The organism is Chryseobacterium wanjuense (assembly GCF_900111495.1).
Lineage (GTDB): Bacteria > Bacteroidota > Bacteroidia > Flavobacteriales > Weeksellaceae > Chryseobacterium > Chryseobacterium wanjuense.
The window spans coordinates 1,037,055-1,094,725 of sequence record NZ_FOIU01000001.1; the positions used below are offsets into that span (position 1 = coordinate 1,037,055).

Genomic DNA, 57,671 nt, shown 5'->3' on the forward strand with positions numbered 1-57,671 from the left:
AAAGAGGGTGGAAGTGCAGGAACTTCAATGCCTAAGCTGTCATAATAAGGTTTGAAAATTTCAACCGTTTTTTTGTATTGATTTTCCGTGTGTTCCTGATCAATAATATCGTGATCATTCACCCAAAGATTAAGATTATAGGGTTTGTCAGTCTTTAATTTTATCTGTTTATCAATTTCATAAATTTCCTCCGGAGATAAAGTATAGGCTCCGAATCCGCCCAATCCACCGAGGTTACTGACTGTAGAAGTCAGCTCAACGGTTGATAATCCGCCACCAAAAGGTCCCTGAAAAATTGGGTATTCTATACCTAGTAAATCTGTTATTCTGTTTTTATTCCACATAATTTTGATGATTTTGGTTTAAAAATTTAGATTAAAGTTCTACATCAGTTAATGTTTTATTGACGATGAGCCATTTACCATCAATTTTATGGAAAGTTATAAAATTATAGTAATTGAAATCATACATTTTTACATTTAATTTCGCTGTGGCAATCGTGTTTATCACATCAATCGAGATTATTGTTGGTTTAAAATCTTTCCCTGATTTTTCGGGGCTTACACGGCTTCCGACACCTTCAATATATTGTGCGGCAGTTTTATAGTAAGGAACTCCTTTTATATCCCCAAAAAGTAGGGCATCTTTATGAAAAACCTGTTTCAAAAGTTCGGTATTTCCTTCGTAAATGCCCTTGAAATAATACTGTTCGATGGCATTTCTTATTTCTGTTTCTTGTACTGTGTCTGTTTTCATGACTTTGATTTTTTGAGCAAAGCTGCCTACCGGAAAGATAAGCAGCGATGTCAATAATAATAGAACTTTCATTTTTACAAATTATGACCAGCGCCCATTCCTCCATCTGCATTAATGATGGCGCCTGAGATAAATGTATTTTTTGCAATAGCATGAACCATTTGAGCAATTTCCTGTGGTTCTCCGATGCGGTTGATCAAGTGAATTCCCGCATTGTTATCTATACTTTCATCGTGCATCGGCGTTCTGATGAGTCCCGGTGCTACGACGTTTACTCTGATGTTGTCTTTTCCGAATTCGGCTGCCAGTTGCAATGTCAGAGCGTGGATGGCTCCTTTGCTCGAAATCGGTGCTGTAGACGGTGATTGTGCGATCGCGTGGTAAACCAATGGTGTCCCGATATTGATGATCACTCCGTCTTTTTGCTTTTGCATTTGAGGAATTACGGATTGTGTGGTGAAGAATGTTCCTTTTAAATTGGTCGTTAAAAATTTATCTAAATATTCTTCCGTCACTTCTAAAAATGGCTTGTTCTCGTAGATTCCCGCATTGTTGACCAATACATCAATTGAACCGAATTTTTCAATCGCCGTTTTTGCTAATTTTTCTCCAACGGCTTTATCGGCAACGCTTCCCGCAACCATCGCAAGGTTTTCGCCTGCTCCCAATTCGTTGTAGACCTGTTGTAATTTTGATTCCGTTTGTGAATTAATGACCACATTATCACCTCTGTCCAGGAAATAACGGGCAATTTCCAAACCAATTCCTGATGAGGCTCCTGTAACGATTACTGTTTGTTTTTTCATATCCGGTTTACTTTTTTTCAGTTGAAAATCCTTGTTCTTTCAGTACGGAAACCTGTTCTCCGGCATATCCCCAGTTGTCGTCTTCAATTTCATTGATCACGATGTGTGTCAAATGTGGATCTTTATTCAAAACTGTTGTTACAGCTTTACTTATTTCTCGGATTAATTGTTGTTTTTTTTCGCGGTTAAGATCTTCGCGTAAAACATCTACTTTTATGAATGGCATGATGTAAAATTTTTAAGGTTATTTTTATTTAGGCTTTTATTTTTAACCGTAAAAGAGACAAAAGATATATGGTAATTAATCTCTATTTAATTATTAGAAAACAAGTTTTACAAAAGAAAAAAATTAAAGATTTTTTAAAACTTATGTGTTCTTGTCATAGTTTATTGATGAACTTAAAATAATGTAGATTTTATCTTTTGTCTCTTTTGTGGTTAAAATAAAAGTGTAAACAAATTGTTGTTAATTAATTATTGTGCTTCCGCAACAAGATGAATATTTAAGTCAAAATTATTGTAGATCAACGTATCTCCAAGATTGGTAAAGAAATTTGATGATCTGAATTTGATATTAAATTTTGTTCTGTCGATAACAATTTTAGTGTCTAAAACTGCAGCGTTGTCTGTCTTCACGATCTGTAAAGTGGTCGTAATGGAATGTGTAATTCCTTTAATGGTAAGATCTCCGGTTACGTAGTATGAGTTGTTGTCACCCGGTTCTGCGTGTGTGATTTCAAAAATTGCATCAGGAAACTGATCAGAATTGAAAAAATCATCCGAAGCTAAATGTCCCGCAAACTGAGCATTGGTCTCAGCATCATCAATATCAAGAATTTTGATTGATCTTGTGTCTATTACAAATTTTCCTGATGAAAGGGTGTTGTCTTCAAAAGCAAAAGTTCCTTCTTTTACTTCGATAGTTCCGTTGTGGGCTCCGGTTACTTTTCTTCCGATCCATTCAACTAAACTTTTTTCACTGTTTACTTTAAAATTTTTTGTATCCATTTTTGATTTGTTTTAAATGATGATACAAAGTTGGGTCGATTATAGGAAAAAGTTACGTGATGTACGTCACGAAATATGGGGAAGTTGAGAGGGAAGAGTTGAAGGTTGTGTGATGGAGGTTAGAAGTTGGAAGTCAAAAATTACCACTCCAATAGTAATTTCCATCATCCAGCCTCCATCTTCTCGCCATTTCTTACTGATGCAGCCTGCTCAAAGTCTCTCTTGTGACTCCCAAATACGCGGCAATCAGATGTTTGGGAACTAAATTGTACAGCTGAGGATACAATGATAAAAGCTCTTCATACCTGAACTTCGCATCATTATTCATAAAGGAAAGAAGTCGTTTTTGGGTGGCAACATACCCTTTATTCGTTCGCCACCTGAAAAAATGCTCGACTTCATGAATTTCTCTGCAGATTTTCTCCCTGTCTTCGTTGGAAATAGATAGAATAGTTGCGTTGGTGATACAGTCAACATTGATGGTCGCTCTGTTTTTACTGTAAAGTGCGTCAAAATCTGTTACCCACCAGTTCGGCATCGCAAACTGAAGGATAAACATTTTCATACTGTCATTAAGGTAAAATGCTTTCAGGCAACCGTCGGTAACGAAATACTCATGATCTACGAAATCTCCTTCTGTGATCAGGCTTTGCCCTTTTTTTAAATTGATCAGATTAAAGTGCCCGAAAACGTAATCAAACTGCTCTTCCGGAAGAGAAACGAATTTTGAGATATGCTCTTTTAATATGTTTTTAGCATCAACCATAATGAGGAATTAATATTCAAAATTAAGTCTTTTAATTAGAATAATTTTCACAAGTGTTTTCTTTTTTTAGTATGAATATGTAGTGTTTTTAGTACGGTCATGTAGTATTCTTATTACAGAACTGATTCGTGGATTACCATGTAAATCCAATATTTTTGAAGTCTAAAAACATACGATGAAAAAATATTATACCTTAACCCTGAAGTTATAGATACTTATACGCCCTGAATCAGGATATCAGAAATTTTAATACTATTTTATACTGTTACTTTTCTCCTTTTACGATTGTTCCCCCGATTTATTCTTTGCAAAAGTATGATAAATAGGGAGAAAAGATTTTTTATCATTTGTATTTTTGCGGCCTCCCATTTGGGAGGTTTTTTGTTTACAATTAATTCCTCTTTCCTATATTTTGTAGTCATTTTACTACACGCGTGTACTATTTTTAGTACAAATTTCATTGTTGATGCGCCGGCTAAAATCTGTAGTTTTGAGAACATAATAATAACCATGTTAAATACCGTTCAGTTTACTTTCTAAGTAATCCCTGGTTCTATACCAAATTTATTTTGGCTAAAAACGAAAATTCCTACCCATATATTTATCATACTTTCCTCCTGTTATCATTGTTCCCAAACAAGCATTATTTACAAAAGTGATGAGAAAAAACCAGGAGGAAAGATTTTTTTAATTTAAAATAATTCATTTTGTAGTGATTTTAGTACGGCGTGTAGTATTATTAGTACAAGATTGATAAATACTACAAATTTCAAATCCGGTAATTTTGGCCATTAAAGGCTATACTTGAATAAACACTTTCATAAACCATCCATGATGAAAATAAACGCTCAAGTTGGTATATGAATATTGAATATGAAAAGTATCCTAATAACTGAGATTAATACTAGAATTATTTAACATGAAAAAAACAACGACAATTTTACTTATTGCAGGAATTGGAATGACAAAAATTTCTGCTCAGATCGGTGTTAATACATCCAACCCGCAAACAGCATTTCATGTAGATGGAGCGAAGGATAATCCCGCAACAGGAGCACCTACCGCAGCCCAGCAAACGAATGATGTGGCTGTAACGCAACAAGGAAGACTGGGAGTAGGAACAATAGCTCCAACCAACAGTCTTGAAGTTGACAGCCGGGTAGCTAGTACTTCCGGAGTGAAAATGACACGGCTTCCTAATGCTTCTGTTTTAGCTACTGACGCAAACGGAAACGTAATCTCAGGGGTTACTGAAGACGCGGGGGTTTCTGTAACGAAATTACGTTTAGCTGTAGCGACACCTTCTTTGGTATTAAATAGTGCTTCAAATAACTATTCTTTCAGATACAATTCTACGAGTACAGGAGGAACATGGCAGATAAGAATAAATAATGGTGCAACAAGACAGTTCAATATTTGGGATACGGAATATAACGGGCAAGCCGGAACCGGTGTTTCAGATACCGTATGGCAGTTAAGAACTGTAAAAAACCTTACTCCGGGTACTTGGACGGCATTAGATGATAATATTGCCGGAGGAGCTAATGAATATAATGTCTATCATGTATACGATCTAAGTGTAGGTACAATTTTGAGACTGACAGTCACTCTTTCCAGCGTTTCAGGAATCAGAGAATCAATGATCCTGGAAGAGTTTTAAGATTATTTACTAGATACTTTAAATAATTATTGAAATGAAAAAAAAAATAATCATTTTACTTATTACCTCATTAGGAGCTATAAAAACAACAGCCCAAGTCGGTGTCAATACAGAAAATCCGCAAGCCTCATTCCATATTGATGGAGCAAAAGACAATGTCACTACAGGTGTTCCCACTGCAGCACAACAGGCGAATGACGTCGCAGTGACTTCGGCCGGAAATGTAGGTATCGGAACTAGCGCACCCGATGCATCAGCAGCATTAGAAATAAGATCTGCTAACCAAGGGCTTCTTCCTCCAAGAGTGACCTTAATTTCTGAAACAGATAACCTTACCATTACTAATCCCGCAACAGGTCTGTCGGTATATAGTTTTCAAAATGGAACGCTGGAAGCCGGTCTTTATACCAATATTGGCACGCCTGCTGCACCACAATGGAAAAGAGCCGGAGAAACTGTTAATAATAATATAGGAAGTAAAATTTACAAAACCGTATATAGAGGAAGAAACGTAAGCCCTTACACAAAACCGAACCTTCAGGTACCAGAAATGAATCTGATGTTTCGTTTTGCAGTTGTGGCCGGCGACATGAGACTTCAAGTTCGTATGATTAATCCTCCTACTCAAGCTGGAGTTTGGGTAAGATTATTAGGACACTGGCAAGGAGAGGATCTTAACTTTCACGGAAGTTATGCTAATCAGATTCAGTTTACAGCTGCTAATTATTCTACATGGACGCCATTTGGTGGGATCTGGAATGGTGAATGGGGATATTATTATTTAATATATACAGACGAACAGAGATCGGGAACTGATAATCCTTACGACCGCGCCATGAATCTTTACGGAATAGATAGCTTCGGTTATTATAATGCACAGACTCAAAAAGAGATCTACTCCCTAGCTGCAGAAGTATTTTAACAACGATTCTGAAAACACATATATGAAAAGACCTCTCAATTTGGAGAGGTCTTCACTATTTTTATCTGAAGATGCTTACAACAAGACAAACTAAGGTTTACTTCTTATGAAGCATGGCCTTAAGGCTTTCAATTTCTGCTTCCAGCTTTTCTATATATTTTTTCTGAGATTCCCACATTGAAACTGGGATATTATAATTGTTACTAACAATATTTCCATTCCCTGTGGCATTGTCGTTAAAAATAAAAATTAAACTTTCTTCGTTTTCATATATTTCGTCTAAAGGAACTTGCAACGTATCAGCAATTTTCTGCCATTCCTGTAAAGAAATTTTTGCGGTTCCTTTTTCTCTCCTGTTATAGTTAGAAACATCCATACAAAGAATATCTGCCATTTTTTCCTGGCTTATATTTTTTCTTTTACGAGTTTCAATAAGTTTTGTTTTCTGCATTTCACAAAGTTTAATGTAAAGATAATTTTTTTGCGAAAAATCGCAATGAAATCGCAAAAGAAAATTATTTTGAGTTTAAAATTATTTTTTAGTTTTGAACCGTTAATCATTAAAAAAACAACTTATGAAAAAAACATTATTACTAGGCGCTTTGTTTATTGCAGGTGTAGTAAGCGCGTTTCCCTTTAGGACATCTTGTGGAACTATTGTAATGGTAAATGGAGCAAGTGGTTCTTTGTCGCATATTGAAAATATTTGTGAATCAATTAACCTTGCAGTTTGTGGGACATATGCTGATGTAGTTTTATATACCCATTAATTAGTTTAACATAAATCCATAATTAATTTTATGGATTTTTTTTCTTAATTCTATGAAAAAAAATTTAATATTTTTTATTCTATTATCCTTGAAGCTAATTTCACAAACTAGCTTTAATGTCATTTATGAAGCTGATTATAAATTACAGTATAAAATGTTGAATATTAATAATGCAAAACTTGAAGAAGCTGCTTTTGCATTATTAATAAATGAAAAAGAATCTTACTTCAAGAATATGAATAAATATGTCGGAGATTCTTTGCGATACGAAAAGAAGTTGGATGATAATAGTAGTAATGGCAAATACTTTACTCCTTTTCGTGAAAATATTGGCACGACAGATGGAAAAATCTATGTTACTGTTCCTATTTCGTATAAAAATTTTAAATATGAAGAAACCAATGATATCACTTGGAATTTAATAAATGAATATAAAACAATCGGAAAGTACAAAACTCAAAAAGCAACAACAAAAAAATACGGTAGAACTTGGATAGCTTGGTTTGCTAAAGATATTCCTTTTCCTTTTGGGCCTTATAAATTCAATAAACTACCAGGTCTTATTCTTGAAGTATATGATGAAAAGAATGATTATCATTATACATTATATAAGTTTGGAAAGAGAAAATATTTATGCAAGTCTGCAAATATGAATACGGGTGCTACACTTGTTGAGAAATCTAGAATATTTGATTATCAGCGTAAAGAAATTGGTGACCAAAACCAATTCAATGACGTTATCGAAGACAAAGAAACATTGAATATGTTGAGAAAAAAATCTGCTGAAAGGGCAAAACAATTTAATCCTATTGAGTTAAGTATATATTAATTCATTTTATGATTATTTAAAAAAGCACCTGCAAAAGTGCTTTTTGCACTTTAAAAGCAGTGTTCCCTTTTCCATACCGTCAGCAACAACTTGTACAAGTATCGGCACACCATTATACAAGTGCTAGCAGGTATTAAATAAGGGCAAAGAGAGAGCCCTATAAGTATCAATACCCCCTTATCCAAGGGGGTATTGATACTTATTAAACTGCCATTGGGTCTTATAGGAAAGCCTATTGACGGATGACAGAGCCGTCAGTGGGTGGTGTTGTAGTATCCGTAGAGGGAGACGAAGTGGTGGGAGGTACAAAAAACTGTTTCATATCCTCATAGATAACATTGGTTCCCGGTACATTTTCCCCTGCAAGAAATTTCATATTTCTGTAAAATGTTATTGAATTATGATAATTGTCATGATCTAATAAGACTTTTGTATCTGATAATTGTTCGGTGATGGAGCTTAACCTTTGTAGGCGGCTTTCGATCTGCTGTCTTGCAGAATAATCTCTGTCAAATTCTGCTTTGTCTAAAAATACCGGAACAAATTGAGGATATTGCTCCATATAATTTTTAGACATATTTACGAAGAGCTTGTTCTGCTCTGCGATTCTTCCGTACTGTTGTCGTTGTTCCGGTGTAAGGTTGATGGTTTTTCCCAGAAGTATATTTTCTATACTGCTTAAGGCCTGGTCTATTGTAGTAAGATCACTTTCAGAAAATGTTAAACTGATTAAATTGTCTAATGCCATTTCGTAATTTTAATTGGTTTAGTATTTTCAAATTTAATTATTACACCAATTCAAAATATCTGCGGTAAATGATTTTTTAATGAGCGTTAATCACTTTGATCGATTTATTTAAATTTATTTTTATAGTAATTTGTTTGTGATAATTATTTTCTTATTTCTTATTGATTTAAAAAAAATATTTCTAAAATAATTCACAAAATAAAATACATCCCAAAAGGTAGATAAATATCGAATCCCATATCGATAAATATCGACACTACAAATAGTAGTGTTTATACATATGATTTACTATTTTTGTAAATATATTAACTGTTTTGCTTTTTTAAGGGAAGTTTATTTTGTTTATGATAAATTAATGTGAATTTTTTTCTTTTATACTTTAATTTTTATCGATTTAATACATTTGGGCTTCCTGAAATTATTTAATATTAAGTTTTAATAAAAAAATTGTAATAAAAATTTGACATATTGTAGAATTTTTTCTACAAAAATGTAATTTTTCTACATTATATTTGCAGGCAACCAAAAACTAAAACCGTAGTATTGATGAAGTTTTATTACTTTATTTTGATATTTTCCTCATTGATTGTTCATGGTCAGCGGTACGCTTCTCAGTGGTATGGTATGGATCAGGGTCTGCCTCAAAACAGCATTAAAGATATTGCAAAAGATAAGGATGGTTTTATCTGGTTATCAACAGACGGAGGTATTCTGAGATATGACGGAACCAGTTTTCTGCTTCATAATGACTTTAAGATCAGTAGTTTAAGTTTTAAGGATTTTCTGCGATACGGTAATGATGGGTTTATTTGCTTTAATAATGGTGAAAAAGAAGGTGTACTCATTTCAGGCAGAACGGTAAAAGTACTACCGGAAGACAAGCTTGTACGTACTTATGCATTAAAAGGAGCATATCAATCTAAAAGATTTTGTAAAAACAGCCTTATAGAGTATTTTTTTCCGGATGTAGATTGTTATTATATTAAAACAGATTCCGGAACATATTTTTTTGATAATAAAAATATTGAATATCAGGCACGAAACGGAAAGAAAAAGCTGATACAGCAAAACTTTCATCATCCTTACTTAAAACAGTCTTTCGAACAAAATGGTGTAATCTATATCGCTGATCCTCAAAATAGGAGAACAATGATTCTGCGAAACGGGACCGTGTCGTATGATAATCAACCTTCTCTTTACAACGATCCCAAAACAAAAATATACTGGCATCAGGACAATAAACAGGTTTTTGTGATCAATAATGATAATATTTATGTAAGCAAAATCGTCAATGGTAAGCCTACTCTTAGTTTTTTGATGCAGTATAAAGATGTGGAAAAGCTATTTTTATATTGTATGTTCTACGACGAAGAGGCGAATAAAATGTACTTCGGAAATGTCGTAAACGGGCTCAATATCGTGAATCTTTCCAATTTCTATGTTTCACAGAAAAATATTCCTTACACCGGGGAGGTTTGCTACGAAGCGTTGCCTTTTACCAAAAATTCGGTTATTACAAAGGATGGAATAGAATATTATAAAGATAAAGTCAATAAGTGGTATTCCGCCAGAGTGAAGTATGACAAGCGATTTCTTATTTATGATGATTCTCAAAATCTCCTTTATTTAGAATTCAATAAGCTACATAGAAGATACAGGTCAACGCAGTATCAGAAGAGGGATTCTATCAGTTTTCCCGGAAAATCTGTTGAAGGACTTTATAAAATAGGAAAAAAATATGTGATTAGTATTCCGGACTACAATTGGAACTATCACCTGACTATATTTACCGATGACACCTTTAAAAATCCTAAAAATGTTTTCAAGTTTAAATCGAACATCAATTTTGTTACGGAGTATAATAGTGACATGATGTACGTAGGAACCAGCAACGGAATTTACCTTTTATCACTTTCAAAAAATAAAGTTGTAAAATATTTGGCCAAAGATCTTCCTATTAAAGAAATTCAGCGGACAAAAGACGGAAATTTCTGGTTTACCACGTATAATAAAGGACTTTATCTTCTTAAAGACGATGAGGTGATCAGGATGCCGGAAGATAAAAACGGATATATAGCCAGCGCACATCATATTCTGGAAGACAACCACGGGATGTTTTGGATCTCTTCAAATAACGGATTATTTAAAGTTTCTAAAAAATCGCTGTTGGATTATGCCCAAGACAAAAATTCTAAAGTTACTTACTACCGCTACACCAAAGAAAATGGTTTCCTGAATAATGAATTCAACGGAAGCTCCAATCCCAGTGGAAATATTTTAGAAAACGGAGAATTCGTATTTCCTTCGATGGAAGGTTTTGTTTTCTTTAAACCGGGTGAGATTAAAAGCCACTATCCTAAAAGTGATCAGCTGTACATTGAAAGGGCTAAAATAGGGAAAGATATTGTCGGTTTTAAAGATACCCTTCGCTTAAAAAGTGATTATAAAAATGTGGATATTTTTCTTGATATTCCTTACTATTACGATATTGAAAATATTTACCTTGAAGCTAAATTAGAAAATAGCGGAAATAATAAATGGGAAGAGGTACGAAAGGATAAAAAATACACATTGGGTAGTGTTGATCCGGGAAATTATACACTTTTGATCAGGTTTTTGGTTGCAGATGGCAAGTTTGTATACAAAAAAATTTTTTTAGAGATAAAGCCATTCTTCTATCAGACCATGTTGTTTAAAATCTTAGTGATGCTGCTGATTGTAACCGCAATTGTGCTCATCATCCAGATGCGGACGAATTTCCTCAGAATTAAAAATAAAAAGCTGCAAAGCAATCTGCACAACAGGAATCTGGAACTGAAGGAAACCAGCGATACCCTGGAAATGACCAAGAATAAACTGAAAAACGAAGCCGAATATCAGCAAAAAATAATGGAAAGCATCAGTCATGATATCACGACTCCCGTGAGGTTCATTGCATTGCTTTCACAAAAGCTCAGCGAGGCGGAAGACGCTAAAATCCAGAAAAAATACTTTGACGGTATTTACAAAACTTCGGAGCAGTTATTTAAATTTACCTTAGGATTAAAAGAATACACCGAATTATATAAAGAAGAGAACGTTTTTGATGATGAAGCGCATTCTCTGTATGAACTTGCAGAAGACAAAAAACTTCTTTTTGAGGAAGTGGCATCGGATAACAATACCACGATTACGAACCTTTGTGATCCGGAACTGAAGATCAGAACCAATCACAATATTCTTTCGGCAATCCTGCACAATTTGATAGATAATGCTGTAAAAAATACCACAGACGGGAAAATAGAAATTACCTCCGATGTGAAAGGTAACGAGTTGGAAATCAATATTTCAGATACAGGAAAAGGAATGTCCCAAAGCCAGATAGAATACTATTCTCATGTCTTTGAAAGTATGGAAACGGAAAATTTTGTGTTTAAAAATTACGGATTAGGCCTGCATATGGTGATCCAGTTGAGTAAAAAAATTAACGCAAAAATAAGTTTTCATGAAAATAGCCCTAAAGGAACCATTGTGAAAATATTTCTTAAATTACACTAATATGAATAAAAAAATACTAATAGCCGACGACCATTATGTAGTAAGATTAGGAACCGCACTGATTTTGGAAAGTCAGTTTGCTAAGATTTCAATCGATTACGCAGAAAGTTATGATGAGGTGAAAAACAAGCTCAACGCCGAGAGATTCGATCTTATCATCCTGGATATTGAGATGCCGGGAAGCACTTTTAAAAAGATGATCAAAGAACTGAAAATGATTCAGGAAGACCTGATGATCATGATTTTTTCGTCATATAAAGAGAGTGTTGCCATAGAATATATTCAGGAAGGTGCAGAAGGGTATTTGAATAAACTGAGCAGCGAAAAGACTTTAATAAAAGCTGTGCAGTCCATTTTTGAAGACGGATATTATTACCCTTTCAAGCTGGTAAAGCAGCTTTCCGCGCGCCCGCAGAAAGAGGAAGTGGAAAGTATTTTATCAGAAAGAGAATTTCAGGTTTTCAAGCTTCTGGTTGAAGGCAACGGAAATTTGGAAATCGCCAATATTCTGCAGATTCAGATGACCACTGCAAGTACTTATAAAAGAAGGATTTATGCTAAATTAGGCGTGAATAATCTTATTGATCTCCTGAAAATCTACAACAGTCAAAATCAGGAAAAATAAAAAAATGATCTGCCGGAAGCTACCCGACAGATCAGAATGAAAAAAAAGCAACAATTACTATCAATAATTGTTCACTGTCCCTTATTAAAACTTTTTGATCATTTATAAAGCTTTACGGAGAAAAGCACTGTGTAATGAAGCTTTCGCTGAAGCCGTAAAATTTAATTTTGAAGATTTATATTCAAAAATAGTAGTGCAAAAATACGATCGAAGTCCAATATTTTTGTCATAAAACCTGTACGAAGAACACTACTCTGTGTACTAAAAATACTACAAGAAAGTAAGCCGCTGAAAGATTCTGTGTTATATTTTGTTATCTGGATTTAAATAATTATTTTAAACGAAGAAATGAATATCAAGTAATTCATCTTTTTTTTAACAAAACATAGAACCTTAGAACTCAATAACAAAACATATTATGGCTTATTTAGGAATCATTATTTTCATCGGATTGGTGACGCTGTTTGCATCCTTTTTTACGGTAAAGCAGGAAACGGCGGCCATTGTGGAGCGTTTAGGAAAGTTTCACTCCGTCCGTCATGCCGGGTTACAGTTGAAAATCCCTTATTTAGATAGAATTTCAAAAAGAATGAATCTTAGAATTCAGCAGTTGGATGTGATGATTGACACCAAAACGCTGGATAATGTTTTCGTGAAAATGAAAATTTCCGTTCAGTTTCAGGTGATCAGGACACAGGTGGGAGATGCTTATTACCGACTGGAAAGTCCGCATGATCAGATCACCTCTTACGTTTTTGATGTCGTAAGAGCGGAAGTTCCGAAATTGAAGCTGGATGATGTTTTCCTTAAAAAAGATGACATTGCAATTGCCGTGAAAGCCGAGCTTCAGGAAGCTATGCAAAGTTACGGCTATGATATCATTAAAGCTCTGGTAACGGATATCGATCCGGATGAGCAGGTGAAACATGCCATGAACAGGATCAACGCGGCAGAAAGAGAAAAAACTGCCGCAGAATATGAATCTGAAGCACAGAGAATCAGGATTGTAGCCGTTGCAAAAGCAGAAGCGGAATCTAAAAAACTGCAGGGACAGGGGATTGCAGACCAAAGAAGGGAAATTGCCAAAGGTCTTGAAGAATCTGTAAGAATGCTGAATAATGTAGACATCAATTCCCACGAAGCCTCTGCTTTGATCGTGGTGACGCAACATTATGACACACTGCATTCGGTGGGAGCTAATAACAGAAGCAACTTGGTTTTATTACCCAACTCACCGACGGCCGCCAGCGGAATGCTGAACGATCTCGTAGCTGCGATGACTACAGCCAATACAGTGGGAGAAATGACCAAAGGAAAATATCCTCCGCCACCGAAAGAACATGAACATTAATCGATAAAAAACTCCCGGAATTTTCGGGAGTTTTTGTTTTATTTCTTAGTTTTTGAAACTTGTTTTACTAAGGTGTATTTGATTGAAGATCCATCTGCAGGCGGATTTTCAATTTTTTCGGTTTTCACTTGCAAGACATATTCATAGCCCGGTTCGTAGGTGAAACCTTCGATGTTGCTGTAGAAATTTGTCCAGTTTTCTGTAGGTTTTTCCTTTACCTGAAGACATTTCATAGGAGCTACTCCGGTGCAGTCTGCGGTTTGGGGACCAACAATTAAAGTTTTTTCGTTTCCGTTGGATGCATTTGCAGGAGCTTTACATTGAGTCAATGCAAATACTGCCAATACCGGAAATGCCGATTTCACAGCAGTTATAATAGTTTTCATAATCTTGATTTTTAGCTTAACGACCAATTATTGTGCCGAACCCGGTTGTTGATAGTCGTAGTTTTACTCTTGTTTTTTAGTTTATAATTAATTAATTTGACCTCCCAATTTTTCACCAAATAAAACATTAATAATAAAAATAATATGGATAATCAAGTAGAGACGGAAAATTATAAAGTTGAAAAGTTTTCGCCATGGGCAGGATATATTGAGGATCATGAACTTATAGAAAGGATAAAAGATTCCGATTTTGCAAAAAGACAGATCGATGAAGGCCGTGATTATTGCTACTTTTTAGACAAAAAATATTATACAAGCAATACGGAAAACAACGAGTATGTCTGCATGGCTTACACGCTCAATGAACCTTCAAACCTTGAAAGAGCTTCTGTGATGGATATTGTGGTGGAAGAAAATGAAGTGTACAATATTCATAGAATCAGTGTTTTAAGAGATGGAGTTTTAATTGATAAAATTCCGGATATGAAGGTAAAGGTGTTAGACAGCGAAAACCAAAGCAGTGGTGGAATTCTGAGCAGCAATAAAAAAATTAATATTACCATTAAAGATTTAAGACTGTATGATATTTTGATTTTGGAAGATTCCAGAGTAAAAGCTTTTACAGATCGTGATTTTCTTAGGAAAGAATTTTCAAAGTATGTTTGGGTAAGTCCGGACAATTATTGGGCTTACGGAAGTTTTAGATTTACTTTTATAAATGATCGTGAGCAAACGATTGCCTACAAAAAAACATTCTTCCGGGATGAAAACGGAAATGTACTGGAACCTGAGATTAATTACCTGCAGAAAGGCGAAAAATTTGTTTTTGAAGAAAAGAATTATATTAACCCTGTAGACGCCAATCGTGAAATTTTTCCTTATATAGATTTTGCGACAGATACCAACTGGAAAGACCTCTCAAATTATATTGCACCTATCTACGAAGAGATTTTCAATAAGGCTTTCTTGCCAGAATATGCACCGAATTTGGTTGAAAAATTAGAGGCGATTTCAGATTTAGACGAAAAAATTCAATTTGCGATTGAATATGTTCAGAATAATATTTATTACATCTTCAATGCAGATGAAATGAACGGTCACAAACCGCAGGAGCCGGCAATTACTTACGAAAACAAACAGGGAGATTGTAAAGCGAAATCTGTTCTATTAAAGGTTATTCTGGATTATATCGGGGTAGATTCTTCAATTGTTTTGGTGAATTTTCATACAGATTTTTATATTAAATATTACCTGCCTTCGCTGCTTACTTTTAATCATGTAATTGTTAAAATTAATCATAAAGGAGAAGAATATTTTATAGATGCTACGATTCGTGATGAATTCGGATTGCTTGAAAACCGCGGATTTATCTACTTTATGCATTATCTTGAAGTAAAACCGAACCAGGAATTGAAGGAAAGAAAATCATATAAGTTTCCTTATTACTGCATCGATGAAAAAGTCGATTTTAATGTTCAGGATACTACCGGAAAATTGGTTTTGACAACAGTTTATAAAGGAAACAGAGCCAATGCCATGCGACGATATTTTAAAAATACGAACAAAAGGGAAGTGGTCGACAGCTGGAATAATTTCCTTTTTTATAGCCTGAATTATTCCGGGGACAGAAACGGAACCGATATCAGAAATATCTTTAAAGATGCTTCCATAGACATTGTTAGTGATGATAAGCAGCTGAATGAGTTTAAGATACAGTACAAATCAACCATCGAAAATCCGTATTATACAGATCCTAAAAACAACCGTTTTCTGATGTATTTTGACAGAAATGTGGTAAAAGCGAGTGCAAGAGATTATATGCATAAAGATCTTCCTTTCTGGCATAATTTCGACAGGGAGAAGTATGAAATTAACCTTTACACAGATCAGAAAATCGATACGGAAGAAAAATATACGGCGCAGGAAAGTACGATCAAAAACCCGTACTTTGATTTCACAAGCCGAAAGAAAATTACGAAAAACGGAGCTTCTGTTTTTATTGAATATAATCCTCTGACGAATCTTGAAATTCCGCAAAGTGAGTTTGAAAATTTCAGGACCAATCATCATACCGTGGCCGACAGCAATTTCGGACTCGGAATTGATATTATTGAACCGGGATTGATGAACCGACTTAAATTTAGCTTTAAGAAAAAGTTTAAATAATTAGAAGTTAGTATTAGCTATGTGAAAATTCCCCTTCTCTGAAAGGGTGGTTTTTGTGAAAGCAAAAAGATGGGGTAGTTAAAATAATCTATTAGAAAACTATATTATTGAAAGTTTCGGCGGGTTTGCAAAGCAAACCCGCCGAAACTGTTTTATTTTAAGCATGATTGAGATCCTTTAGGATGACAAACGCTGTGGAAATTCAGTAACAAACACACAAAGTTTGTCATCCTAAAGGATCTCAACAGTATATTTAACCATTATTTTAATCTAATTTTTAACCTCATTTTAAACACAGGAAAAAAATTATTCCACCGGCTTCTTCACCGAAATTCCCCTGAACTTCTGTTTCCCGATCAACAGTTCAAAAAACAGTCTAAAATCCGAGATCAATGACCAGATCGGATATTTGAAGGTAGCGGGTTTGTTCTTTTCAATCAGCGCATGACTGAACCACGCAAAGCCATAACCGAAAATCGGGATATACCATAGAAATCTTTCTTTTCCTGAACTGATAACATAACCTATCACAACAAAGACAAGCAAAGTTCCTGTAAAATGGAAAATACGGGTACCCATTTTACTGTGCTCCGTAAGGTAAAACTGATAAAATTCTTTGAACGTTTTTATTCTTTCAGACATGGTGCTTTAGTTTAAGTTTAAAAAATCTAAAGCAATAAGTTCGCCAATTTTTATTAAAAAACAAAAGGCAAAATTGCGATGTTACAATTTTGCCTTTTCAGTTATATTTTACTTATTAAAGTTGATCGAAATTTAACCAAATTTAAGCTCTTCTGAGTTTACTGTTTCTATAGCCGTAGCAGAAATAGATCACAAGACCAATGGCAAACCAAAGTCCGAACCAGAACCAGTTTTCGTGGCTCATTCCTGTTAAAAGATATAAGCATGAACTTAACCCGATTAAAGGAATTAATGAAAAGTTTTTAATAAAAGTGAACACACAAAGAACTAAATTAATCAGGATAAAAAAGAATATAGAAGCTCTGAATTCGCCTTCTTTTGGATCTTTCCAGTCCATTAGGTCTTGGAAAAACTGCGGTTCGAAAATATAGAAAACGATTAATGTCCCAATGAAAATAACAGGGAAAATAATCTTCCCATTTATATAAGGAAGGTGGAATCTGCCTTTGATTTTTTCTTTCGCAGGAAGCATTAAAACTCCTGCACAAACCAATACAAACGCGAAGATCGTCCCGATACTTGTAAAGTCTAAGATGAATGTTTTATCAGTAAATAAAATCGGAATTCCCACGACAATACCTGTGATAATCGTTGCAAATGACGGTGTTTTATACTTAGGATGCACGGTTTGGAATTTCTGAGGCATTAATCCGTCACGGCTCATCGCGTACCAGATTCTCGGCTGTCCCATCTGGAAAACCAATAATACGGTTGTAATCGCCACAATCGCGACAAAAGAAACTACAAGTTCCATCCACGCAACATTGGCATTTGTTTTTTCAAAAATGAATGATAAAGGATCTCCTACACCGTCGAACTTTCTGTAATCAACCATTCCGGTTAATACCAAGGTTAAAGCAATATAAATGAAAGTACATAAAACCAATGAAAGAATCATCCCTTTCGGTAGTGTTTTCTGCGGATCTTTTGTTTCTTCAGACAGTACACTCAACGCATCAAAACCTATGTAGGCAAAGAAAACTCCGGACACGGCACTCATCACTCCCGAAAAGCCATTCGGCATGAAAGAAGTCACATGAGTTTGCGGGTTAACCGGTGTCCAGTTATCAGTATTAATATAAGCAAAACCAACCAAAATTACCAATACGATAACGGCTAATTTTAAGATAACCAAAGCATTATTGAAGTTTTTACTTTCTTTAACTCCTACATAACATAACCAGGTAATTAACCCATTGATAACCAAAGCAGGAATATCAACAATGAATTTTAAATTCCCGATTAAAGGAGCATTTTTCCAGGCGTTAAGCAGTTCTGTGTTTTCAGAACCATTCATAAATGCCTTTCTGGCCTCGGTATAGCTGCAGGTTAGATAGTCAGGAATGTGCATTCCCAGCCTTTCCAGAAAACTGGTGAAATAATCCGACCATGAGAAAGCCACATAAATATTTCCGAAAGAATATTCCATAATAAGCGCCCAGCCGATGATCCAGGCAATTAATTCCCCGAAACTGGCATAAGCATACGTGTAAGCGGAACCCGCCGTAGGAATTCTGCTCGCAAATTCTGCATAGCAAAGTGCCGTAAAACCGCAGGCAAAACCGCAGATCAAATATAGTAAGATAACCCCGGGACCTCCTCTGAAAACGGCTTCCCCCAAACTGCTGAAACTCCCTGCACCAATAATCGCCGCAATACCAAAAAATACAATGTCCCAAACACCTAAAACCCTCAAAAGATGAGTAGATGTATCTGAATCTGAATAGATTTTTCTCCTAAAAAGTTGACTCATTCAATTCTATATTTGATTTGAAAAAAGCAAATGTAATTATTTATCTGAAATAATTTAAATTTTCTTAAGGTTTCTTATGAAAAAGTTAAGAAGTATTAAAAAATAATCCACAAATTAACAATATGTTAAAACACTTGTTTATACAATATCTTTTCAATATTTTCGTTGATAAATTGTGGATAAAATCCATGCTTAAATTTAAAATATTCAGCCCGTTTTTTTTGGCTTACACATTTTAAAATTTGAAATTAATGAACTCAAAAAAAATACTCTTAGCGACTGCCGTGTTGTATTTCGGAATTTCCGATGCTCAACAGTCTCAATACTTTACACAAAAGGAAAACTACAGGTTCAATCTGGCCGAAAATCTATATCAGACCAAAATATACAATGCTTCCCAGTACGAGTATGCCCGACAATACTTCTATAATCAGAATTTGTCGAGATCGAGAAAAGAAGCGGCGCAGTTTTTTGATAATGTGATCGGGGTGATTCTTCAGAAAAATCATGCGGAGGAAGGATTGACTGCTTTCATGAAAGAATATCCGAATTCTGCTTATTTTGCCCAGGCGAATTTACCGTTGGCGGATTATTATTTGGCTAAAAAAGATTTCCCAAAAGCATTGGAAACTTTGAAAAAGGTTAATCAATACCAGCTTTCAAAAGAAGAAAATACACAATACATCCTGAAATTAGGATATGCCAAGTTCATGATGGGAGATTCAAAAGGCGCTACAGATGCACTGGAAGAAGCTTACAAAACTGCCGACGAGTCTCAAAAAGGGGATATTGCTTATATGCTGGGACATTTGTATTACTCCAACCGTCAGAACGACAAGGCTTTCCAGTATTTTGATTCTGTAAAAGATCAGCCGAAATATTCGAAGCTGGTGCGTCCTTATTATGTTCAGATGTATTATAATGATAAGGATTATGACAAGGCAATATCTGAAGGTACAGCTTTGCTTAACGAAGATATTTCCGATGCTTATAAAGCAGAAGTTCACAAGATTATCGGTGAAAGTTATTTCATGAAAGGTGATTATGATTCTGCTTATCCTCACTTAAAAGATTACTTAAGTGTTCAGCAAAATCCGTCTGAAAATGACCTTTATGAGATGGGATTTGTGGCAGCACAGCTTAAAAAATATGATGAAGCGGTTTCTTATTATAACCAATTGTTAAACAGCAATTCCGCTTTAGCTCAAAATGCTTACTATCAGCTTGGAAATGCTTATTTGGCGGTGGATAAGAAGCAGGAAGCTCTTTCGGCTTTCCGTTCGTCTTACCAGATGGATTATGATGCGAAGGTTAAAAAACTGGCACATGAACAGTATGCGAAGTTAAGCTACGACATTGGTAACCCGTTTGAAAGTGCTTCGACGGTAATTCAAAATTATATTAATGAAAATCAGAATGATCCGAATGCATCTGAAATGAGATCGCTTTTGGTGAAATCTTATTTATATTCAGGGAATTATAAAGAAACGTTGAATGCCATTGATAAGCTTCAGGACTCGACTCCGGAGATCAATAAGGTAGATCAGGAAGTTTCTTATTTATTGGGAACTGAGGAATTTAATAAAGGAAATTATGATGAAGCAGAACAGTATTTCCTGAGAAGTTTAGGATTTAATATTAATAAAGAATTTAATAACAGGGCTTTATATTGGCTTGGACAGGTGTATTACCAGAAAGGAAATTACCCTTCCGCGATCGCCCGTTATGAAAAACTGCTTAACGAAAATTTCCCTGAAAAGCAGCAATTGCCTTATGATTTGGGATATGCCTATTTTAAATCTAAAAAATTCGATCAGGCGGAAACTTATTTTAAGCAATATTTAACCAATCCGAAACCGGAGTTTAAAAATGATGCAGAACTTCGTCTGGCAGACATCAATTATGCCAACAATAATCTGAACGAAGCGATCGCGATCTATGATAAAAATGAAGACGCCACCGATTATACTTTATACCAAAAAGGAATGGCTTTAGGCTTTAAAGGAGATACTCAGGCGAAGATCACCAACCTTAAAAATCTTTTATCAAAATATCCGGGATCTGATTATTACGACGATGCCCAGTACGAAATTGGTACGGCTTACGCAGCTCAGGATGATTTTGCCAATTCGAACGATTTCTTTAATAAAGTAATTAAAACTTCGTCCGATAGCGACTTGGTGGCCAATGCTTCGATCTACAGAGCTCAGAATTATATCGATCAGAATCAGAGTGATAAAGCTTTATCTGAGCTAAAAGCTTTGGGTGAGCATTATAAAAACTCGATTTATGCAGAGAAAATCGTTCAGGCTGCAAAACCGATCTTCACGAAAAATGGTGATGTAGCAGGCTATGAAAGCTTTGCGAAAAGTATCGGCGTAAATGTGGATGCTTCCGAAATCGATGAAATCAACCTTTCTACAGCAAAACAATATTTCGCGAAGAAAGATTACAAAAATGCCATTTCTTATTACGAAAAATATTTAACTCAAAACCCAACGGGAGAAGGGCTTTACCAGGCGAAATATGAATTGGGGGAAAGTTATTATCAGACCAAGAATACGACAAAAGCTTTGTTGGTTTTGATGGAGGTTGCCAATCTTGCCAACGACTATCAGGATGATGCACAAACCCGTCTGGCACAGATTTATGTGGCTCAGGGTGATAATAATGAAGCGAAAAAGTACCTGGAAAATATCAAAAATTCATCGAATGTAAATATTAAAAACTACGCAAATGTAGAATTAATGAAGATTTACGGTGACGAAAAGAACTTCTCGGAAGCTGAAAAGCTGGCCGATGCGGTGATTGCCAACAACAAAAACTCTGCAGCAGTGATTGAAACGGCAAAAGTGATCAAAGCCAGAAGCCTGATGAATTCAGGGAAGGATAAAGATGCACAAACGGCATATGCTTCTCTTGAAAAGTCTTCTAACACGGCGGTTGCGGCAGAAGCATTATATGCAAAAGCCTTCTATCAAAACAAAGGAAAAGCCTTTAAATCTTCGAATGAAACGATCTTTAAGCTGGCTAATAATTACTCTTCCGAAGAATATTGGGGGGCAAAAGCGCTCGTTTTGATGGCGAAAAATTATATTGGCTTAAAAGACAATTACCAGGCAAGTTATACATGCGACCAGATCATTGAAAATTACAAGGATTTCCCTGAGATTGTTGCTGAAGCGAAAGAGGTTAAAAAACAGATTAAAAAGTAAAAGTAGTAAAAAGGCAGCAGGATTTTGAGCTTAATGTTGAGGCTGCTGCATTTTAAATATCGATAAATTATGATGAAATATATTCTTCCAATCATATTTTTAGGGGTCTCGTCAGTAGCGTTTTCCCAGATCAAAGAAGAAAAACTGATTCTTAATAAAAAAAGAGAACCGGAAGTAAAAAAGATCGAAAAAAAGAAAACTTCTGTGGAAACCATAAAAAATTATCCACCGGAAGAGAAATCCCAGAACCCTGTAAAATACACGATTACAGACGTTCCTGCGGTTTCTGATTTCAAAACTTCTACCATTCAGGGGCAGGATGTAACGCCGAAATTTGAAGGATCGGCTCAGAACAACTATATCCAGTTCGGAATGGGGAATTACGGTAAAATCCTGGGGGATGCCAATATTTCAAAAACGCTGGAAAATAAGATTGAAGTTGGGGTAGATGCGCATTTTCTTTCGACTCAGGGTCTGAAAAAAGAATATGCATGGGATTCTAAGCAAAGTTCGACAACATTGGGCGCTTTTCTTAATTCTTACGGAGATAAAGGAAAATTTAACTTAAATGCGGAATACGGCTTAAACAGTTATAACTATTATGGGATTTATGCTTTAGAACCAGGTGATGTTGATCTGGATCAGAGGATTAATCAGTTTAAAGTAAATGGTTATTACGATTTTTATTCTAATGAAATTTTAAATGATGTAAGGGTAAAATCTTCATTTTTAAAAGATCATTTTGATGCTCAGGAAAATCAGGTTTCGATATTGGCTAATTTATCTAAACATGCCGTTGAAATCGGAAAATCAGGGATTAATTTAAATGCAGATTTAGGAGTAGGCTTGGAAGCTGTGAAGAGTGAATTTGCAATCAGAGATAAAAATAATTCTAATTTTGTTAATACCAGTTTAGCTCCGAAAGTGACGTTCAGAAAAGGGGAATCTTACCTGATGTTGGGTTCATCTTTCTCGTTCCTGAATTCGAAAAATCAGAATGATCTGATGGCTGAACAAATGAAAAACAATAAAACCTATTGGTTCCCACAGGCGGAATTTCAGTATGCGGCGGCAAAAGAATTTAAGTTTTATGGGGGTGTTGACGGAGGTTTAAAATTGAATACCTACGCAGACTTATTGCAGCAGAATCCGTTTATTCTTTCAGATCAGTATTTGAAGCCGACTGAAACGAAATATCATTTTTATGTAGGTTTAAGAGGAGATATCGATGAAATGTTTAAATATGATGTTTCTGCAGGATACGGAAAAATGAAGGATATTATGTTCTTTAAAGCCAACAGCATTTTTGATACAGATTATACGCTAAACCGCTCTGCATACAACTTTGCAAATACTTTTTCTGCAGTATATGACGACGGAAATGTGGGCGATATCAAAGGAAGTTTACAATATTTCCCGTTGGCTAACCTTGTTTTGGATGGGGAAGTGAAGTTCACGAAATTTGACTTAAAAAACTACGAAGATATTTATAATGTTCCATTGGTTACGGCAACTATCGGAGCAAAATATACGATGCTTGATCAAAAATTATTGCTAGGTTTCAAAGGGATTTTTGCAAGTGACAGAACTACGAATTCATTTATGATTGAGGGAGTTGGAAGCCCGATGATGTATCAGTCTACGGAGGATACCAATGATAAAGTAGGCGGTTATGCAGATTTAAATCTTTCGGCAGAGTATAAAATTCACAAAAATTTCAGTATTTTCGCGCTCGGAAATAATCTTCTAAGCTCAAAATATCAGACGTACAAAGGATATAAAGTTCTTGGTGCGCAGGTTTTAGGAGGGGTGAAGATTACGTTTTAGTGTCTGAGAGTGGGAGAGTTTGAGATTTTTTTAAACATTTACTCTCAAACACTTCAACCCAAAAACCGGCTGCATAGTTTAATGGATAGAACTTCGGATTTCGGCTCCGACAGTGAGGGTTCGAATCCTTCTGCGGTCACATAAAGAGACAAACTTTTATAGTTGTCTCTTTTTTTGTGTCTGCATGTGGTTGTATATCAATATGTTAATTTTGAAATATTTAGAGATTCCGTTTACATATTCCGATGATATATTGTGCATGTTTGTAGAAATAATTTTATAGGGTGGTAGAAATAATCATACAGGTTATATTTTAGCAAGTTTTACTAATTAAATATCTTTATAGTAAATAATTTTTATTGGATTCCGCATGGAAATACCATTTTATAGCGCTTCTAAAAAACACAAGTTTAAGTTATCAAGACTAAGGCTCTTTATAACAACCACAAATGTATCCTCCCTTAAAAAAATTTATTCTTATGATAAAGAAAATTCTATTCATGCTTGCTTTTGCAGGAATTATGATTACCCATGCTCAAACCGGTAATATTGGTATAGATACCGCTTTGCCTACTACAAAACTGGATATAAATGGTGGTGTAACCTACCGAGAAGGATCGCCTATAACAGTCAATGGAGCCACAGTTGTAATTCCCGATCTGTCTTTTTCGCAATATCGGCTAACAGGAACGCCTTCTTCAGCTTTTACAATTACTGGCCCAACAACTTCTGATGGAACTACAGCAATAATAGCCGGAGCAAGATTGATAATAGTAAATGCCACTTCGCAGCCTGGTGTATTGAATAGTTTTTCAATTTTGCCAGGATTAGCACAGGAATTTACATATTCCAATGGAAGCTGGACTGCTATCCGTAATCCAAGCGGACCCATTGGGTTATTTGCCAAATCAGCAGGAACACAGGTAATTACCGGGGCTCAGGTCATTAATGATTGGGTGGTAACTACTAATAATTTTGCTACAGCCTGGAATGGCAGTATTTTTACTGTACCGGCGAGTATGCAAGGCTGGTATAGCATCAGTGCGGGCTATAGCACCGCCGCCAGTTATGCAGGAGGCATTCGTACACCTCATCAACACGTTCTGATAAGAGTGAATGGTATTACAGTAGCACAGGCATCAACCGCAGTGGTTATAACCGGAGGCCTGGTAAATGGTAACGCACCTGGTAGTGGAACCGCTAATGCATCAATTAATTATTATTTAAATGCTGGCGACCAAATTTCCATAATTGGTAATCATTTAAGCTATCTGGTATCAAATAATGCGTCTACCCCAGCTTCAGCAGAGTCCTTATTTACGTATTTATCTATATTGAAGCAATAACTCATAACTCTGAAAATGCTAAACGATTTATTTGTTGTTTTTAAGCTATAATACCAGTATCAGTTTAGATTTTCTGCTATCATCTATTCAATAAAAAAATCCTTCGTCATGCGAAGGATTTATAATATAAAGTATGTGGCCAAATGATTTATTTAACTGGAGGATCTTTGGCTATGAGTCCAGATGCTGCACCGGCAACTGCTACTGCCATCCCCGGAACAACTATGGGTGCCGTTACACCAGCAGTGACTGCTGCAACTCCCGCTCCAATCGCTGCGCCGGCAGCTGCTCCTATAGCATCAGCACCTATGACAGCTGCAACATTTAGCAAAGCTTTTAAGAATGCACCAATTTTTGATGCTCCCTGTGTTGGAAAATATATTGTACGCCAATAGTGAGAACTATATTTCGCCACTGATAAGACCGATAAAAGGACTGGTTTATCTGTATCATTTAAATCTAAAAGTAAGCAAGTCTGTTCTAGGTTCTCAATATTTTGAACTAAACCATCTATTCCATCCTGTTCGTTTACATTATTTAAAATATTTCCCAAATTCTGTAGTTGAGCATAAACGACACTTGATATTTTTCCCTGGCTGTAAAGATTATCTAATGATACCATAAACGGTTGAGTAACAGAAGGATTTACCGAAGCAATTATTTCATTTTTGGTAACATAAGTTAAAGGGTGAAAATTATTTTGGTTTGAAAAATTAATAGATAAATCTACGATCTGGTCTACATTAACCGCATTTGGTTGGGTCTTTAGATAGTCTAAAAATGCGTTGTGCCTTATTCCTGCCAATTCATACGGATTGTCAACGGTAACTTTTGCTGTTGCAGCATGCGCTGTGTTTTCTATACGGGGAGAATCTGTACTAATGCTATCATTATTCTGACAAGCGAAAATAAATAACAATGATACTCCTAATGTGAAGTGTTTTAATTTGTTGATCATAATTGTTTGTTTTGTTGCATAAACCTATTGCATTGCTGTACATTATCATAGCCTAAATAAGTAAGTGGGCATTCACATTACATAACTGTTGTAGTTTACTTATTAAGTGTACAATGAACTTTTTACCATCAATAAAATTTGATAAATGTTTCATTAAGAGCACATAAACGATTTAAATCTTCTGGTAAAAAATTTGAGTTTTGTACTTCTTCGGTCACAAATTGCCCCAGTGTAGGGACTTTTTTAATTTGTATACACAGTTTTTTATGTTTCCAATTAATAGATATATTCTTGTCTTTCTTATTCCTCTCTATTTACCATTTTTAAACCTAACGTCATTATAAGATGGTTCGAATAATCTAATAATACCACGTCCTATAACATTAGTCATACATTAAAAACACTATAATATCATAGAACTTGTTCTATAAATAACAAGATATATTCGTACAGGTTGTATATCAGTAGGTTATATAATCTGGATACCTTTGTGTTATACTTTATTATTGCGGGATTCCCTACCGGAATAATATTTTTTATGACGCTTCTAAGGACACAAATTTTTGTTAGCTCAGTATTGGTTATGGCTCTTCTTCGGTTTTAGAAGGAGAGATCTAGCCATACAGTCAAAGAAAATTTGAGAGTAATATAAGGTGTTAAAATACAAATAGTTAAATCGTTATTTAAAAAACATATCTGAAAAAAAATAATTAAAAAAACAATAAAATTATGAGAAAAAATGTTTCGATATTGATGTTCATAGCATCAGGTATCTTTTTATTAATTCACGCTCAAGTAGGTATCAGCAACTCAAACCCACAGGGTACATTCCATGTTGATGGGGCTAAAGATAATCCGGCTGTGGGAGTTCCTACTATTGCTGAGCAAGCAAATGATGTTGTTGTAACATCAACGGGAAGGGTAGGTGTAGGAACGACCTTACCTACTGAAATGCTGGATATTGTAGGTCGGGGGAGAATAAGAACCATGGATATGGTCGCGGGCACAAACGCTGTAACTCCTGTTTATACCGATTCCAACGGAGTTTTGGTGAAGGCCTCTCCTTCAGCGGCATATGGAGCCGTTCTTTCATCATTTGCCGGCAATGTCGCAAGTGGAGCCACTGCCACCTTGATTACCGGAATACCGGATGGAAGCTTTTATAAAGCAGTGGTCATCGTTGGGGATGGCTGTGGTAATGCAACGGTTGCGGAATATTATGTCATTAACAGTTCTGCCAGCAGCTTATTCTCGATCAACGGTTTGGGAGGAAATCAGGGAAGTGGAAATACGGACAAATCACCCAAGTTTACTCAGATCAGCAGATATACGATCACAACTGCATGGACGGATGTTGTAGGATGCGCCGACGGAGGAAATCCGACTGCCTTAAATTATACCTTGACAATGCCCGCTGTAGGTACTATAAACGTTATCAATAACGGAAATGTAACGAGAGGGTATCAAATAGTCCTTACACGGTTTTAGCATACTTTTCTTCCTGTTTTTATACCAGTCTGCTGTCAAAAGGCAGGCTGTGTTTTCACCAAAAATTATAATGAAATAATATCTTATATTAATTTTAAAATAAGAAAGAACCCGTTATTCTATAAAGGGTAGAATTAATTTCATAGTGCTTTGTAATAATGATTAATTTTGTTACTTAATATAAGTGATGAGATTCAAAATATGTTGTACGAAAAGTTTTTTACTGAATATTTTTTTATTTGTTTTTCTAAAATCTCACGGGCAATATATTTCTTCCTGGTACACCACAGATAATGGCCTTCCCCAGAATAGCATTAAAGATATTGTAAAAGACAAATATGGTTTTATATGGCTGTCTACCGATGCCGGACTCGTGCAGTACGACGGATTAAGTTTTACAGTTTTTAATAAGTTACCGATAACCAATTTACATTTTAGGAATTTCTATGGCGATGTCCGGAATGATAGTATAATCGTGTATAACAATTATGAGGAGAATAAAGTTCTTATCAGAAATAAAAAAATTGAAGTCATTCCCAAGGACAATTCTGACGGAATTTTCATTAAAGAAAAAGACAATTTTCTAAAAAGAATTACAAAAAATGAAATAGAATCTAAATATTATTCCAAGACAAAATATCTTATAAAAATATCATCCGGAGAATATACTTTTTATAATGATGAGATTGGATATACGGATAAAAAGGAAAAGCAAAAAAAAGTTCCCATTCATATTTCTGAGGTCTATAATGTCTTCTTCGATGGAGAAACTCTTTTCATGACAGATCCTGAAAAAAGAAAAACCTATCGTATTTACAAAGGTGAGGTCACACCCATCGATAAACCGTCACTTTTAAATGCTCCCGAATCCAAAATATATTGGCAGCAGCTTACCAATCAGACATTTATTGTTAATAATGACCGTATTTACCTTGTTCAGAAATATAATAATGAACTGCATTTTAAATTTCTGGTTCAGTATGAAAATTTTGGAAACCAGCTTTTTACTTCTTTGTTTTATGATGAAGATTTCAACAGACTGTATCTTGGAAGTACGATCAAAGGCTTAAATATTGTTCAGTTGACCCAGTTTTATACTGCCCGCAAAAAAATTCCTTTTGTGGATGATGTAAGCAATTCTTCCCTTCCGTTCAGCAAAAACTCTGTTATTGATCCTTTGGGATATGAGGTTAATAAGTATGGTTTGGTACAGGATCATCATTTTGGACTTAATGAAAAATATTTTATGTTTTATGATAAATCAGGAAATATTTTATACAAAAATGACAACACAATTATCAGGAGATTCAAAAATTCCGGATATCGGAAAAGCGATACAATTTCTTTTACGGGGCTGAAAAGCTTTTTTAAAAGCTCAAATTTATATGCCATTTCCACAACAGATCTTGTGTATTCTTATCTGCATATTTTTCAGAATGAAGATTTTAAAAAAGCGGATTACAATTTTAGGTTTACAGGATTTGTAAATTCATTTTTAAAATATAATGATGATGTATTGATAGGATGCAGCAACGGATTATATACGGCATCGCTGAAGCACAACAAAATAAAGTTGATAGCGAAGGGAATTAATGTGAAAAATGTCTTCCAAACCCGGGACGGACAAACTTGGGTAACGACCAATAAAGACGGTTTTTTCCTGTTTAAAAATAATAAACTCATCAAAATGCCTCTGGATCAGGAAATGTATTTGCACACGGCACATTATATAGTTGATGATAGGCAGGACTATTACTGGATTTCTTCCAACAACGGTTTGTTTAAGGTAGCCAGAAAACAGCTTTTACAATATGCCGATAATCCAAAAACGTCTGTGTTTTATTATCGTTTTACTAAAACTGAAGGGCTGTCGACCAACGAGTTCAACGGTGGTTCCATGCCGGAAGCGTATTCTCTGGAAAACGGGGATTTTGTATTTCCCTCGATAGAAGGTTTCGTGTTTTTTGATCCGAAAAAAATTCCGGTGTATTATCCGGACAGGAAAAATATTTATATAGAAAGAGCCAGAATCAATAATGCAGACATTATCCGCTTCGACAGGCATCTTGTTCTTGAAAATGATTATAAAACCGCAGATATTTTTATCGATATTCCTTACTATTCCAATTCATGCAACTTAAGGATAGAAGCAAAAACAGAAGGTGAAAATCCGGATTGGGAAAGGATTAAAATTAATAATGAAAGAAAATATATCATAAACAATCTCGGTCCCGGTTATTATATTTTGAAGTTCAGAATCCAGGTTTCTTCCAACGGAGATTATGAATACAGAACTGTTTCATTTGAGATTAAACCGCTTTTTTATCAGACCAACGCGTTCAAAATAGCTTTGCTGTTCTTATTGATATTGGGACTTACGGGCATTATCCATACGAGAACGAGATTTTTGCAGACAAAAAATAAAGCACTGAAAAAAACGGTTTCTTCCATCAGTACAGAACTGAAAGAAACGTCAGAGCATTTGGAAACGGTAAAAAATGACATGCAGAAAGAATCCGATTATCAGAAAAGGTTTATAGAAGCCATTAGCCATGATATTTCTACCCCCGTGAAATTTATTGCAATGCTTTCCCAAAAATTAATAGAAGTTGATGAGACGGATCTTCAGAAGGAGTATTTCGACAGCATTCATCAGTCTTCGGAAGAGCTTTATAATTTCACGATGCATTTAAAGCAATACAGCGATTTGTTCAGAGATAAAAATATCTTTGAAAATGATGAATATTGTATTAATGAAATATTTAACTTAAAGAAAAAGCTGTTTCAGGAAATAAGCAAAGAAAAAAACAACATCATACATATTGAAGAAGGGAACGAGGTATATTGTAAAATCAATAAAAATACGATGTCTTGTATTGTTCACAATCTCATCGATAACGCTGTAAAATACACAACAACCGGGAAAATCAATCTCTCTGCCAACAATAAAGCAGGGAAAATAACGATAAAAATTTCCGACACCGGAAACGGAATGTCGCCGGAGCAGCTTACCTATTACAACGAACTGTATAAAACTTCAAGTGACGATGATATTATCAGGTTTAAGAATTATGGATTGGGGCTTCATATGGTTATTTATTTAATTAAAAAAATTAAGGCCGAAATAGCTTTTTCCAACAATGAACCTAAGGGAACCACCATTACAATAGACATAAAAAATAATATAGATGAATAAAAGAATTTTAATAGCAGATGATCACTATGTGGTACGTACGGGGACGGCAGCCATTCTGCGGTCGGCCTACCCGAATCTTACGATAGATTCTTCCGCGGAATATGGGCATGTGAAAGAGTCTCTGCAGGCCAATCGTTATGACTTGATACTTTTAGATATCGATATGCCCGGAAGCAGATTTACGGAAATGATTCCTGAGCTGAAAGCCATTCAGTCCGATGTTAAAATTTTAATTTTTTCGGCTTACGATCAGGATATTGCGTTGCAGTATATCCGGAAAGGGGCAGAAGGATACCTTAATAAACGCGGCGGCGAAGACGATATAGAAAAAGCGGTAAAAACCATTTTGCAAACGGGCTACTTTTATCCGCCTGATCTTATTCCTTTCATTGTTAAAGATGTCGATATATCCAACAGCATAAAAAAACTTACCTCCCGCGAATATCAGGTTTTTGAACTTTTAGCTAAAGGAAACGGAAATCTGGAAATCTCGAATATTCTGGGAATACAGATCAATACGATCAGTACGTTCAAGAAAAAGATTTTTGAAAAACTTAAGGTGAACAATATAGTCGAACTTTCAAAAGTTTATCAAAACCTGCATTGAAATTTTATTTTTAATTAAAGCTCCGAAAGGGCGAGAAATAATTTAAATAAAGATTAGTCAAGGTCAGTAAGAGATCTGCTGTTTTTACTAATGAAAGCTATAGTATCAAGTGGTATTATAGCTTTTTTATTGGTATGATCCAAACTATTCTATTCCGGAATGCTCCAAAATTCTATAGAGATTGTTCTATAGATATACAGAGCATTAGGTACAGCTTATATTTCACAAACCTCTTTAAACCCAATACCTTTACGACATCATAAATTATTATACAGATACTATTTATTAAAATTCTGAATAATTGTGAATCTGCTCAGCCGGAGCACTCAAGAAAATAAAAAAACTAACAAAATTCATGAGGAAAATTACACTGCATTTTTTTTGTGCATGCATTGCAGGAATTACAATACATGGTCAGGTCGGAGTCGGAACTTCGAATCCTCATCCATCTGCCCTGTTGGATTTGGATGCTTCAAACAAAGGACTGCTCTTACCAAGAATAGCATTACTGTCCACAACAGATATTGCAACGATACCCAATCCCGCCAAAGGATTAATGGTTTATGCTGTACAAAACTCAGGAACAGGCATCACAGCCATACAGAAAGATACACTGTATAAATTCGACGGCACCCAATGGAAAGCTCTTACCACCAGGGAGAAATTTATTTCCAATGAAATTCCCAGAATTGTGGCGGTAGGAAGAAAGACTACGGTAGAGACATGTGTTGGTGTTACTAACGGGGTATTTAATTTAAATCAAAGAAGCAGTACTTTAATAACAGCGGCAGGAGGTTTTACTGCTCCTCAGGCCGGTTATTATATGTTTTCGGTGAAGATAGTTCAACTAATGGCTCCTAGTCCCAGTCAGCCTTTTAATGTAAGCCCTTATATACAGGCTCCGAATTTAGCTACCTATTCTTATTTGTATAGAGGGTCGGGAGTTTCGGCTCAGCCGGCTTCCGTATTAGGTGTTATTCATTTAACACAAGGGCAGGTTACCCAAGGGTTTAAATGGTTTTTCGGAACTAATACCTGTACTGCCGAGGGTAGAATTCAAGGGCAGGAAGTGACCTGGGAATATTTAGGAAATCCTTTGTAAATTTTAATTTGATACTATAAAAATGAGAAAAATATATTTTTCAATACTCTGTTTTTTCCTTATAACAGGAAGATTAATGAGTCAGGTTGGCATTGGTACTGCTACTCCTGCATCATCATCAATTTTGGAAATGTCTTCTACGAAAAAAGGTTTTTTGATTACCAGAGCATCCTTGGTATCGAAGACTGATATAATAACGGTTGCGAATCCCTCTATGGGTATGCTGGTTTTAGCTTCACAAAGCTCTGGAACCGGTGAAAATGCAATATATGAAGGGAGACTATATAAGTTCAACGGAACTGCGTGGGATGAACTGGTAGAAGAAGGCGAAATAGCTTCAGGGAGTTTATATCCCGAACTGGTAGCCGTTGGAAATAAAACCACTATAACTACAACTTGTACGGGTGCTGTTATGGGAAATTTCCAGTTGACAACGTTAAAAAATATAAAAACAACCATTAACGCCAATGGCTCAATACAAGCCAATAAAAAGGGCTACTACATCTGGAGCGTCAGTATCAGGCAGTATATGCTGCAATCTGCTTACAGTCCTTTCCTGCTTCCGGGAATGTTAAATTATGCATTTCGCGATGGAAACAGTACAACAAGAGCCTGGCAGACAACAGTATTTACAGGATCAGTGTATTTAGAACAAGGGGAAATCTCCGAACCGTTTCAATGGCATTTAGGAGGAACATGTGTAGCTGCTGACCGGATAGGTGAACAGCAGGTCGTTTGGCAATATATAGGAGAATAGATAATATAGATTACAATGAAAAAAAATATATTTTGTTTACTGATAGGTTTGGTAACCATTACCATTAAAAGTCAAGTGGGAATAGGAACAGCTGCTCCACATCCATCTTCGATATTAGAGTTATCTTCACCAGATAAAGCATTGATACTCCCAAGGATTTCTTTGACATCCACGACAGATATTACCACAGTAGCCAATCCGGTGAAAGGTTTGTTGGTATATAATCTCTCTGACTCAGGTGCCGGAACGGGTAGGGTATATAAGGATTTAATTTATTTATATGATGGGGTTGTATGGCAGGCTTTAATGGATTATAAGTTGGCAACAAACACGATCAATATGCCTACACTCTATTCAAGGGGTCGAAAAACGACCGTTACAACCTGTACCGGAGTAAGTGGCGGAAATTTTACTCTTGATTTAAGAGATAATAATATGGGAGTGTCCGGAACAATTACTGCAGATAAAGCTGGGTTTTATAAATTTACAGCAGGTATAGTTCAGTATTTTCAGTTGGAATTTATCCCGCTTTTAGTTACACCTTCCGGGACATTCAGTTATAATTTTCGGGGAGCTACAGGGTATCAGGATAGAAAAGTAACGACTTCCGGGGTGATTTTTTTAACACAAGGGCAAAGCACTCCTCCCTTTTTCTGGGGATTAGGGGGCTTCAATGAATGCAATGCTACTCACAGAATTAAAGGGCAGGAGGTCATCTGGACTTATCTTGGTAATTTATAATCTTTAAAAAAAACCTTGCCATACTTAGAGTACAGCAAGGCCAGCGATTAAGAATTTGACAAATTCTATTTCCCTACTTGTGCATATGTAAAGTGGTATTAGTGTTAATAATCTAATGATATTATTAATGTTTTGAGCTAAATACTTTACAAATATAAAATATTTTTTGTTCAAATCCCTAGATGTTTATTATTTTTTTTAATAAATCTAAATGAAAAATTTACCCGGAAATTAACTTAAGTGAATTTTTATAAGGTAAATCCTGCAGAAATTTGAAAAAAATTAAAAATATGGGATTATCTAATTTAGGCATTTTTCACACCGCCATAGGAGTTATTGCATTGGTTGCAGGTATTGTTTCATTAGTAAAGAATGGAAAAATTGATCTGTCACAATTATCGGGGAAGATTTATTTTTACGGGACGGTTATTACGTCAGTTACCGCGTTGGGGCTTTCCAAAAACGGAGGCTTTAATGTGGGGCATATTTTTTCGTTATTTATCCTGATTTTAGTGGTGATCGCTTTTGTTCTGGCTAAAAGAAACAGTGGGAACAGAGCCCGCTATTTCGAGAACTTTTTTCTGTCGTTCAGCTTTTTTCTGTCGCTGGTTCCTACAGTTAATGAGACTTTTACCCGTGTTCCGCTGGGGCACCCGTTGGCGAAAAGTCCTGCAGATCCGTTGATCGGGAAGACATTGTTGGTACTTTTCATTTTATTTATCATCGGTTCTGTTTTTCAATTTACCAAACAGCGAAAAAATAATAGAATGACTCAGGCATAACTGAAGAATTTATTTTAAATTCACAGCAAAATTGTAACTACCCAAATCGGATACGGAGATGGGTTTTTACGTTGGAATATTGAAATGAGTACAACAGATTTTCTACAAAAAATAATCAAACCTTTTGCGGGACTTACGGAGGAAGATATCTCTGTAAGTCTGCCGTTTTGGAGAACCCGGAAAATACCGAAAGGTGACTTTTTCAATATGCAGAATATCGTCTGCAAAGACTTGGGTATCGTTGTAAAGGGGATTTTCAGGGTTTATTATTACGATAACGAAACGAGTGAAGAGAAAAATATGTTTTTCTTCTCAGAGGAGCAGTTTATCGTATCATTCCGGAGTTTTCTGTACCAGTGCCCTTGTGTATATTTTATCGAAGCTCTCGAAGATGCGGAGGTTTTATACGTTTCTTATGAAGATTTGCAGCACTTGTACACCCATCATAAGTCCTGGGAACGGTTTGGAAGAATGCTGGCCGAACATTTTTTTCATCAGTCGCAGGGTCGCACGGAATATTTATTACTGTTCAACAACGAAAAAAGGTATTTAAATTTATTGGCAGAACACCCGAAAATCGTAGAAAGAATAGCCGGTTTTCACATCGCTTCTTATCTGGGAATTAAAAATCAGTCACTGAGCAGAATCAAAAAAAGAATAGCTTCAAATAATTCTGATTTAAATTTGAGGTCCGAATAAGAATTTCGTCAGTTCGAGTGTTTTTCGGAATAAAATGAATCGAGAACTTCTTTTAATAACAAAAGTGCAAAAGATTAGTTCATTCGTTTATTTTAAGTTCTTTATTAAAGCTAAGCTGTAATAGTTCAATAATAACTTTTGTATCTTTTGTGGTTAAATTTTCAGTTAGTTTAAAAATTAGTTGGTATCCAGAGAAGCCACAGTTCTATACAAATATTTTCTCAGCCTCCAGACCGGAAGGTAAGTGAATAAAACAGAAAGCAATCCCGCCAAAATACCCACCAGAACAGCCATTGCCGTTGCATCCAGCTTATAATATTCCGATAAAATAAATTGAGCAAACATCAGACTCAAAAACACCAATGAACCGGTTATCAGGCCATGCAGAATACTCAGTCTGGTCATTAATTTTTTTAAATTAAGCTGATCATCAACCGCAAATTCAATCGCATGCTGTTCCGCAGCATCCGTGATTCTTTTGATAATATCGATCGTAAGGACAACAGGCAAAAATATCGCCATCGGCAGCGTCAACCGTGCCAGACATTGATTTCCCGCGAAGAAATGCGTATATCCCAATTCGTTAAAACTGGCATACGCAATAATGAAATTAAAAAACACATTCGGAAGGACATAAATGATCATCCGCTTCCTGAGAAAGCGGTTCAGCGTAGTTTTTTTGAGTGGTTTCGGTGGAGTTTTTTTTATTTTAAATTTCATGAAATCAGAAGCTCAATAGCTTTATCTTTTATTTTTTTCGCTTCTTCTTTGGGAAGAAAATCTTCATTGGACATCAACGTAAAATCCATTTGCTGGTTGTAAGTGGTTGTCACCAAGGTATTAGAATTCAACCACGGGAAAGCAACGGTCGGACTGAAAATAGTTTCCAGTTGAAAATTTTTATACTCACCCGGAATATCAATTTTTCCCATATTGGAAAGTGTCACATCATGTCCGCCTTTGCTGGATTTTAACATCGAAATCATTCGGTCAACAACAGGATGCATGTTTTCGCCCATCCATAACAATTCTCTGGTTTCCGTTTTTTCTATTTTTTCAACAAGATCTTTTTTAATGTATTTCGCATTTTCAACTAGATCCTGAGTTCCTTTTTTCAATGATAATTCAACTGTTGGCGCAAATGCAAAGATATGATCCTGTTGAATCTCCGGGATAAAATGACGAACATCCACCGGACTGATCACCTTTCCTTTGGCATTTCTCCCTTGAGTTTCTTTAAAAGCCTGTATAAACGCAGAACACAACAAAGCGTGCACGGAAATTCCGTTAGCTTTACATTTTCCGGTGATTATTTTGGTCGTTTCAGCGTCCAGTTTTCGGTGAATCGCATAGTTTTTTCCGAGATTCCTGTCTTTGCTTTTTCTCTGAATTAAAAAGAATAATTTGGCCATCATCAGATAAAATCGGGCTTTTCGTTTCTTCTTTTTCAAATTAAAATCTGCAGGCAGAAAATCATTTACAGAATCAAAACCTTCGTAAGAATTTAATTCAATGGAAGTATCATCCAGTAAAGCCAAAACTTCACGAAGCAAAGTGATACCAGTCGTTCCGTCACAAATACAGTGAGGCATGACCCAAAGAATTTCAGAAGCCGTAGAGCCTTTTACCCAAACAATTTGTGCCATTGGTTTTTTCTTGTCCTCAAAAATTCTGTACCATTCATTTTCAGATTCCAAAAGCCAGTCCTGATCCGTTTTTCGTTCTACAATGCGAAGAGGAATCGGTGAAATTTCTTTTTCTTCTACAAAAAAAGGATATTTTGCACTTTTATGATCAATTGATACCCTCAGCAAAGGATGTTTCTGCTGAATTTTATGTAAGGCAACACTGAAATTTTCTTCTGAAATCTCACCCTTTATTTTTGCGGTGTAAACAACATTTACAGGTGTTTCAGAATCCACATACATGATTCTTTCGACCATCATTAGTTTTCGTTTGATCATAATATTGCGACAGATTCCAGTTGATGTTTTACAATTTTAGTTATCTCTTCACGGATCGCCAATGCCTCCGAATGCGGCAAATACCCTTCGCTTCCCATAAAGGAAAAATTCATTTCTCCCCGGAAGGTTGAAGCCACCATCGTAGTCGTATTTCCCAGAGGACCGATCACAGACGGACTGAAAACATTTTCCAGCGTAAATTCTTTGTATTGATGAGCAATCTGGATGCGTCCCAGGTTAGAAAACATACAGTCGTTGGAAGATTTTCCGTTTTTCAGTAGTTTGGTGAAATTGCTCAGGGCATCATGCGCAGATTCCATCACCATCATCGTGATGTACGGATTGAGTTTGGATGTCTTTTTTTCTACCGTTTCCTGCATTAGCTTTAAATTTTCTTTAAAACTTAATTTTTTCTTTAAAGAAACGACAATCATTAATCCGAAAGCAAAAATATGATCATCCTTGATCTGATTCGCAAAACGCCTGATATCTACCGGACAAGAAACTTTATTAAACGCTTTTTCCCTTCTTATTTTTTGAAATGCCTTTAAAACCGCCGCACTCAGGAAGGTATTTACTGTCACTTTTTGAGATTTGCAATAAGTAATCAATTCATGGCTTGTCTCTTTATTGAATTTCCAGTTGAGTAAATAATCGCTTTGCCGATCAGTTGTTTTTTTATTAACAGGAATAACTTTGATCGCTGTTGCAGCCAATCTTCCGATCATTTTTGCCTTCAATTTTTGTCCGCGGCTGTTTAAAATTTCGTCCGGAACCACGTCATGAATTCCCAAAATCGGATTTTCCATTCCAATATCATAGGTGGGATCATTCAATATTTTTAAAAATTCATCTAATAAAGTCATTGCAGAACCGCCATCACACAAGCAATGGTGGAACACAAAAAGGATGTCCGAAAATTCTTCTCCTTTAAGCCAGACAACACGCAAAAGCGGCTCTTCTGTAGATTTAAAAGTGGTGTGCCATTCTTTTTGAGATTCTTCCAGCCAGTCATTATTTCCTGTTCGCGGAATAATCCTTATCGGAATCGGGATCGTTTTCTCCTGAACCTCAAACCACGGTATATTTTTTTCATCATGCTTAATAATCGCCTTTAACCACGGATGTTTCACCTGAAGCCGGCTTAAAGTATACTGAATATTTTCTATAAGAAAAATTCCCTTTAACCTGAATGGAATGACCGTGTTGAAAGGCTCTGTTCCGTCACCCAGTAACATTCGCTCACCAAATAACAATCTTCTTTTCATATTACACCGGAATTAAAGTTGATTGCTCTACAAAATTTTCCAGCAATTCTACCGCACGGTCATTTCCTCCGGCATTGATTAAACTTGCTTGAACTTGTCTCGCAGCATTTCTGTACACCGGATTTTCCAATAGTTCAAAAACAGCCTGGCGAAGCGCATCTACACGCAGTCTTTTATATCTTATACTGATTCCGCAGCCTGCCTTTTCAATTAGTTTGGCGATATGAAAATGGTCGTAAGCGATTGGGGTAATCAACATCGGTAATCCGTTGGTGAACGTATCATTCACAGTATTAAATCCGCCATGACAAATCACAGCATCCATGTGAGGCATCAACGCAGATTGTGGAACAAAACTGCTCACAATAAAATTGGAAGGCCATTCTTCGAAAATTTCCGGTGGAGTAGCGGCAATCACGGTTACAGGCTGGCCTGCAAATGCGGCAATTATTTTTTCAAAAAATGCTTTCCGGATATCAACCAATAAGGTTCCTAGTGAAACAAATATTTTTGGTGTTGTCGAAGCATTTAATTTATCCCAATCGAAAGGCGCAGGATTTGGTCTTCCTTTTACGGGACCCACAAATTCCATATGAGCCGGAACCTCATCAAAATCTGCAAATTTTTGCGAGGTAAATATTAAGTTTAAATGATGAGAATGAATAAAAATTCCATCATCTTCAATTCCGACTTCTTTTTGAAGCTGTTTGATTAAATTCTGCTGCCATTCGAAAATTTTCGGGGCACTGTTCGCGGTATCGCCCATCACATCGGGCGGAACAGGCGTTGTCGTCACACACGGGATGTTGTTTTTATGGGCAAAAAGTGCACCTCCAAACGTAATGCAATCGTTGACGATGACATCGGGTTGCCATTCTTTGGTAAGAGTTTCCAAACCGGGCATCATCATTTTAGCAAAGGGAACGTAAGTTTCTTCCAAAGCCAGTTTCATCACTTCAGGACCTGAACAGGAGGGGCCGTCATCCTGTCTTTTTAAAATTTTTGCAATTTCATCCTGATACGGAATTAAATCTTGTTCAGGATAAAAATAACTTCCTCCTTCAGGAATATGTTTGTTGTCTAAAGGGGTAATTCCGAACCATTTTACTTCATGACCACGGGCAATTAAGCTTGCTCCAACGCTCAAGGTTGGACTAATATGTCCGAAAAATGGGGGAATAACGAATAAAAATTTAGATTGGGGTTTTTCCGGCTCTGAAGTCGGAATTAAGGCTAATTCAAGCAGATAAGCTGCAGTTGTCGTACCTCCGGCTTCCAGGAAAGATTCGCGAACAGTTTCAGCAGCTTTTTTATACTCAGGATTCGTTAAAATATTGTGTACGGCTTCGTTTAAATGATGCGCTTTGAATCTGTTAAAATTCAATCGTTCCCCCGCACCTGTACGCACAACACGTCCTGCAACATGCGACTGGTCATACGCAATCGGAATCACCACCAAAGGCAATCCGTTGGATAAAGCTTCGGATACGGTATTGTGACCTCCGTGGCAGACAACGCCATCGAGATGTGGCAATAATTCGAGCTGTGGAACTTGTTGGTAGACCATAAAATGTTCCGGCCAGTGATCGAAAAGCTCAGGATCTGAAACGACAACCACCGTTAATTCTTCATCTTTAAAAGCATCAATTACCTTTTGGAAAAATGCTTTTTTGTGTTCGTGGTCGAAAGTAGTTCCGATGCTTACCAGAATTTTTTTCTTTGAGCTGTTGTTGAATTTTTCCCAATCAAATTCACAGGAAATACGTCTTTCCGTAAGAACCGGCCCGGTGAATTGAAAATTGGTGGGAAGATCCATTTCGCCAAAGAAATATCTTGACGTTAAGACCAATGTCAATAAATCTGAACAATCCAAAGCACGGTTTTCTTCAACACCCAATTCCTTCTGTAATGCGATGATCTGTTTTTCTTCCCACTCATGAACTTTCGGAAGCTCACTCATGATTTTGATGGCAGCCGGAGCAGTAACCGTTGTAGCGTATGGAAGGCCTAATTTTTTCGCAGCAATGGAAGCCGCAAATAACTGGTGGTCGCCAATCACCAAATCTGGTTGATAGGCTTTTAATAAAGGAATAATTCCGTTATAGCAATGCCTGTTTAAAGGAATCAGCACATCTTCGTAAAGAAATTTGATGCTGTCGATTCCGTAAACCACTTTTTTAGAAATAATGTCGAGATAGTTTTCGCTGTCTCTTTTTTCTTCGTCGGTCTGGTCGTATTGAATCAGTAATAATTCTCCGCCTTCAGGAAGTTTATGTTGTAATTGTTGGTCAAGACTGATCCATGCAACTTGGTGTCCTCTTTCCAGAAGAGTGGCACCGATGCTTAAGGTAGGATTCACATGACCTGTCAGTGGTGGAACTATAAATACAAATTTAGCCATGGTTTTGTGTTAAGGTTTTTAATGATTTTGATAAAAAATGGGCGATGGTTTCCGCAATCAAAACAGGTTCCTGAATCGGGATATTATGATCTCCCTGAATTAATCTTAATTCAGAATTTTCGATTTGAGTATTCAGCCATTCTCCTGTCGGTCTGCAGTTGGAATCTTCACCGTACATCAATAATGTGGAGGGTTTTAATTCAGAAAAATCAACTTCGCTCAGGAAATGCTTTTCTTTAATCATATCTGCCTTTATGCTGGTCTGGTTGAACAAAAACTCATACATCCTGTGGTTTTTTTCCATCTGTCTTTTGCCCATCTGTACTTTGGTGGTGTCGGTAAAATTGGCTACATAATGCTCCAAAAACTCTTTGCTGTATTCATCAATAATATTTCTTGCTTTTTCGTCCTGAGGATCGGGAGCTTCGATAACCACCAGCTGATTGATGCGATTGGGAGCTTTTAAAGCGGTTTTTAAAGAAATTAATCCTCCAAAACTGTAACCGACAAGATGTGCTTTTTCAATATGTAAAGCATCCATTAAAGCCAAGACATCGGAAGACATATTTTCCAGATCATAACCGTCTGTAAAACGCTCGCTCATGCCGTGACTTTTCAAATCAAACATCACAACGTGGAAATGTTTTGCCAGAATCGGAGCAATATTAAAATAATAAATAGACAGGTTGCTGAACATACCGTGGATCAGCACCACAGTTTGTTCAGCTCCTTTGTTGAGTTCCTGAATGTGAACCTTTTTATCGTTAACAGAGATTATTGGCATTCGTAGATGTAATTGATAATCATACTTAAATCAAGGTCAATCAATTGATCCAGATCCATTGAGGACAGCCATCCCGTGAAATCGATCTGCTCGCCAAAATGCGCTTTGATTTTCTCAGAAAAAGAAACGATTTCGATACTGTCCATTTCCAGATCTTTTGTGAAAGAACTTTCTGGTGTAATGTCCATTTCTTCTACAAATTCTTCACCGATAACTTCTGTGATGAAACCTTTTAAAAGGGTAAATAATTCTTCGTGATTTAATTTTTCTGTAGTGTTTATAGTGTCCATCCTATGATATAATTTTTATGTTTGATTGTTTTGATTTCTGTTTGATTAATCCATAAAGAATCTTCTGTAATTTTCTCGACTTCGAAATTTTTCGGGTTTCCTTTCAGACCGGTTCCAGCGAATTTTCCGTAGGCTTCTTTGGCTACCCAGAATTTGGTTGTCCATTCTGCCTGGTCTTTGCCTTTTAATAAGGTTAATTCGTTGTCTGTAAAGACCAAATCGTAGAATCCTGAACTTCGTTCTTCGATGATTTCCATATCGATTCCGACTGGTTTTCCGCTTTTTGCAATTCCGACGGCATCTTTTCCTTTATGCGCTAAAGAAATGTGAATATTTTCCGTTGAATCTCCGATTAAGAACGGTTTTCCGATCTCATCTTTACCAATTTCAAAAGTGATAGGAAAGCAAGGGTGATTTTTTTCCTTTTTAAGAAGATTTCTCACGGCATCTTTCAATGCAACACGGCTTACCATATAGCTTTTTCTTTTGTTGGGAAGCAATTTTTGATGATGCTTTTTTTCGTTTTGATTGAAATATCTTTTCAGAATAAAATCCCAAGATGCAACTCTTGAATACGCCTGATGAAAGAAAAATACTTCGGGAGCAATTTCCTCCGAAAGACGGTTGTGCAAAGGCGACATCGAAACATTCCAAAGTGCGGCATCGATTTCCAGACGGCGGTTTTGCCACCCTGAAATTTTACACCATACTTTTTCGTTTCTAGTTAAAAGAATATCTCCGATGGCAAATTCGTCATTCATTTCAGTCAGGCTGCATGTACATTCAAAAATACCGTCCTGATCGTATAGATCTCCGAAAAGTTCAATGTCTTTGATTTTTACAGGAAAGGCAATTCTGTCTTTCGTTAACGTCAATTGTAACCAAAGTCCAAATAATTGTCCTGCATTATCCAATAACGAACCTTTCCCGCCATTTCCTTTTATTTTTCCGATAATTCCTTTCGTTCCGACCTTTGAAACTTCCGTAATTCCCTGGTATTTTTCACCATGAAACATATGCATCTCGTAGATTTCTTCGGGAGTTCTCTCAATGGGCAATATTTCACCGATGGAAAGATTGAAGGTAGGATTCGGTCTTGCGGTTGAGGTTAATACAACTTCAGCGTTTGCAAAATTTTCAATATCTAAATAAGCATGATTGGTCGATTTCCATTCTCCTTTTACGGTTTTTTCGAAAGGTTTTGCCACATTCATCCATTGAAAAACGCTTATATTCATGATTTTATGAACCTGGCTTCCTTCAATTTCTGCCTGTGCGATTTCTGCTAGTTGCTCAAAAATCATGGTCATCGGAATCACAGGTTCCATATCGGCAACTTCTGTCCAACCTTTTGGCTGTCTCAATAAGCTGTGGTCGATGAGGTAAGGGTGAGTTTCCAACGTTATGTACAATGTTTTCTCAAAATTTTTGCTTATCGGAGTCTGAACTTTTGGCAACACAACATTCGGAATTGGAATGTTCGGACGATCCTGAAATAAAGTCAAAACTTCCTCCTGCATTTTGATCATGTCCGAAATATTATCCTGAAATGCCTGAACAAGCGGATGTCCTGACTTTGCAACTGCCGCAGAAACTTTTTGCTTCGATGTATCGATAGATTTTGCTAAATTTTTAATCTCTGTAAAATCACGGATAATCGGCGAACCTAATTTCAGTTTAATACCTTTTCCGGATGGTTTTTTTGATTGATTTTGAATATCTAAAAAGTCCAGGGCAACCGTTTTTCCTTCTACAAATAACGCAGCAACCACTCTTTGAAACTGAGCCAGTGCAGAACGTGTCGCAACACTGGAAGCAATTGTACTGAAAGCTTTTCCTTTTAATGTATCATCAATAAATCCAATTAATCCGCCGGTTCCGACCTGAATGAAAAATCTTGCCCCTTCTTCGTATAATTTATCCGTTAATTCGCGGAAACGAACGGGTTCTACAAGATGTTCCGCACTCAGTTTTCGAATAGATTCCTGGTCAGCCGGATACGGTTCCAAAGTCGTTGCCGACCATAACGGAATTTTCGTCTGCTGAAACTGTGCTTTTTCCATTCCTGCCAAAATCACATCCAGTTTATCTGCGATAAAAGGCGAGTGAAAACCTGACTGGAACGGTAATATCTGGTGGAATATCTGTTTTGATTTTAAAACAGGAACCAATTCATCCAATGCCGCATTACTTCCACAAAGAATCACCTGATTCGGGCAATTGTCATTGGAAATATAAACGTTTTTAATTGCTGAAATAATAGGCTTAATGGTTTCAATTCCAGCTCCGATAGCGATGAATTTAGAATCTTTTAATTCAAAAGTTTCAGGATTTAAAACATCAATTAAAGCTTTTACAGAATTTACTTCCGCCAATTCTGAAGAGTAGCCCGCGAGCCATTCTCCCAAACTGTGACCTGCATTCATGTCAGGAACAATTCCTAATTTTTTCAATGAATTGTCAAGAATGCTGCAGTTGTTGAAGATATGTAAAGCATCATTTAACAATCCTTCACCTTCCGTTTCAATCGGCGCATTGATGTTGAAATAACGGCTAACACTTTCCACTTCGCCTTTCGCTAATCCATCTAATCCCGGAAAGACAAAAGCTACTTTTTCTCCGTTTTGCAATAGAGGAGTGTTGGTGTACCAGATATCCTGTTTATTTCTCCACGGATTATTTTTAGCAACAATTTTAGTCGCTTTTTCAATTCTCGCAGGAGTAGGTTCGAAAATCGCCACACGGAAATTTCCTTCACCAACTGCTGTTTCATTATTTTGTAAAGCCGTTAATAACTCTTCATGCGTGGGTCTTGCCAAGATTAAAACTTCATCTTTTTTAGGCATCTCATATCCTTCCAAGACTACATGTGCATTGATTCCTCCGAATCCGAAAGCATTGACTGCCGCTACTTTTGGCAACCCTGTTTTCGACCAATTTTTTGCTTCCTGAATGGGTTCGAATCTGGTATTCTGCATCTCCGAAGTCGGATTTTCGCAGTATAAAGTCGGTGGTAATGTATCGTGATGTAGAGCCAGACAAGTTTTGATTAAACCAGCAATTCCGGCAGCGGGCATGGCATGACCGATATTTGATTTTACAGAACCGATTCCGGCAATTTTAGTGCCTTCTTCTTTTCCGAAAAACTGAGCTAATGTCTGAAGTTCAGTTTTATCTCCAAGTGGAGTACCGGTTCCGTGAGCTTCCAGATAACCGATTTGATTTTCATCTAAATCTGCATTAGCCCAAGCCTGTTGCAAAGCTTTCAACTGACCTTTTACCGCAGGGCTCATCACACTGGTTCCGTTTCCGTCACTGCTGATTCCGACGCCTTTAATGACTGCATAAATTTTATCCTGATCACGAACGGCATCTTCCAGTCTTTTTAATATGATAAATCCGCAACCTTCACCAATCAACAGCCCATCGGCATCACTGCTGAAAGGCTTAATTTGCTGTTGACGTGACATGGCTCCTAACTGTGCAAAAATACTCCAGAATGCAGCGTTTTGTCCGGTGTGAACACCTCCTGCAATCATGATGTCGGAACGGCCTCGCTGAAGTTCTTGAACTGCATGATCAACGGCTAATAAAGCACTTGCACAAGCAGCATCAACGGTAAAAGCTGCACCTCCCAAATTGAATCGGTTGGCTACCAATGAAGCCACTAAATTTGGGATTAATCCCATTGCCGTGTCGGCTGCGAAACGTCCTTTTCTTTCCTGAAAAGCGTGTTTTACTTTTTCAATATCGGCAGAAGAAATTTCGGGTAACAGTTCTTTTAATAAAGAAGAAATTTGTTCCCCAGTTCTTACTATTTCAATGGCACGGGTTGCTCCCGGTCCGGTATAATTCCCTTTCCCGATGATGATTCCTGTTTTTTCGAGCGAAATATTTTTCTTAAATATTCCGGCATCGTCTAAGGCTTTTTGAACCAAATCCAATGTCAATAAATGATCGGGTTCAGTTCCTTCAACCGCCAATGGTAAAATTCCAAAAGCGGTTGGGTTAAATTCATAATCCGAAATAAATCCACCACGCTGACAATAAAAACGGTCAACCGGATTCGTACTGTCACTGAAATGAACAGGATCGATTCGGTCGGCCGGAGCCAACTGGGTAGAATCTACTTTATTGACAATATTCTGCCAAAAAGTATCGGCGTCCTGCGCCCCCGGAAAGACGCAAGACAGACCAATGACAGCAACATCTGTTTTTTTCATATATTCAATTTAAAACAGAGATTACCAGTTAGTTCCAGACATGATTAATACCTGACTTTCAGTTCCGTATTTTATTTCATTCAGGAAAATTTCCTTGCCCTGTTCCAACGGAATTAAAGAAATACCTCTTCTTTCATATTCTGTTTCCAGAGTTGGTGAAACCATTCCTGCTCCTTTCCACGGACCCCAGTTGATGGAGATTACTTTTCCTTTTAATTTTTTATTTAAAGCATTGGCATAATCGTCTAAAACTGAGTTTGCGGCTGCGTAGTCGGTTTGACCTTTATTTCCATACACCGACGCAATGCTTGAGAATAACACTACAAACTGACAATCGGTACGAAGTTGCTCAGCCAATACACGAAGCGGTTTTACTTTAGTATCGAAAACACGTCCGAAAGAGCTTGTTGTTTTTTGCTTAAATAATTTATCTTCCAACAATCCAGCACCGTGAATTACGCCATCTAAACGGTTGTATTTTTCATAAATAGAATTAATTAATTCAGACAACCCATTTTCATCGCAAAGGTCTAATGATTGGTAAACAATTGTATTTCCCAATTGTTCCATATCTCGGATGGTGCGTAGAATCTGGTTGTTTTTATAAACTTTTATTGTTTCTTTTTCGATTTCAGAGGGCGAAGTAAATGTTCCGGATTTGATAAGATAAGCTCTTATTTCTTCCTTGGTTTTGAATGCTTCTAATTCACTATTGGTTGTCAGATTTCTCGGATCTGCCGATCTTCCTACCAAAATATAAGTACAAGGATAAGCCTTTGACATATGTTTTGCGAGTTCGGAAGTAATTCCCTGTGCGCCGCCAAGAACCAAAACAACAGAATCTTGATCCAATTGAATTTGTGCTTCACTCAAACCTGTTGACAAAGGTGATGGGATAATGTCTACTTTATGTCTTTGGTCGTTTTTATAAATAACCTCAGAAGGTTTATCGGTCGATAATATTTCTTTTAAAGTAATTTCTGCGATCTGATCGATTTGTTGAGGAGAAGTTAAGCTGATCAATCTGCAATTGGTCTGTTCAAACTCACGGGCTAAGCTTTTGAAAAGTCCCGGATGTCCTTTGTAATGGCGCAAAAGGGTAGTGTCCGTCAGTTCCTGAACGTGAGCCGGAATGTCTGAAATTAAATAAATCCATTTTGCTTTATCGAGATCCATTTTTTTGATTAAATCAACATGGTCGATGATATTGTGTTTTATAGAAGATGAGAAGAGATCAAGGATAATTAATCCGTCAAAGTCTTTTAAATCTTTATCAGAATCAGTCAATTCTGCAATCGCGCCATGCTTTTCAAGTTCGTTTTTGATGGCTAAGGTTTGGCTGTTATCGTTTTGAGTGATGGCAAAACGTTTTCCTTGTAGAATTTCATTATTTTCAATTAAAGAAACATTAGTGGGAGTCAGGTCGAAACGAAGACGTGACAATGGATTTTGTTCCGGTTCAGGCGTGCTGTTTCCATTCATTTCGTTGATCCATGAAGCTAATCCGTTCAATGTTTTAATCGCAGCTAATTTTTCCATTACATCATCAGCCTGTTCCATGTCGCTACCGAAACCGATTTTTGTTTTAAGATCACCGATAATTTCCATACGTTTGATGGAATCGATGCTTAAATCTGCCTCTAAATCAAGATCTAAGCCCAACATTTCCTTTGGATAGCCTGTTTTATCGCTTACAATATTTAAAATAGCCGTCTGAAGTTCTTCAAGAGAAAAAACAGCCTGATTTTGAGCTTTTGGAGGTGCTGTTTGTGCGCAGACATTTTTCTCTGAACTTCTTGTATTTGCCCCGCTATATTCTGTTAGCCAGGAAACCAAACCGTTTAATGTTTTAATTCCCGCCAATTGCTCCATGATGGTATCTTCATTTGCGTTATTTGAAGAAAATGAGCCTAATTCAGCTTTCAACGTACCAATGATTTCAACTCTTTTAATGGAGTCGATACTTAAATCTGCTTCCAAATCCATTTCCATGCCCAACATTTCGTGAGGATAGCCTGTTTTATCACTTACCACCTGAAGCAGTAATGTTTTAATATCCTTTACCGGAGACTGTTTTACGGGAATGATCACCGTTTTTTCTGCACCATCATTATTGGGCATCGAAACAACCGGCGCCTGAATATTCTGAGTAGGAATGTTTTGGACGGGAGCATTGTAAACGACCGGAGCTTGGTGAACCTGAGGATGTTGTCCCAAAAAGGTAAGCATCACATCACGTTGCGCCTGAATCATGAGCTTCATGCTGTTTAAATATTCCTGAAGCATACGTTCTGTATTGGATTGATTTTCAACCGGAGGATTTTGAGTATTGGTGAAATTGTTCATTTGAAGTGGATTTATGATGGGTAATGCACCGTTGGCAGGAAGTGAACCTGTCGTTGGATAAGCTGCCTGTCCGTTTACACGCCAGATGGCAGGACTTTTTTTGTACAGTTCGGGCTGGTCGATTTGAATTAATTTCACGTTTCGACCGTCGAAAAGTTTAGCAATATTGAAGTTTCGGCCTGTTCCCAAATATTGGGCAAGCGTTGAAAGAAGATGTGTTAATTTGTTAGAATTATTATCTTCAACAAAAAGCGTTAAATGATCTTTTTCCAGACAAGATTTTGTTAATCCTGTCAATACTTTTCCGGGGCCGACTTCGATGAATATTCTTGCACCGTCGTTGTACATCGCCTGAAGTTCTTCCACGAATCTTACAGGCTGTACCAAATGGTCGGTTAATCTTTCTTTGATGTCTGAAACGTTTGCAGGATAGATTTCTGCTGTCGTGTTCGACCAAACCGGAATTTGCATTTCGTTAAATGGGACATCCTTTAAAACAGATTCATATAAACCTTTAGATTTTGCCAATAGCGGACTGTGAAATGCGCAGGCAACTTCCAGTTTTTTAGCAGAGATTTTTTCCTGTTTTAAGATTTCCATTAATGTGTTGATGGCTTCCGTGCTTCCTGCCACTACACATTGAGTCGGGGCGTTATAATTTACCGGATAACAACCTTCAACTTGTTCTAAAATAGGCTGTAAGTTTTCTCTTGTCGAGCTCACCGCAATCATAGAACCGGGATCACCGCCTTCAACGGAATTTAAAATAGATTTAGCTCTTTGAATACTTAAATCAACCAGTTTTTCTTCTTCGAAAACCCCTGCGAAACACAATGCCGGCAATTCTCCATAGCTGTGACCCGCCAACATATCCGGAACAATGCCGATGGATTGTAAGAATTTAGCTAATGCCAAATCAACGATTCCTAGTAAAGGTTGCGCTAAACGGGTATCTTTTATCGTTTCTTTTTGTTGTTTTAAAGTTAATTCATCAAATGTTTTTGACGGGAAAATTACTTTCTCCAGTTCAGGATAAGAATCGATTAATTTTCGCATTTCAGGGAAGGCAACGAATAAATCACGAGCCATGTTGATGCGCTGGCTGCCCTGTCCTGGGAATAAGAACGCTACTTTTCCTTCTTTTTTATTAACAGTAAATGTGTTTTTGCTTTCAATTCCGGACAACGCCAATTCGATATTCATCATCAAATGTTCGGCGGTATCGGCAACGATGCTCAACTGAACCTGTTTTTCTGAATGTATGGCTAAACTGTAAGCAATATCTTTTAAAGCAATGCTGTCATTAATTTCAAGTAAAGATTTAATTTGATTTAATTGAATTTTAGCTTCCTCATACGTATCTCCACGGAAAACAAATAATTCCGAAGGCCATGACTGCAGCACCGCAGAATCATCTTCTTTCGGATGATTGGCAATGACCGTATGGAAATTCGTTCCACCAAAACCAAAGGCACTAATTCCTGCATAACGGTTTTTATCTGCCCAAAGTCCGGTTTCTGAATTGAAAGCAAAAGGGCTTGTTTCTGCCTTATAATATGCATTCGGCTGCTGAAGATGAAGCGTTGGAGGTTTTACTCCGTGATAAACCGCCAGAGAAGCCTTAATTAAACCTGCCAATCCAGCTGCACATTTTGTATGTCCGATCTGAGTTTTTACTGAGCCTAAATGCGTCTGTCCCGGCACCGCTCCCGCACGACTGAATAAATTTGTTAATGCACTCAATTCCGTTTTATCTCCAACAACGGTTCCTGTTCCGTGCGCTTCCACCAATCCGACTGAGGAAGGACTGATCCCTGCTTGGGAATAAGCTCTTTCGAGCGCGCGAACCTGTCCGATTTTTCTCGGAGCGGTCAATCCGAGCGCTTTTCCGTCACTCGATCCGCCGACACCTTTTATTACTGAATAAATTCTGTCGCCGTCTTTTATGGCGTCTTCATATCTTTTTAACACTAAAATAGCAACGCCTTCACCCAAAGCGATTCCATCGGCTTCATTATCGAAAGTCGCGCATCTTCCTTTTCTGGAAAGGGCATGCGTGCTGGAAAACATCAGATAATCATTGATACCGTTGTGTAAATCGGCACCGCCTGCCAATACCATGTCTGATTTGCCTAAAACCAGTTCCTGACAAGCCAGTTCAAGCGCTGCCAAAGAGGAAGCACAAGCTGCATCTACGGTATAATTTCTTCCGCCTAAATCTAAACGGTTGGTAATTCTTCCTGCAATAACATTCGCTAAAATTCCAGGGAAAGAATCTTCTGTGGTGTGAGGAAAAGCTTCCTTAACTTCCTCATGAAGCTCACCGAAAACCTGCTTGTAAAAGCCTCTGAAACTGTAGCTGTTGGCCAGGTCATTACCACCTTCAGCACCGATAATTACAGAGATATTTTCTCTGTTGGCGTGTTTATCATACCCTGCATCTTCCATGGCACGTTTGGCGACTAATAAAGTCAGCAATTGTGTTGGTTCGATCGCAGCCAGAGATTGTGGTGGAATTCCGAATTCTAATGGATCAAAATCGATTTTCGGGATAAATCCGCCCCATTTTGAGTGGGAAACATCGGCTTCGTTGGAATCGGGGTGATAGTATAATTCTTTATTCCATCTTTCGTCAGGAACTTCCGTTACACTGTCTTTTCCAAGGATAATGTTTTTCCAATATTCTTCGAGATTTTTAGCATCAGGGAAAATACATTCCATACCGATGATGGCAATGTCTAAAGGTTTTTCTACTGAAACGGGTTCTTCTGAAAGTTCAGCTTCCTGAATATATTTTTGATTATTAATACTAACATTTTCATGCAATTCATTCAAAGAAATTACCTTGTCATGCATCGTTGCGATTTGTCCGATCATGTACATTCCCAAATCCAATTGATCTTCTTTAGGAATGTTGATTAATTGATCGCCTTGACGTTCGACGCCTTTTGCGGCAATTCTTAAGCGTCCGACATTTAACTTTTCAAGTTTTTCCCAAACTTCTTTTTTATCGGTTCCTGCAGTGATTAATTTTGCTTTTTCTTCATTAAAATATTTAGCAAAAGCGGTATCCAAACAACGCGTTTCGTGTCCGGGAGCGGTTTCCAATAAAACTGTTTCCTTTGCCTGCATTGCCTGTAGCTGGAATTCTTCCTGAATCGCACCACATTCCACAGCTTCCTGTGTGTAGAGATACGCTGTTCCCATCAATACACCGATTTTTACGCCTCTTGCAGCCAATGGAGCCGCCATGATGGAAACGAACGCCGTTGAAAAATCGTTGTGAATTCCTCCTGCAAAAAATACGCTGATGTTTTCAGGGTGGTCTTCTTTTAAAATTCTTTCAATCTGTTTTTCCCAAAGAACCGTGCTTGAAAGCGGACCGACGTGACCGCCACATTCACGACCCTCAAAGATAAAGTTCGTAGCACCTTCCTTCAAGAAAATATCTAAAAGTGCAGGAGAGGGGACGTGTAAAAATGTTTTAATTCCGGCTTTTTCGAAAACTTTTGCCTGGGCTGGTCTTCCTCCTGCGATTAAAACGACAGGTGGTTTTGCTTCTAAAATATAGGAAGTTTGTTCATCTCTCAGTTCCTGTGGCGCAAATCCTAAAATTCCGACACCCCAGGTTTTTTCTCCGGCCAAATTTTTAGTATCAAATACCAAAGATTTTGCCTGATTTCCTTTTAATAAAGATAAAGCAACAAAAGGTAAAGCCCCGGCTTCTGCAACCGCATTGGCGAATTCGGGAACATCACTTACGCGGGTCATCGGACCTTGTGCGATGGGATATTTTAACCCTAAATCTTTGGCCAAAATATTGTCCTGATTGATTACCAGAAGTGCTTTGGCCTGTTTCAGGTGACCGTACATGGCTTCTTTAAAACCGAAAACTAATTTTTTCAGATTTTTAAAATCTTCATAGAAGTCGATGGCCAAAGAAATGTCTTGTCCCATTGGGATGTAACTCTTATTGATGTCGAGATCTTTGAAATATTCTCTAAGCTCTTCAGTGGTTATATTTTCTGATAGGGTGGGTGAATTGGGTCTTACCAAAACACGATGATTGGCTATGATTTTGGTTTCCGTACCATTCAATTTTGAACATAATTCCTTTATTTCTTTTGAAACAAAACTTTCCGGGAATAACGCGAGCTGGCTGTCTAGCACGATGCCTGTCGCTCCGAGGGCTTTTGCTGCGGCTGCGGTGTGAAGTCCGATTCCGCCTTGCAGCCATACAGGAATGCTGCGGATTTCTTTGATAATGCGCTGAAACAGTACAAATGTCGATTCGTAGCCCACTAATCCTCCTGCTTCGTTACCTTTTATGATGATGCCTGTTGCTCCCGACTGTTCGGCTTTTAAAGCTTCTTCAAGACTGCACACCTGATAAATAACAGGCAGATTTGGAAGAAGATTCATCGATGTGCCGAAAGGAAGGATGGCCGCGGTTACTTTTTCCGAAATTTGAAGAGAAATCAGGCTGTCGTTAGGAAAATAAACGCCATAGGAAGGTATATTTGTGTTGTTGATTTGATCCAATGCTTCCTGGGCAATTGCTAACTCGTGTCCTAAGCTTAAGATAGGAAAAGCACCCGCTTGATGCAATGCAAGCATGAGATTGACATCAGGCTTTTCAAATGGTGTTAATCCGATAATGGTTACGTTTTTCATTACATTTATGATTTGAAATAAAATTGGCAAAGAGATGTGGTAACACATTTTAAAAATGATATTATTTTAGAATGTGTTTTGATTGAATAAAGATATAGATTGTTGATTTTAATTCAATATAATAAATAAATTGTTAAAAATTATTTAACAAAAATTAACTTTAATTTAAAAATCGGCAAAATTGAATCTATAGATTTATTCCGGGAAACAAGTGGGTACAATCTGTGGAATTATAATTATAAATAAATGTTTATAATTACATAATGTTGAGCAAATATAAAAATAAATAATAAAATATTTCAATAATAAGAGATTTGTTTTTTTAATATTACAAAAAGATAATATGCAAAAAATAATAGGTATTTTTTGTAGAATCACTTTTCACATTTTTCATAAATGTCTTTGTTAATTTAGCTTCAATATTTTATTTTAAAATAAACAAACTGCAAGTAAGACAATGATTTATTTATTCTTATAAACTTCAGAATTTAAACATATCACTTTAGTGAGAATTATAATTAAGATTTTTAAAATTTTAAGTATATTTTTTTTGTTAAAAAATTGGTTTAATTTCATTTTTTACGTATTTTTAATACAAATTATTAATATAATTTGTATTATTTGTAAAGATTATCTAATTTTTTAGTTGGATAATAACATTTTTTATACTTCATTGTTTCAACTTTTAAAACTCTAATTATGAAAATCTTAAAAAAAATTATTTTAATTGTATTATGGCAAATTCATATTTTGAATTATGCTCAGATAGGGATTAATACACCTAATCCGCAAGCGCTCTTTCATGTCGATGGTGCAAAAGATAACCCTTCTGTGGGGGCTCCTTCTCCGACGCAACAACTTAATGATTTTTCTGTGAATTCATCTGGATATGTCGGGATTGGAACCGTAAACCCCACTGCCAATCTGGAAATAAATTCCCCAACAACTAATGCTGTAAGAATTGTAGATACCACTCAGGGATTAGGGAAGGTTTTAACTTCCGATTCAAACGGATACGCAAGATGGACAACTCCATCAACCAGTTTTGCCAAACTGGCCACCTTACCAACTACATTAATAACAACGCCGACAATTGATGATCCTTCATTGGCAGGAACTCAATTTATTGCCTATTCCGGAGCATTTATAAGTTTAACTCCCGGAAAATACCAGATTTACTTTACGATGTGGTGCTCTCCGGGTGGTCCCAACCTGGCAGATAGTAGTGTTAATGACGGTTTTGCTTCGGTATTTTTCTCTACATCATCTACGACTAATATTCCTCCTGCTTATCTTACAAGCATAAAATCAGTCATTATACCAAGACTTTACAATTTACAGGCTCCTGCAAGTGATTATTATGGTTCTGGTAATGTAGCTGTAGATATTACAGGAAATACCACTTTATATTTATGGGTTTACATGTCTGGAGGAAATTGGACCGCGCCTACAGGAAATTCTATCCGTTTCAGGTTTGATCCGGGGTCTTATGGACCGTATGTACAGATGTATGCCATTCCTTTTGAAGTACAATAATTACTTGAAATAAACACTAGAAAAAGAAAATTAGCAAAGCTTTTGATAGAACTGCAATTGATATTCGAGAGATTAATAAAAATTAAATGAATTTTAAATGATGATATTAAATTTAATTAATTCGAATAAATTTTCTTGACAAAGTTGGCTGGAATCACCATAAAACCTATATTTGCAGCCTAAATTTTAAAAAATAATGAAAGAACTAATTGAAAAAATCAACGCAGAATTTGAAGCTTTCACAACTGAAGCAAACCAACAAGCAGAAAAAGGAAACAAAGCAGCTGGAACAAGAGCTCGTAAATCGGCTTTAGAACTAAGCAAGTTGTTTAAAGATTTCAGAAAAGTTTCTGTTGAAGAATCTAAGAAATAATAAGAATCCCTGTCATTCCGGCAGGGATTTTTTATTGGAATCTGCTTCGAGCAGTTCTTTGATCTCAGGAATTTTGCTTTCTTTTACGATATACGTTTTGCAGATTTTATTATTCAAATGCATACTGAAATTCATTTGAGTTCCCCTTCGCCATCCCATAGCCACGGTTTTGGTGGTGTATTCAGAAAAAACGGGATAAAAATTGGCCAGACATAAAAGATTTCTGGCTAAAGATTTAGAAAAACCAGGATAATTTCCATCATCATCAATCACTTTCATTCTGAAAATCTTCTTTCCTAAAGTTGTTCCAAAATAAAATTCGGTCACCGTTCCTGCAATAATAACGCAAGGAACAGAAAGTAAAATACTGACAATAAGGATTTTATTACATATGAAAAAGAAAATTAAAGTGAATATCGCCATATCAATCCATTTCGCAAACAATCTCTGTGTTTCATTTCCCTTAAAACCAGGATTATAAGATAAATAATATTCGTACGCGTGATAAATTCTTTTTCCGTACCCGTCAAAACTCAGGGTGGGCCTGTGAATGATTTTTCTTTCTTTAATCTCTGATATTTTCATTGTTTCATAAGTAATCGGCTTACAGAACAAAGTTAATTATTATCTGAAAATAATACGTCAAGTTTCGTCGCAGTGCTCCATTATATTTGCTTATCAATAATTACAAAACCAATCATTAAAGTAAAAATTATGAGCAACACATTAGATTTATTGGAAACAAATGATTTTCAAACAGAACCCATTAATCTGAACGGAATCATTACCTTAATTGATAGTGAAACGAAAGAACTTGTAAATTTGGTAGAAATATCATCCTTACCGGAAGTTAGTCCTCCTGTAACGAGCCCGCCGGTTCCTCCTGTACTGGTAACTCCGGATAATATTATGTATTTTGAAAAAGACAGCCGATTTTTTAAAAGAGATTATAGAGGAGTCATCAATCCGGAATGGTTTGGTACAGGGAAAACGCATGTTGAAATTCAGGCAGCGATCGATATTGCAAGACCGAATGATACTATTCTCATAAAAGGTGAATACAAATGTTCTGATCAGATTACCATTAATAAGACATTGACGTTCATGGGACAAAATCACATTAATGGAAATGATGTCGGAGGAAATGAAAATTCTCGTATTTATTTTGTTGATTTTGAGAATTCTCTGGTTGATTCTTGCATTGAGTCGGACACTAATCTTAATATTAAAAATCTGGCTATTTTTGGAAGCGAAATTGAAGGGAAAACAGGAGTGAAAGTTACCAACGGAGCACTCACTCTGGATTCTGCCACCATTCAGGTTTTTGAAACAGGTGTAGAGGTTACGGCTGGGTATTACAACAAATTTCTGAATTCTTCCATTGTCTCTTGTCAGACCTGTCTGGTACTGAACAACTGTTACAACACAAACGCAACATCACTATCCATAGGAGCCGGCTATGCCGAACATGCGCCGAACAGCAAAGGAATTGTATTGACTGATGGAACGAATCTGAATATGTTTGGAGGAAGTATTGAAGGATTCTCTGAAATCGGAATTGATCTTTCTGCATCACGGGTTTCATGTTTCGGAACTTATTTTGAAGGTATTTTTGATGAGGAAAATGAAAATACATGTATTAAAATTCAAAATAACAATTGTAGGGTAACTGCAGTCAGCTGTCATGTTTATCTTACTGCAGGAAAAGCAAATTCATTTGTGCATATTCCTTCAACGGTAGCTTCTGCACATATTCATTCAAAAAACAATTATTTTGAATATGAACCTGTAAATGACTGGTATACTGCAGTGTATAGACTTGCGGCGACAAATTTTACAAATTATAATATTGATATTTCTGGGGACAACTACCAAAATGATCTTGTAACGGGGTCTTCATATATCTCCATTACATCATCATTGCTTGAAAAAGGAAAAGGGATTGTGCAGATTACTTATCCTTCCGGTCATCAATTGGCGGGAATTCATCTTACTAATCTCAATGCAATTTCGCCTTATCAGTATACTGATGATATTTCAAAACTTCAAAATGGTACAATAACTACCTTTAGAAATAATGGAGGGATTGATGATGATCCATTGGATCTTCATACCGAACCTTATGGCTATAACCCTTATACAGTTGTACTTGAAAATGGAGCATGGAAGAAAATTCCTAAAATTTAGATGAAAAAAGCCCCAATTTTGGGGCTTCTTTATTTTATTACAAAATCATACTCAGCTGCACTCTCTTCCTCGCCTCATCCACTTCCGTCACTTTCACTTGCACGTGTTGATGCAGTTTCACC

The 57,671-nt window shown here is 36.5% G+C and carries 44 protein-coding genes and 1 tRNA gene (2 of these 45 cut by a window edge); 23 read left to right on the forward strand and 22 right to left on the reverse strand.

Translation table 11 applies throughout. From position 1 onward, the window contains the following. The 6 genes from BMX24_RS04735 to BMX24_RS04760 all read right to left on the reverse strand — a co-directional run. Nucleotides 1-344, reverse strand: partial view of an NAD(P)H-dependent flavin oxidoreductase gene (locus BMX24_RS04735; RefSeq protein WP_089790906.1) — the beginning only. 730 nt of this gene lie to the left of the window's left edge; 344 of the gene's 1,074 nt are visible here — the first part of the coding sequence; it begins with the start codon at nucleotides 342-344; its stop codon lies beyond the left edge, outside the window. Nucleotides 345-375: 31 nt separating this feature from the next. Further along, a complete protein-coding gene (locus BMX24_RS04740) occupies nucleotides 376-756 on the reverse strand; it encodes a nuclear transport factor 2 family protein (RefSeq protein ID WP_228404691.1) in 381 nt (126 codons plus the stop codon). Nucleotides 757-830: 74 nt separating this feature from the next. After that, on the reverse strand, nucleotides 831-1,562 hold the full coding sequence (locus BMX24_RS04745; protein ID WP_089790908.1) for an SDR family NAD(P)-dependent oxidoreductase: 732 nt from the start codon (nucleotides 1,560-1,562) through the stop codon (nucleotides 831-833). Nucleotides 1,563-1,569: 7 nt separating this feature from the next. Then, on the reverse strand, nucleotides 1,570-1,788 hold the full coding sequence (locus BMX24_RS04750) for a tautomerase family protein (RefSeq protein WP_089756711.1): 219 nt from the start codon (nucleotides 1,786-1,788) through the stop codon (nucleotides 1,570-1,572). A gap of 248 nt (nucleotides 1,789-2,036) precedes the next feature. Beyond that, on the reverse strand, nucleotides 2,037-2,570 hold the full coding sequence (locus tag BMX24_RS04755) for a YceI family protein (protein WP_089790909.1): 534 nt from the start codon (nucleotides 2,568-2,570) through the stop codon (nucleotides 2,037-2,039). A gap of 193 nt (nucleotides 2,571-2,763) precedes the next feature. Further along, nucleotides 2,764-3,336 (reverse strand): Crp/Fnr family transcriptional regulator, encoded by a 573-nt coding sequence (locus BMX24_RS04760; RefSeq protein WP_089790910.1) that lies wholly within the window; start codon nucleotides 3,334-3,336, stop codon nucleotides 2,764-2,766. A gap of 919 nt (nucleotides 3,337-4,255) precedes the next feature. Here BMX24_RS04760 and BMX24_RS04770 point away from each other — a divergent pair. Continuing rightward, the gene (locus tag BMX24_RS04770; RefSeq protein WP_089790912.1) at nucleotides 4,256-4,996 is read left to right on the forward strand and encodes a hypothetical protein; all 741 of its coding nucleotides are present in this window, start codon (nucleotides 4,256-4,258) and stop codon (nucleotides 4,994-4,996) included. Between the two features lie 34 nt (nucleotides 4,997-5,030). Further along, a complete protein-coding gene (locus BMX24_RS04775; RefSeq protein WP_089790913.1) occupies nucleotides 5,031-5,918 on the forward strand; it encodes a hypothetical protein in 888 nt (295 codons plus the stop codon). Between the two features lie 97 nt (nucleotides 5,919-6,015). On the opposite strand, the gene BMX24_RS04780 is transcribed toward BMX24_RS04775, so the two are convergent. Beyond that, nucleotides 6,016-6,369, reverse strand: a complete 354-nt coding sequence (locus tag BMX24_RS04780) for a helix-turn-helix domain-containing protein (protein ID WP_089790914.1) — start codon at nucleotides 6,367-6,369, stop codon at nucleotides 6,016-6,018. A 124-nt stretch (nucleotides 6,370-6,493) separates the two neighbouring features. On the opposite strand from BMX24_RS04780, the gene BMX24_RS04785 reads away from it, so the two are divergent. Both BMX24_RS04785 and BMX24_RS04790 read left to right on the forward strand, forming a co-directional pair. After that, nucleotides 6,494-6,688 (forward strand): hypothetical protein, encoded by a 195-nt coding sequence (locus tag BMX24_RS04785; protein WP_089790915.1) that lies wholly within the window; start codon nucleotides 6,494-6,496, stop codon nucleotides 6,686-6,688. A gap of 52 nt (nucleotides 6,689-6,740) precedes the next feature. Next, a complete protein-coding gene (locus BMX24_RS04790) occupies nucleotides 6,741-7,517 on the forward strand; it encodes a GLPGLI family protein (RefSeq protein WP_089790916.1) in 777 nt (258 codons plus the stop codon). A gap of 232 nt (nucleotides 7,518-7,749) precedes the next feature. On the opposite strand, the gene BMX24_RS04795 is transcribed toward BMX24_RS04790, so the two are convergent. Then, nucleotides 7,750-8,265, reverse strand: coding sequence for a hypothetical protein (locus BMX24_RS04795; RefSeq protein WP_089790917.1), 516 nt, complete (start codon nucleotides 8,263-8,265; stop codon nucleotides 7,750-7,752). 546 nt (nucleotides 8,266-8,811) lie between these two features. On the opposite strand from BMX24_RS04795, the gene BMX24_RS21140 reads away from it, so the two are divergent. From BMX24_RS21140 to BMX24_RS04810, 3 genes are all read left to right on the forward strand, one after another. After that, entirely contained in the window at nucleotides 8,812-11,802 is a 2,991-nt protein-coding gene (locus BMX24_RS21140) for a sensor histidine kinase (RefSeq protein ID WP_089790918.1), read from the forward strand. Nucleotide 11,803: 1 nt separating this feature from the next. Further along, the gene (locus BMX24_RS04805) at nucleotides 11,804-12,427 is read left to right on the forward strand and encodes a response regulator transcription factor (RefSeq protein WP_089790919.1); all 624 of its coding nucleotides are present in this window, start codon (nucleotides 11,804-11,806) and stop codon (nucleotides 12,425-12,427) included. A 418-nt stretch (nucleotides 12,428-12,845) separates the two neighbouring features. Then, on the forward strand, nucleotides 12,846-13,778 hold the full coding sequence (locus BMX24_RS04810; protein WP_089790920.1) for an SPFH domain-containing protein: 933 nt from the start codon (nucleotides 12,846-12,848) through the stop codon (nucleotides 13,776-13,778). A 38-nt stretch (nucleotides 13,779-13,816) separates the two neighbouring features. Here BMX24_RS04810 and BMX24_RS04815 read toward each other — a convergent pair whose 3' ends face one another. Beyond that, nucleotides 13,817-14,164 (reverse strand): DUF4377 domain-containing protein, encoded by a 348-nt coding sequence (locus BMX24_RS04815; RefSeq protein WP_089790921.1) that lies wholly within the window; start codon nucleotides 14,162-14,164, stop codon nucleotides 13,817-13,819. Between the two features lie 144 nt (nucleotides 14,165-14,308). On the opposite strand from BMX24_RS04815, the gene BMX24_RS04820 reads away from it, so the two are divergent. Beyond that, complete coding sequence (locus BMX24_RS04820) at nucleotides 14,309-16,330, forward strand: DUF3857 domain-containing protein (protein WP_089790922.1); 2,022 nt, start codon at nucleotides 14,309-14,311, stop codon at nucleotides 16,328-16,330. Between the two features lie 306 nt (nucleotides 16,331-16,636). Here the strand turns inward: BMX24_RS04820 and BMX24_RS04825 are convergent, their stop codons facing one another. Next, complete coding sequence (locus tag BMX24_RS04825; RefSeq protein ID WP_089790923.1) at nucleotides 16,637-16,972, reverse strand: Mpo1-like protein; 336 nt, start codon at nucleotides 16,970-16,972, stop codon at nucleotides 16,637-16,639. A 142-nt stretch (nucleotides 16,973-17,114) separates the two neighbouring features. Continuing rightward, a complete protein-coding gene (locus tag BMX24_RS04830) occupies nucleotides 17,115-18,785 on the reverse strand; it encodes an APC family permease (protein ID WP_089790924.1) in 1,671 nt (556 codons plus the stop codon). A gap of 251 nt (nucleotides 18,786-19,036) precedes the next feature. Here BMX24_RS04830 and BMX24_RS04835 point away from each other — a divergent pair, with 251 nt between their 5' ends. The 4 genes from BMX24_RS04835 to BMX24_RS04850 all read left to right on the forward strand — a co-directional run bounded on the left by BMX24_RS04835 (nucleotide 19,037) and on the right by BMX24_RS04850 (nucleotide 25,173). Then, nucleotides 19,037-22,000 (forward strand): tetratricopeptide repeat protein, encoded by a 2,964-nt coding sequence (locus BMX24_RS04835; protein ID WP_089790925.1) that lies wholly within the window; start codon nucleotides 19,037-19,039, stop codon nucleotides 21,998-22,000. A gap of 69 nt (nucleotides 22,001-22,069) precedes the next feature. Next, nucleotides 22,070-23,827: a TonB-dependent receptor gene (locus BMX24_RS04840; protein ID WP_089790926.1), complete on the forward strand. Its 1,758-nt coding sequence runs from the start codon at nucleotides 22,070-22,072 to the stop codon at nucleotides 23,825-23,827. A 67-nt stretch (nucleotides 23,828-23,894) separates the two neighbouring features. Beyond that, nucleotides 23,895-23,966: transfer RNA gene (locus BMX24_RS04845), tRNA-Arg, on the forward strand. A gap of 340 nt (nucleotides 23,967-24,306) precedes the next feature. Further along, nucleotides 24,307-25,173 (forward strand): hypothetical protein, encoded by an 867-nt coding sequence (locus BMX24_RS04850; protein WP_139176736.1) that lies wholly within the window; start codon nucleotides 24,307-24,309, stop codon nucleotides 25,171-25,173. 148 nt (nucleotides 25,174-25,321) lie between these two features. Here BMX24_RS04850 and BMX24_RS04855 read toward each other — a convergent pair whose 3' ends face one another. Next, on the reverse strand, nucleotides 25,322-26,131 hold the full coding sequence (locus BMX24_RS04855) for a hypothetical protein (RefSeq protein ID WP_089790928.1): 810 nt from the start codon (nucleotides 26,129-26,131) through the stop codon (nucleotides 25,322-25,324). Nucleotides 26,132-26,860: 729 nt separating this feature from the next. Between BMX24_RS04855 and BMX24_RS04860 the strand changes: the two genes are divergently transcribed. From BMX24_RS04860 to BMX24_RS04895, 8 genes are all read left to right on the forward strand, one after another. Beyond that, entirely contained in the window at nucleotides 26,861-27,619 is a 759-nt protein-coding gene (locus BMX24_RS04860; RefSeq protein ID WP_089790929.1) for a hypothetical protein, read from the forward strand. Between the two features lie 187 nt (nucleotides 27,620-27,806). Then, nucleotides 27,807-30,815, forward strand: a complete 3,009-nt coding sequence (locus BMX24_RS04865) for a sensor histidine kinase (RefSeq protein WP_089790930.1) — start codon at nucleotides 27,807-27,809, stop codon at nucleotides 30,813-30,815. Next, nucleotides 30,808-31,422: a response regulator transcription factor gene (locus BMX24_RS04870; protein WP_089790931.1), complete on the forward strand. Its 615-nt coding sequence runs from the start codon at nucleotides 30,808-30,810 to the stop codon at nucleotides 31,420-31,422. The genes BMX24_RS04865 and BMX24_RS04870 overlap by 8 nt, the downstream gene beginning before the upstream one ends. Nucleotides 31,423-31,777: 355 nt before the next feature. Next, complete coding sequence (locus BMX24_RS04875) at nucleotides 31,778-32,524, forward strand: hypothetical protein (protein WP_089790932.1); 747 nt, start codon at nucleotides 31,778-31,780, stop codon at nucleotides 32,522-32,524. 22 nt (nucleotides 32,525-32,546) lie between these two features. After that, on the forward strand, nucleotides 32,547-33,281 hold the full coding sequence (locus tag BMX24_RS04880; RefSeq protein ID WP_139176739.1) for a hypothetical protein: 735 nt from the start codon (nucleotides 32,547-32,549) through the stop codon (nucleotides 33,279-33,281). Nucleotides 33,282-33,296: 15 nt separating this feature from the next. Then, nucleotides 33,297-34,022 (forward strand): hypothetical protein, encoded by a 726-nt coding sequence (locus BMX24_RS04885; protein WP_089790934.1) that lies wholly within the window; start codon nucleotides 33,297-33,299, stop codon nucleotides 34,020-34,022. A gap of 290 nt (nucleotides 34,023-34,312) precedes the next feature. Further along, nucleotides 34,313-34,804: a DUF2306 domain-containing protein gene (locus BMX24_RS04890; RefSeq protein ID WP_089790935.1), complete on the forward strand. Its 492-nt coding sequence runs from the start codon at nucleotides 34,313-34,315 to the stop codon at nucleotides 34,802-34,804. 84 nt (nucleotides 34,805-34,888) lie between these two features. Next, nucleotides 34,889-35,503, forward strand: coding sequence for a Crp/Fnr family transcriptional regulator (locus tag BMX24_RS04895; RefSeq protein ID WP_089790936.1), 615 nt, complete (start codon nucleotides 34,889-34,891; stop codon nucleotides 35,501-35,503). Nucleotides 35,504-35,680: 177 nt separating this feature from the next. Here BMX24_RS04895 and BMX24_RS04900 read toward each other — a convergent pair whose 3' ends face one another. The 8 genes from BMX24_RS04900 to BMX24_RS04935 form a co-directional block, all read right to left on the reverse strand. Next, nucleotides 35,681-36,148, reverse strand: a complete 468-nt coding sequence (locus BMX24_RS04900; protein ID WP_228404693.1) for a hypothetical protein — start codon at nucleotides 36,146-36,148, stop codon at nucleotides 35,681-35,683. A 71-nt stretch (nucleotides 36,149-36,219) separates the two neighbouring features. Beyond that, nucleotides 36,220-37,449: a condensation domain-containing protein gene (locus BMX24_RS04905; RefSeq protein WP_170835658.1), complete on the reverse strand. Its 1,230-nt coding sequence runs from the start codon at nucleotides 37,447-37,449 to the stop codon at nucleotides 36,220-36,222. 14 nt (nucleotides 37,450-37,463) lie between these two features. Beyond that, the gene (locus tag BMX24_RS04910; RefSeq protein ID WP_089790939.1) at nucleotides 37,464-38,735 is read right to left on the reverse strand and encodes a condensation domain-containing protein; all 1,272 of its coding nucleotides are present in this window, start codon (nucleotides 38,733-38,735) and stop codon (nucleotides 37,464-37,466) included. A gap of 1 nt (nucleotide 38,736) precedes the next feature. Continuing rightward, nucleotides 38,737-41,136, reverse strand: a complete 2,400-nt coding sequence (locus BMX24_RS04915; protein WP_089790940.1) for a glycosyltransferase — start codon at nucleotides 41,134-41,136, stop codon at nucleotides 38,737-38,739. Next, nucleotides 41,129-41,920, reverse strand: a complete 792-nt coding sequence (locus BMX24_RS04920; protein ID WP_089790941.1) for an alpha/beta fold hydrolase — start codon at nucleotides 41,918-41,920, stop codon at nucleotides 41,129-41,131. Before BMX24_RS04920 ends, BMX24_RS04915 begins: the two co-directional genes overlap by 8 nt. Beyond that, entirely contained in the window at nucleotides 41,911-42,210 is a 300-nt protein-coding gene (locus BMX24_RS04925; protein ID WP_089790942.1) for an acyl carrier protein, read from the reverse strand. The genes BMX24_RS04920 and BMX24_RS04925 overlap by 10 nt, the downstream gene beginning before the upstream one ends. Next, nucleotides 42,198-46,433, reverse strand: a complete 4,236-nt coding sequence (locus BMX24_RS04930) for a type I polyketide synthase (RefSeq protein WP_089790943.1) — start codon at nucleotides 46,431-46,433, stop codon at nucleotides 42,198-42,200. The genes BMX24_RS04925 and BMX24_RS04930 overlap by 13 nt, the downstream gene beginning before the upstream one ends. Nucleotides 46,434-46,454: 21 nt before the next feature. Then, nucleotides 46,455-53,453: a type I polyketide synthase gene (locus BMX24_RS04935; RefSeq protein ID WP_089790944.1), complete on the reverse strand. Its 6,999-nt coding sequence runs from the start codon at nucleotides 53,451-53,453 to the stop codon at nucleotides 46,455-46,457. Nucleotides 53,454-54,152: 699 nt separating this feature from the next. On the opposite strand from BMX24_RS04935, the gene BMX24_RS04940 reads away from it, so the two are divergent. Together BMX24_RS04940 and BMX24_RS04945 are read left to right on the forward strand one after the other, a co-directional pair. Next, on the forward strand, nucleotides 54,153-54,989 hold the full coding sequence (locus BMX24_RS04940; RefSeq protein WP_089790945.1) for a hypothetical protein: 837 nt from the start codon (nucleotides 54,153-54,155) through the stop codon (nucleotides 54,987-54,989). A gap of 196 nt (nucleotides 54,990-55,185) precedes the next feature. Continuing rightward, a complete protein-coding gene (locus BMX24_RS04945) occupies nucleotides 55,186-55,362 on the forward strand; it encodes a histone H1 (protein ID WP_034684091.1) in 177 nt (58 codons plus the stop codon). A 12-nt stretch (nucleotides 55,363-55,374) separates the two neighbouring features. On the opposite strand, the gene BMX24_RS04950 is transcribed toward BMX24_RS04945, so the two are convergent. Next, a complete protein-coding gene (locus BMX24_RS04950) occupies nucleotides 55,375-55,947 on the reverse strand; it encodes an RDD family protein (RefSeq protein WP_089790946.1) in 573 nt (190 codons plus the stop codon). A gap of 129 nt (nucleotides 55,948-56,076) precedes the next feature. Here BMX24_RS04950 and BMX24_RS04955 point away from each other — a divergent pair, with 129 nt between their 5' ends. Next, nucleotides 56,077-57,549 carry a hypothetical protein gene (locus tag BMX24_RS04955; RefSeq protein ID WP_089790947.1) on the forward strand — a complete coding sequence of 491 codons (1,473 nt, stop codon included), beginning with the start codon at nucleotides 56,077-56,079 and terminating at the stop codon, nucleotides 57,547-57,549. Nucleotides 57,550-57,586: 37 nt separating this feature from the next. On the opposite strand, the gene BMX24_RS04960 is transcribed toward BMX24_RS04955, so the two are convergent. After that, nucleotides 57,587-57,671: the 3' end of a Tex family protein gene (locus tag BMX24_RS04960; RefSeq protein WP_089790948.1), read on the reverse strand. It continues 2,039 nt past the right edge of the window; 85 of the gene's 2,124 nt are visible here — the last part of the coding sequence; its start codon lies off the right edge, out of view; its stop codon occupies nucleotides 57,587-57,589.

What these genes read in the sequence shown, in the direction of transcription:
- BMX24_RS04785 (WP_089790915.1), top strand. Translation starts at nt 6,494, where the DNA reads ATGAAAAAAACATTATTACTAGGCGCTTTGTTTATTGCAGGTGTAGTA.
- BMX24_RS04850 (WP_139176736.1), top strand. Translation starts at nt 24,307, where the DNA reads ATGATAAAGAAAATTCTATTCATGCTTGCTTTTGCAGGAATTATGATT.
- BMX24_RS04760 (WP_089790910.1), bottom strand. Translation starts at nt 3,336, where the DNA reads ATGGTTGATGCTAAAAACATATTAAAAGAGCATATCTCAAAATTCGTT.
- BMX24_RS04935 (WP_089790944.1), bottom strand. Translation starts at nt 53,453, where the DNA reads ATGAAAAACGTAACCATTATCGGATTAACACCATTTGAAAAGCCTGAT.
- BMX24_RS04835 (WP_089790925.1), top strand. Translation starts at nt 19,037, where the DNA reads ATGAACTCAAAAAAAATACTCTTAGCGACTGCCGTGTTGTATTTCGGA.
- BMX24_RS04855 (WP_089790928.1), bottom strand. Translation starts at nt 26,131, where the DNA reads ATGATCAACAAATTAAAACACTTCACATTAGGAGTATCATTGTTATTT.
- BMX24_RS04885 (WP_089790934.1), top strand. Translation starts at nt 33,297, where the DNA reads ATGAAAAAAAATATATTTTGTTTACTGATAGGTTTGGTAACCATTACC.
- BMX24_RS04820 (WP_089790922.1), top strand. Translation starts at nt 14,309, where the DNA reads ATGGATAATCAAGTAGAGACGGAAAATTATAAAGTTGAAAAGTTTTCG.
- BMX24_RS04920 (WP_089790941.1), bottom strand. Translation starts at nt 41,920, where the DNA reads ATGCCAATAATCTCTGTTAACGATAAAAAGGTTCACATTCAGGAACTC.
- BMX24_RS04905 (WP_170835658.1), bottom strand. Translation starts at nt 37,449, where the DNA reads ATGATGGTCGAAAGAATCATGTATGTGGATTCTGAAACACCTGTAAAT.
- BMX24_RS04815 (WP_089790921.1), bottom strand. Translation starts at nt 14,164, where the DNA reads ATGAAAACTATTATAACTGCTGTGAAATCGGCATTTCCGGTATTGGCA.
- BMX24_RS04840 (WP_089790926.1), top strand. Translation starts at nt 22,070, where the DNA reads ATGATGAAATATATTCTTCCAATCATATTTTTAGGGGTCTCGTCAGTA.
- BMX24_RS04790 (WP_089790916.1), top strand. Translation starts at nt 6,741, where the DNA reads ATGAAAAAAAATTTAATATTTTTTATTCTATTATCCTTGAAGCTAATT.
- BMX24_RS04795 (WP_089790917.1), bottom strand. Translation starts at nt 8,265, where the DNA reads ATGGCATTAGACAATTTAATCAGTTTAACATTTTCTGAAAGTGATCTT.
- BMX24_RS04945 (WP_034684091.1), top strand. Translation starts at nt 55,186, where the DNA reads ATGAAAGAACTAATTGAAAAAATCAACGCAGAATTTGAAGCTTTCACA.
- BMX24_RS04930 (WP_089790943.1), bottom strand. Translation starts at nt 46,433, where the DNA reads ATGAAAAAAACAGATGTTGCTGTCATTGGTCTGTCTTGCGTCTTTCCG.
- BMX24_RS04900 (WP_228404693.1), bottom strand. Translation starts at nt 36,148, where the DNA reads ATGATCATTTATGTCCTTCCGAATGTGTTTTTTAATTTCATTATTGCG.
- BMX24_RS04740 (WP_228404691.1), bottom strand. Translation starts at nt 756, where the DNA reads ATGAAAACAGACACAGTACAAGAAACAGAAATAAGAAATGCCATCGAA.
- BMX24_RS04895 (WP_089790936.1), top strand. Translation starts at nt 34,889, where the DNA reads ATGAGTACAACAGATTTTCTACAAAAAATAATCAAACCTTTTGCGGGA.
- BMX24_RS04925 (WP_089790942.1), bottom strand. Translation starts at nt 42,210, where the DNA reads ATGGACACTATAAACACTACAGAAAAATTAAATCACGAAGAATTATTT.
- BMX24_RS04770 (WP_089790912.1), top strand. Translation starts at nt 4,256, where the DNA reads ATGAAAAAAACAACGACAATTTTACTTATTGCAGGAATTGGAATGACA.
- BMX24_RS04880 (WP_139176739.1), top strand. Translation starts at nt 32,547, where the DNA reads ATGAGAAAAATATATTTTTCAATACTCTGTTTTTTCCTTATAACAGGA.
- BMX24_RS04950 (WP_089790946.1), bottom strand. Translation starts at nt 55,947, where the DNA reads ATGAAAATATCAGAGATTAAAGAAAGAAAAATCATTCACAGGCCCACC.
- BMX24_RS04825 (WP_089790923.1), bottom strand. Translation starts at nt 16,972, where the DNA reads ATGTCTGAAAGAATAAAAACGTTCAAAGAATTTTATCAGTTTTACCTT.
- BMX24_RS04955 (WP_089790947.1), top strand. Translation starts at nt 56,077, where the DNA reads ATGAGCAACACATTAGATTTATTGGAAACAAATGATTTTCAAACAGAA.
- BMX24_RS04890 (WP_089790935.1), top strand. Translation starts at nt 34,313, where the DNA reads ATGGGATTATCTAATTTAGGCATTTTTCACACCGCCATAGGAGTTATT.
- BMX24_RS04805 (WP_089790919.1), top strand. Translation starts at nt 11,804, where the DNA reads ATGAATAAAAAAATACTAATAGCCGACGACCATTATGTAGTAAGATTA.
- BMX24_RS04875 (WP_089790932.1), top strand. Translation starts at nt 31,778, where the DNA reads ATGAGGAAAATTACACTGCATTTTTTTTGTGCATGCATTGCAGGAATT.
- BMX24_RS04910 (WP_089790939.1), bottom strand. Translation starts at nt 38,735, where the DNA reads ATGAAAAGAAGATTGTTATTTGGTGAGCGAATGTTACTGGGTGACGGA.
- BMX24_RS04915 (WP_089790940.1), bottom strand. Translation starts at nt 41,136, where the DNA reads ATGGCTAAATTTGTATTTATAGTTCCACCACTGACAGGTCATGTGAAT.
- BMX24_RS04775 (WP_089790913.1), top strand. Translation starts at nt 5,031, where the DNA reads ATGAAAAAAAAAATAATCATTTTACTTATTACCTCATTAGGAGCTATA.
- BMX24_RS04860 (WP_089790929.1), top strand. Translation starts at nt 26,861, where the DNA reads ATGAGAAAAAATGTTTCGATATTGATGTTCATAGCATCAGGTATCTTT.
- BMX24_RS04810 (WP_089790920.1), top strand. Translation starts at nt 12,846, where the DNA reads ATGGCTTATTTAGGAATCATTATTTTCATCGGATTGGTGACGCTGTTT.
- BMX24_RS04870 (WP_089790931.1), top strand. Translation starts at nt 30,808, where the DNA reads ATGAATAAAAGAATTTTAATAGCAGATGATCACTATGTGGTACGTACG.
- BMX24_RS04745 (WP_089790908.1), bottom strand. Translation starts at nt 1,562, where the DNA reads ATGAAAAAACAAACAGTAATCGTTACAGGAGCCTCATCAGGAATTGGT.
- BMX24_RS04755 (WP_089790909.1), bottom strand. Translation starts at nt 2,570, where the DNA reads ATGGATACAAAAAATTTTAAAGTAAACAGTGAAAAAAGTTTAGTTGAA.
- BMX24_RS04830 (WP_089790924.1), bottom strand. Translation starts at nt 18,785, where the DNA reads ATGAGTCAACTTTTTAGGAGAAAAATCTATTCAGATTCAGATACATCT.
- BMX24_RS04780 (WP_089790914.1), bottom strand. Translation starts at nt 6,369, where the DNA reads ATGCAGAAAACAAAACTTATTGAAACTCGTAAAAGAAAAAATATAAGC.
- BMX24_RS04865 (WP_089790930.1), top strand. Translation starts at nt 27,807, where the DNA reads ATGAGATTCAAAATATGTTGTACGAAAAGTTTTTTACTGAATATTTTT.
- BMX24_RS04750 (WP_089756711.1), bottom strand. Translation starts at nt 1,788, where the DNA reads ATGCCATTCATAAAAGTAGATGTTTTACGCGAAGATCTTAACCGCGAA.
- BMX24_RS04940 (WP_089790945.1), top strand. Translation starts at nt 54,153, where the DNA reads ATGAAAATCTTAAAAAAAATTATTTTAATTGTATTATGGCAAATTCAT.
- BMX24_RS21140 (WP_089790918.1), top strand. Translation starts at nt 8,812, where the DNA reads ATGAAGTTTTATTACTTTATTTTGATATTTTCCTCATTGATTGTTCAT.